Raw genomic sequence first — 56,661 nt, forward strand, 5'->3', positions numbered from 1 at the left:
GTAGGGGGTGCCGGTCACGTCGTGGACGGCGGTGGGGATTTTGCGGTCGTTGACGGTGAGGTAGCGGGAGGCGGGGAGTTCGAGGACGGTCTCGTCCAGCGGGGCGCCGGTGGTCAGGTAGGGGTGGGCGCCGAAGCCGTAGGGGGCGGGGGTGGTGCCGCGGTTGTGGGCGGTGGTCTCTACGGAGAGGCCGGAAGAGGAGACCGTGTAGGAGGCGGTGAAGTCCATGATGTGCGGGTAACCGGGCTGGGGGAACAGGCGCAGGGCCAGGCGTACCGAGGACTCGTCGGACGCGTCGAGGCGCCAGGGGAGGGTGCGGGTGAAGCCGTGGGCGGCGTTGCCGAACTTCGGCTCGGTGATCGACAGCTGGCGCGCCTGGCCGTCGAAGTCGTACCGGCCTTCCTCCACGCGGTTCGGCCACGGCAGCAGCGGCAACCCGGCCGAGCCGTAGGGCGTCTCGCTCTCGGGGTACCCCAGGACGAGCGGCCGTCCGCGATGGGTCAGCTCGCGCAGGCCCGCGCCGACCTCGGTGACCACGGCCTGGAAGTCGCCTGCGGTGATGATGTGTTGTGTCCCGGTGGGCGCGATGGTCGTCACCAGCCAATTCAACACCACATCTACCGGACGAACGTTCCAGGTTACCCGGCGCGAAAGCGGATAGATCACTATCAGAGTGTGATGCCGGACCTAGGGGGATCTACGCGATCACGTTTGGGGCGCCGCTGGGGTCACCATCGCCGGTGAGGGATGTTCACCTGGAAGGAGTACGGCTGGAGGCGACGTGGACGCGATGACGACGCGAGACGGAGCGCGAGGCGACGAGGGGGACGGCCCCCGGGAGCCCGGTGAGCGCGCCAAGCTGTCGAGGCTGCGCGACTCGCTGGAGCGGCTCGGCATGCGGGCCGATCTGCACGACGACATGCCCGCTCTGACGGTGCGCTGCCCGGGCACGGGGCCCCCGGTGTGGGTCTTCGTCGGGTACGGCGGTGGCTACTTCTCCTGGCAGTCGGCCGAGAAGCGGCACCCGGTGGGGGACGTCCCGGGTGCCGCCGTGGCTCTCGCCGACTATGTCACCGGCAGGATCTTCTGAACGGGTCAGTACAGGTCGCGGGACGGCTGCGGCAGCACCACGTCCTTCGGGCCGGTCCACTCGCCGCGCTTGGGTGCCGGCGCGAAGTCCATGGCCGCCGGGTCGCCGGCGTCCGTGGGCCCGGTGAGGGCGGCGATCGGCAGCCAGATCCGGCTCCCGGTGAGCTGGACGGTCACCGTGGCGTCGGCCGGCTGGTCGGGATAGGTCTCGTCGATGTCGCTCGCGGCCAGGATCAGCGCCAGCCGGTGGCCGGGCTTGACCACGTAGTCGGCAGGCAGGGTGTCCCAGGTGAACCGGTACGTCCGGCCAGGGGTGAGCGTCTCGGGGGTGGTGAGGGACCGCCGGTTGTGGGCGTCGAGCCAGCCGCGCGACAGGACCTCCAGCGGACGCCGCTCGGTCACCGTCTCGGTGCGCCGGTAGCAGCCGTCGTCGTCGGCTGTGCTCCCGCCGTGGCAGCTCTCCTCGGTCAGGGTGCGGATGCCGCCGGTGGGTGCGAAGTGATCGAGCCGGTCGTCCTCGCCGTAGTCGACCAGCAGCGCGGTGAGGTTGACGTCCGGCTGGTCGAGGCGGGCGGTGATGTCGACCTTCGGGGTGCCGGAGAACCGCACGGCGCGCCGCAGCGGCGGGGTGAGGAACGCGAGCCGGTTCGGTGAGGAGGCCGTCGGGTCGGAGATCATCTGGTCCACGGACTGGTACGGGTCGTCGGTGAAGCTCAGCTCGGCGCCCTTGAGGGACGGCAGCAGGCCGAGGGAGCCCTGGCCGTCGTCACCCGGCCGCAGCCACAGCGGGACCTCCAGGGACCGGGACGGCCAGTCCTGCTGCGTCACCCACCGGTCCGGCGCGACCTGGAGGTCCACCCTGGGTTGACGGGTGACGCCGCTGTCGACGCGGTAGAGCCAGTGGTCGAACCACGCGTGCAGGGTGTCGATCCACTGCTCGCGGCGGAAGTCGAACGGGTCCACGTGGCCGTACTGCGACAGCCACAGCTTGCGGGGCACGCCGCTCCTGCCGAGGGCCTCCCACCAGGTGGAGAAGTGGTCGGGCTTGACGTTCAGGTCGCCGAGCCCGTGGACGGCGAACACGCTGGCCCGCACCTTGCTCACGTCGGCGATGCTGCCGGCGACGTAGTCGCGCTCCTTCCAGAACGGGTTGTAGTTCCCGGTCGCGTCGTCCTGGCCCATGTGCAGGCGCTGCCGCGTGGCGGCGCACTTGGCGGGTGGGTCGGTGTCGATGACCTCGGCGAGCCAGGGCATGTAGTCGTCGGTGTACAGCACGCCGTTCATCCGGGTGTACCGGTACCAGCTGCTGATCGACGAGATGGGGACGATGGTCGTGAGGCCCTGTACGCCGGTGGCGGCGACGGCGTTGGCGAGCGTGCCGTCGTAGGACTTGCCGATCATCCCGGCCCTGCCGTTCGACCAGCTGGCCGTCGCCGGAGTGCCGTCCTGGCGGTAGCCCGGCGCGCGGCCGTTCAGCCAGTCGACGACCGCCTTGCCCGCCGCGACGTCGGCGGCGCCGCCGACGTCCGGGCAGCCGTCGGACCTTGTGGTGCCGACCATGTCGACCAGCAGCACCGCGTAGCCGCGGGGGACGAAGTAGTTGTCGTAGAACAGGGGGAATTTCAGCAGCGTCCCGGCGGCGTCGTAGCGCTTGCCCTCGCCCTCGTTGCCGCGGCCGACGTTGTCGAAGTAAGGGCTCTCGTCGATGATCACCGGGACCTTGAGACCCTGGTCGGTCTCGCGGGGCCTGATGATGTCGACCGCGGCGCGGTCCTTGGCACCGTCACCGTCGCTGTCGAGGGGAGTCTCGACCAGGATGTGCTCGCGGATGGCGTCGGCGTAGGAGAAGACGGGCTGGGTACGGCCGCCCGAGACCTGGATCGCGGGGTTCGCGGTCTGTGCGCTGGCGACGCCGCTCAGGGGGGCCGTCAGCGCGAGGATGATGCCGACGGCGCAGAGCGATCGGATGGATCGCCGCAAGAGGACCTCCGGGGGGTGTGCCGATCATGTACACGACACAGTTATCCCAGTGGACAAGGCCTGTAAATAGCGGAAACTCCGTGGAGTTAAGTTATCCACAGGTCATGGCGAGCCCCCGTCGTCACGCTCTCGACCCTCGTAGAATCGCCCGGTGACTTCCCCCGAGAACGATGCGCCGCTCCCGGAGTCGCCGTGGGACGACGGCTGGCCCGACCTGCCGCCGCCGGACGAGTCGTACGACGACGCCGGTCCGCCCGACGGCGCGCCCGCCACGCGTTCGTCCGGCGCGGGGGTGTACGAGGCCCTGTTCAAGGCGCCCTTCGAGTCGCCCAAGGACGCGCTCGGGGTGCTGCGGCGGGTCTTCGGGTACAGCGAGTTCCGGGGCAGCCAGCAGGAGATCATCGATCACCTGGTGGACGGCGGCGACGCGCTCGTCCTGATGCCGACCGGCGGCGGGAAGTCCCTGTGCTACCAGATCCCCGCGCTGGTCCGGCGGGGCGTCGGCGTCGTGATCTCGCCGCTGATCGCGCTGATGCAGGACCAGGTCGACGCGCTGAACGCCGTCGGCGTGCGCGCCGGTTTCCTGAACTCCACGCAGGACCCCGAGACCCGCCGCGTGGTGGAGGCCGCGTTCGTGGCCGGGGAGCTCGACCTGCTGTATCTCGCGCCCGAGCGGCTGCGCACCGAGTCGACGGCGCGGCTGCTCGACCGGGGCACGGTCTCGCTGTTCGCCATCGACGAGGCCCACTGCGTGGCCCAGTGGGGGCACGACTTCCGGCCCGACTACCTCGCGCTGTCCACCCTGCACGAGCGCTGGCCGTCCGTGCCCCGGGTCGCGCTGACGGCCACCGCCACCGACGCCACCCGGGCCGAGATCGCCACCCGGCTCAAGCTCGAGGACGCCCGCCATTTCGTGGCCGACTTCGACCGGCCCAACATCCAGTACCGCATCGTGCCCAAGAACGAGCCGAAGCGGCAGCTGCTCAAGCTGCTGCGCACCGAGCACGACGGGGACGCGGGCATCGTCTACTGCCTGTCGCGCACCTCGGTCGACAAGATCGCGGCGTTCCTGGTGGACAACGGCGTCCAGGCGCTGCCGTACCACGCCGGGCTGGACTCGGCCACCCGGGCCGCCAACCAGTCGCGGTTCCTGCGTGAGGACGGCGTGGTCATGGTCGCCACCATCGCCTTCGGCATGGGGGTCGACAAACCCGACGTGCGGTTCGTCGCCCACCTCGACCTGCCCCGGTCCGTCGAGGGGTACTACCAGGAGACCGGGCGGGCCGGGCGGGACGGGCTGCCGTCCACCGCGTGGCTGGCGTACGGGTTGCAGGACGTGGTGCAGCAGCGGCGGCTCATCGACACCTCCGAGGGCGACCTCGCGCACCGGCGGCGCCTCGCCGTCCACCTGGACGCGATGCTGGCGCTGTGCGAGACGGTGGAGTGCCGCCGGGCGGGGCTGCTGGCGTACTTCGGGCAGAAGGCGGAGGGCAACTGCGGCAACTGCGACACCTGCCTGTCGCCGCCCAAGGCGTGGGACGGCACGATCGCCGCGCAGAAGCTGCTGTCGGCGGTGTACCGGCTGCATCATGAGCGGCGGCAGAAGTTCGGCGCCGGGCAGGTCATCGACATCCTGCTCGGCAGGCGCACCCCCAAGGTCTCCCAGTTCGGCCACGACAAGCTGACCGTCTTCGGCATCGGCACCGAGCTCGCCGAGGGCCAGTGGCGCGCGGTCGTCCGCCAGCTGCTCGCCCAGGGGCTGGTCGGCGTCGAGGGCGACTACGGCACCCTCGTCCTCACCGACGCCAGCTCCGAGGTGCTCGGGCGGCGGCGTCAGGTGATGTTGCGCCACGACCCCGAGAAGGTCGCGTTCGCCCCCGTGCGCCCGCCCCGGGCCGGGGACGGCGCGGGTCCGGCCGAGCGCGGGTCCAGCGGTCGCTCGGGCGAGCGTTCCGCGGCTCCCGCGGGCAAGTCCAAGCGGGTCGCGGCCGAGCTGCCGGAGCACGCGGTCCCGGTCTTCGAGCGCCTTCGCGCCTGGCGCGCCGCGAGCGCCAAGGAACAGGGCGTGCCCGCGTACGTCATCTTCCACGACGCCACCCTGCGCGAGATCGCCGCCGGCGCCCCCACCACCTTCGCCGCGCTGAGCGAGATCAACGGCGTCGGCGAGGCCAAGCTCGCCAAGTACGGCCAGCAGATCCTCGACCTGCTGAACGGCACCGACACCCCGGACACGCCGGACACCCTGACCGGCTAGTGCGCCCCGGGACGGGACGTGTTCTGTCGGGGGTGGCTGTTAGGTTCCGGGGGTGATTCGACGGGTGCCGCCGACCGGTGGCGAGAAAGAGATCCTTTACACCGCGCTTGATCGGCATCGGGACGTGGTGATGTGGAAGGTCCAGGGGCTGGACGACGAGCGGCTGCGGCGGTCCATGACGCCGTCGGGGACGAGCCTGCTCGGGCTGGTCAAGCATCTGGCCAGCGTCGAGTACGGGTGGTTCTGCGAGACCTTCGGGCGGGAGACGGAGCCGCTGCCGTTCGATCCGCAGGATCCCGAGGCCGACATGCGGGCCGCTCCGGGGGAGACCACCGAGGACGTGCTGGCGTTCTACGGGCGGGCGCGGGCCGCGGCGGACAAGGTGATCAGGGAGACGGATCTCGACGATCTCGGTACCTCCTGGGCGGGGGACACGGTCTCCATGCGCTGGGTCCTGGTCCACATGATCGAGGAAACCGCGCGCCACGCAGGGCATATGGACATCGTCCGCGAGCTCCTGGACGGTGCCACCGGCGACCACCCGCCCACCTGATCTCACCGGGCCGGTGTCATGCGTGTGCGGAGAGAGTACGGGTAGCTAGACGACATGGCCGACAAATCGGGGACGCACAAGGCCGTGGTCAAGGTGTTGCTCGACCGGTACGGGCGGACCTTCGCCGAGGAGGCGGGTGTCGGGCTGGCCGACCGGCCCGGGGCGCTGTATCGGCTGCTGGTGCTCGCCACGCTGCTGAGCGCGCGGATCTCCTCCGAGATCGCGGTGGCGGCGGCGCGGGAGCTTTTCGAGGCCGGGTACGGGACGCCGGAGGCGATGGCCAGGGCCAGCTGGCAGGACCGGGTGGACGCGCTGGGGCGGGGCCACTACCGGCGGTACGACGAGCGGACCTCGACCATGCTGGGGGACGGCGCGGGGTTGCTGGTCGAGCGCTGGCGGGGCGATCTCCGTGGCCTGCGGGACGAGGCAAAAGGGGATCCCGACGCCATTCACGGGCTGCTGACCACCTTCCCGGGGATCGGGCCGGTGGGGGCGGACATCTTCCTGCGCGAGGTGCAGGCCGTCTGGCCGCAGGTGGCGCCGTATCTCGACAGGAAGGTCCTGGACGGCGCCCGCCGGCTCGGCCTGCCGTACCGCGCGGACGCCCTTGCGGCGCTGGCGTGCTCCGACAAGTGCCTGGCGCGGTTCGCCGCCGCGCTGGTCCGGATCTCCCTGGACAAGGAGGCGGCTGAGCAGGTGCGCGAGGCCGCCGAGCAGGACGCGGGGTAGGCCCCGAGGGCCCGGAAGCTCACCTGGCAGGGCCTGATCATGGACGGCCGTCATTACTCTGCGTTCGCATTGACAACTTGTACGCAACGGTCGAGCATTGGTGACCATCCGGATTGTTGCGGATATATCCCGGTCGGACTACTGGTGGGTGAGAGGCGACCGAATGGACGAGGGTCCCAACTCCGATGACGGCCATGACGGAATCGAGCTTGAAATATCCGATCTCGACCTGAGCACCATCGACTCCCTGGAAGGGACGGCTCTGGGGACCATTCTGGGCGATCTCTACCGGGCGGAGCAGGACATCACCGTCGACGGCTCACCGCTCGGGCAGATCTTCAGTTCGCACAGTTCGCACAGCAGGTTCAGCTCATTCAGTTCGTTCAGCTCTTTCAGTTCCTTTAGTTCCTTCAGCTCGTTCAGTTCCCACAGCTCCACCTCGTGGGCGAGGTAGCCAGCGCGTTCGGGGGAATCGCGCGCGAAACGGTCGTCGAGCCGTTCAAGTCGTTCATCTGCAAGGTGGCGTCGCGCTGCAATCTCGATTGCGACTATTGCTACGTCTACCACCACGCCGACCAGTCCTGGCGTGAGCAGCCGCAGCGCATGTCGCTGGACACCGCGGCCCAGCTCGGACGGCGGATCAACGAGCACGCGGTGGCGCACGGCCTGGCGCGGGTCGACTTCATCCTGCACGGCGGCGAGCCACTGATGCTCGGGGTGGACTACCTGCGCGCCCTGTGCGAGACGGTGACGCGGCACACGCCCGACGTGCGCATCCGGTGGAACGGCCAGACCAACGGCACCGAGTTCACCGACGAGGTGCTGAAGTTCTGCGAGGACTGGGACGTCTGCTTCGGTCTGAGCCTCGACGGCCCGCGGGCGGCCAACGACCGCCACCGGGTCGACCACGCGGGACGGTCGTCGTTCGACCAGGCCGAGCGGGCGCTGCGGATGCTGAGCGGCGAGCGCGGGCGGCCGCACTGGGGCGGTGTGCTGGCGGTCATCGACCTTGAGTCCGACCCGCTTGAGACCTATGCCTACCTGCGGGGATTCCAGCCGCCGTCCATCGATTTCCTGCTGCCGCTCGGGCACCACGACATGCGCCCGCCGGGCAAGGAGACGAGCCTTACCGGCACGCCGTACGCGGACTGGTTGCTCGCGATCTTCGAGGTCTGGTACCAGGAGCGGCCCCAGCCGATCAGGATCCGGCGGTTCCGGGACGTCATCGGGCTCTACCTCGGCGCCACCCGCAGCTCCGAGGAGTGGGGGCTCCAGCCGGTCGACTTCATCGTCGTGGAGAGTAACGGTGAGATCCAGGCCGTGGACACCCTCAAGGTGACCTATCCGGGGGCGTGCCGGCTCGGCATGGACGTCTTCGGGCACAGCTTCGACGACGCGCTGGCCTCGCCGATGGTGCGGGCGCGGCAGGAGAACTGGCGCACGCTCGGCGAGACGTGCCGCCGGTGCGACGTCGTGCGCATCTGCGGGGGCGGGTACTTCCCGCAGCGCTACTCCCGCGAGGGCGGGTTCCAGAACATCTCGGTGTACTGCGCGGATCTGATGAAGCTGATCCGGGTGGTCACCGGCACCGTACGGCAGGACCTCGCGGCCCTGCCCCGGCAGGCCGGGAGGCGAGCACGGTGACCGCACGACTCGACGCTTCGACGATGGCGTCCCTGGTCGCGCCGAGCGGCTGGACCGAGGATAACCAGGCGATCTTCACGGCGCGCTACTACACCACGCTGATGGGGGTGCGGCGGCTGCGGGAGCTGCTGATGGAGTGCTGCCCCGGCCTCGTGGAGCAGTCCGGGTTCGAGGAGGCCTTCACGGCGCTGTCGTCGGCGCCGCCGGGGGCGCAGCGGCAGGTGCTCGGGCATCCGAGCGGGGGGTTCTGGAACGACGTGGGGTGGAACCTGGTGCGGCGGCGGGCGCACGAGCGGTTTCCGCGGATGCATCTGGTGCCGCACCTGCGGGAGTTCGGGCGGTTCGCTCTGGCGGCGCTGCTGCTGGGCGGCCGGGGGCGGTTGTCGGCGGAGGTCCGGACGGACTCGGGCGGGCGGATCGCGCTGCCCGGCACCGGGGTGTGCCTGCGGCCGGACGGCGCGGGGCCGTACACGCGGGTCCGGGTGACGGTCTCGGACGGTGAGGTGTGCACGACGGACGGCCTCGGGGAGCCGGGGCGTGACCTGGTGCCGCGACTGGGCGCGGGGCCGGAGCTGAACTGGCTGGACAGGGATCTGCGGCTCGGGGGGCGGACGCCGTATCTCTTCGCCGACCTGGCGCCGGGGGAGGCGCGGCACTGGGCGCGCACGCTGGACGGGTACTTCGCCATCGTCGCGGAGGTCTGCCCGCCGCTGGCCGCCGAGCTGGCCGGGGGGTTGCGCGCTCTGGTGCCCATCCGGTCCCACGACACCTCGGTGCACGTGAGCGGGAGCTTCCGTGAGGCGCCCGGGCTGGTGGCGTTGTCCCTCGGTACACCGCTGGCCACCATGGAGGCGCTGGTCCACGAGTACGGCCACCAGAAGCTGTACGCGGTGCTGACTCTGGACCCGCTGATCGTGGGCGATCCCGGCGAGGCCGTGCACTACTCGCCGTGGCGGGACGACCCCCGGCCCCTCAGCGGTCTGCTCCAGGCGACGTTCACCTTCGTCTCGGTCCTCCACTTCTACCGCGCCGTCCTCGCCGCTCCCTCCACCGGCCTCGACCCCGCCAAGGTGATCGCCCGCGCCTACCAGCTCGCCGGCCAGGTGGCCGACGGCCTCGCGGAACTCCACACCCACGCCACCTTCTCCCCCCTGGGCCGCGCCCTCACCGACACCATGACCACCCACCTCGCCGACCACACCGCGAGCTTCCCCCTCCCCCCTGCGGCCGAACGCGACCGCGTCGACACCCGGCGTACGGCCCACCGCACCCGCTGGTCCGAACGCCACACGCCCTACAAGGCGACACGGATCGACTTGCCCGTGCGGGGGAGCACTCCGGACGGCCCGGACGCATCGGCTGCCGCCTCCGGGACGGTCGCTACGGCCGGGGGTGTGGTGGCGGGGGCGGGTGGGGGGGCTTTGGGGGGGAGGGATGTTGAGACGTTGCGGGTGCTGGGGTTGCCGTCCGGGTGGACGGCGGGGGCGATTCTGGGGCGGTGGTATCCGGGGGACTCGCTGCTGGAGCGGGTTCGGGAGTTGCGGGGGGACGTCGTCCTGCCGGAGCGGGAGGTGGGGGAGTCGCTGGTCGGGGACCTGGCGGCGGCGCATCTGGCTTACGTGCGGGGGGAGTATCAGAGGGCGGCGGAGAGGTACGCGGCGTGTGTGGGGCATGATCCGGGGAGTCCGTACTTCTGGCAGTGCTATGCCTTTACGTTGCGGCATCTCGGGCGGCATGACGAGGCGCTTTATCTGCTGACTCACACGGCCGAGCTGATGGCGGGCGGGCGGGTGCCGGATCCGGGGAGTGACGCGCGGCGGACGCCCGAGGCGATGGCGTGGGGGCTGGATCTGCCGGCGGCGCGGCCGCGGGTGAGGGCGGCGGCGGTGGCGCCGTTCGAGGCGGGGGTGGCGGAGGCGCTGCGGGGGAGCCGGTACGGGGGGTTCGTGGAGGCGACGCTGGGGGGTGCGCAACTGCCCACGCTGATCGCGGTGGCGAACGGGCTCAAACCGGCGATGGACGCGTGGATCCCCCTGGAGGGGTGGCAGGCGTTCCTGCGGACCGTGCGGACGCTGGGGCTGCGGCACCATGTGGACGCCTGTTTCGACCGGTACTCGGCGCAGGTGGCGCAGGTGCCGCCGGACCAGCTCACCACCACGCGGGCGGCGTTCAGCCCGTCACTGCGGCCGGGGACCGAGGCGCACGTGTTCCTGGCCAGGGACCGGGACGCGCTGGACCGGGTGGTGGGCGCGGGCTGGTACCCCCTGATCGTGGACGGGAAGGTCGTCAACAAGCACCGCGCCGACCACGACAAGTTCGGGGACGCGCTCGGCTACCCGCCGTGCTGCCAGGAGTTCTTCCGGCACCGCAACAACTGGAACGACGACAACACCTACTACGCCGCGCTGCTCGCCACCGAAGGCGAGCCGTCCGCGCTGTGCAACCCCTTTCCGAGGCACACGATCTACGGCCTGGTCCCGTACATGCCCTGCTCGTACTCCTGCCCGGTCACCATGAAGTTCGCCGGCCGCCTGCACGACGTGATCGCCGCCGAGCTGCCCGGATACCTCACGGCCATGGAACGGGCCCTGAGCAAGCCCCTCCTGTGCGTCTCGGAACTGAAGATGTACTGGTTCACCGGCGAGTCCGTGCACCGCTCCGGCGACACCACCGAGATCCGCTACACCGCCGTCGAGTCCCTCTACCCCATCGAGTCCACCGACCCCGTCCACACCCTCCTGTCCCGCGGCGACCGCTGCACCCTGGACGGCGACATCCTGCACGTCCACGAGGGCCCCACCCTCATCGGCACCCACCGCACCCGCGGCGACCGCCACGGCCCCGAATGCCCCTTCGTCCTGACCTTCGGCCCGTGACGCGAAGAGCTAGGTCATCGCCCGCAGGGACCGCAGCACGCTGAGAGTGCTCGGATGGTCGTCCCCGAGCCTGCGGGCCCGTGTCTCGAACACCGCCCGGCACTCGGCGACGGCCTCGGCACGCCGGCCGAGGTCGCGCAGCACCAGTGCGCGGGCATGCCGCCAGTCCAGCGTGGACGGATGCTCGGCGCCCAGCACCTCGGCACCGGTCGCCACGATCGTGTCGTACTCGCGGCTCGCCCGAGGGAGGTCCTCGCGGCGGTGCAGGAGCTTGGCGTGCTCGTGGCGGCTGGACAGCGTCCACGGGTGGTCGTCGCCGAGCACCGCACGCCGTTCCTCCAGCACGGTGCGGCAGACCTCCTGGGCCCGCTCCAGCTCGCCCCGGTCGGTCAGGACGTGGCCGAGGCTCTGGCGTGTGTGGGAGATGCTCAGGTCGCCGGTGGGCAACAGACGCACCTGCGCGTCGAGCACGGCGTTCAGCTCACGTTCGGCGGCTTCGAAATCACCCCGCTGGCGGGAGATGTTGGCCAGGCTGTGCCGCACGTCGAGCGTGGTCCGCTCGTCCTCGCCGATGGTGCGCCGCGCGGTCGCCAGCAGGTCGAGCAACTCCGCCCGCGCCTCCATCGGCCGGCCGCCGCGGAGCAGGGCCATGCCGAGGCCGTGCCGGGCCACCAGGAGGTCGGGCTGCCCCTCGATGGCACGGCCGTCGGCGAGTTCCGCCAGCGCGCGTCCCATCAGCTCGGCCGCCCGGAAGTCACCGCCGTGCAGCAGGCCCCAGACGGCGGTGTTGGTGATGCCGATCATCAGGTCGAACACGGTCCGGTCCTGAACGGTCTGCGGCAGCAGGGCCGAGATGTGCGGTGTAACGGACCGCCAGTACGGCCAGTCGGCGGGGGCGGACGGATTGTGCGCCCGCGGGTCGTCCAGCAGGCGGACGGCGAGGCGCAACGAGACGCCCTCCGGCTGGTCGTGATGGCGTTGCGTGTCGGCGACCAGGGGATGCACCTCCAGGGCCTCGATCGGGGTGCCGTGGCAGCGCACCAGGCCGAGTGAGTGGAGGGCCCGCAGCCCGTCGGTGAGCCGGCCCGCAGGGTCGGGGCCGGCGGGAAGCAGGCCTTCGGCCTCCAGGATCTCGGGGAGGAGGAGCGAGAACGGGATGGGGATGGTGGGGGCGTACCGGGAGAGAAGCCGTAACAGCTTCCTGCTCCAGCGCAGGCCCCGCAGTTCGAGGGAGTCCAGGGAGATCTCCCAGGTGGTGGTGATGGCCTGGCGCGGGTCGTCAGGGCTCGCCTCGGCCGGAGCCTTCATCAGCTCGCCGAACCGGCGGTCGAAGACCGACAGGTAGTCGCCGAATGTGGCGACGTCGGTGAACCGGTCGGCGAGATAGGCCCCCGCCAGGTGCAGCGCCAGCGGCAGGTCGCCGAGCCGGGCGGCCAGCCGCCCGGCGTCCGCTCCGCCCGTGGCCACACCGGAGATGTCGTGCAGGACCCGGACGGCCGCCTCACGCTCCAGGATGTCCAGGTGGTGCTGCGCCGCCGCGGTGCCCCAGACGGCGCGGTCGGTCCGCCGGGAAGTGATGAGCACCAGGCCCGACTCGCTCGGCCGCACCCACCCGCGGGCGTCGGCGACTGGCCGGCCCTCTCTGCCGAGCGCGTCGGGTTCGTCGAGGTTGTCGAACACCAGCATCCAGCCGCGCCGGCTCTCCAGCAGCCGCCAGACGAGGTCGGGGCCGCTCCGCTCGCCGGTGTGGATCTGCTCGATCTCCGCGCGGCTCGCGCCGAGGTGCTGGGCCAGGTCCAGCATCGCCCGGCCCGCCTCGCCGGGGTCGGACGCCGCCACCCACCACACCGGCTGTCCCCGGCCGCGTGCCCGTCGCGCGACCTCGATCGCGATGGCGGTCTTGCCGACCCCGCCCAGTCCGGTCAGCACGTGGAACCGGCCGTCCGGGGCCTTGGCGTGTCCGTCGACGGCTTTGATGATCTGGTCGCGTCCACGCACCGTGTGCTGGCCCGCGGGGACGGGCAGCACGCCACCGGCTTCCCTGGCCGCGTCCCCGGCGGCGGACCGGCTGCTGTGGAGACGTAGCGCGTACTCGGTCAGCACGGTCGCGGCGAGCGCGGTGGTGGCCCCGACGCCCGCGCCGCCGGGCCCGCCGAGAACGGCCCCCGCGGCGGCGCCCGCCACGGCCAATCCCAGCGTCGCCCCGGAAAGAATGACAAGCCGGACTTTGTGCTGCCTGCCGAAGGGAGACGTCTTTCCGGCCGTCCGCGCTGACACGAGACCATCATGACGTCCGGTACTGAGGGCAGGGAAGGCCGGTTCTTAAGGACTTTTCAGAGAGAAATGCGCATATGTCTATTTCGGGGCCGGGTGTGAGGCTGCCCGGTGGCGGGCTCCGGGCTTAGGTGCCTTTCGGGCCGGTCGTGGCGATGGTGATTACCGGAAATCGCGGCATGTCGCGCGGGAGCTCTATCCCGAGTTCTTCGACCGGGTTTTTCGTCTCCTCACGAAGAAGGGCACACCGCCGGACAGGTAGGGTCAGCCGAGGCGTTCCAGTACGGTCGCGTTGGCGAGGCCGCCGGCCTCGCACATGGTCTGGAGGGCGTAGCGGGCGCCTCGGCGGTGCATGGCGTGGACGAGGGTGGTCATGATGCGGGCGCCGCTGGCGCCCAGGGGGTGGCCGAGGGCGATGGCGCCGCCGTCGGGGTTGACCTTGGACGGGTCGGCGCCGGTCTCCTGGAGCCAGGCCAGGACGACGGAGGCGAAGGCCTCGTTGACCTCGAACAGGTCGATGTCGTCCAGGCGCAGGCCGGCGCGGCGCAGCACCTTCTCGGTGGCGGGGATGACGCCGGTCAGCATGAGCAGAGGGTCCGAGCCGGTCACGGCGAAGGAGTGGAGGCGGGCCAGGGGGCGCAGGCCGAGACGGGCGGCGTTCTCGCCGGTGGTGACGAGCAGCGCCGCCGCGCCGTCGTTGATCGGGCTGCTGTTGCCCGCGGTGACCGACCACTCGATCTGCGGGAAGCGGGCGGCGTAGCCGGGGTCGGCGAACGCGGGCCGCAGGCCGGCCAGGATCTCGGCCGTGGTGCCCGGCCGCACCGACTCGTCGCGGTCGGTCCCGGCGATGGGGACGATCTCTTCGGCGAACGCCCCGGCGGCGTGCGCGGCGGCCGCCCGGTGGTGGGAGGCGGCGGAGAACACGTCCATCTGCTCGCGGCCGAGGGACCACTTGGCGGCGATCAGCTCGGCGCTGATGCCCTGCGGCACCAGTCCTTCGGGGAAGCGCGCGGCCACACCCGGCCCGAACGGGTCGGCGCCCGGCGGGACGTTGGACCACATGGGCACACGGCTCATCGACTCGACGCCGCAGGCCACCGCCATGTCGTACGCGCCGGAGATCACGCCCTGGGCGGCGAAGTGCACGGCCTGCTGCGACGAGCCGCACTGCCGGTCGACGGTGACGGCGGGCACCGAGTCGGGGAGCCCGGCCGACAGCCAGGCGTACCGGGTGGTGTTCATGGCCTGCTCGCCCACCTGGTCGACGCAGCCGCCGATCACGTCGTCCACCTGCGCCGGGTCCACGCCGCTGCGCTCGACGAGGGCGCGCAGGGTGTGCGCGAGCAGCTCCACGGGATGCACGCCCGCGAGCGCTCCGCCCGGCTTTCCCCTGCCGATGGGAGTCCGTACGGCCTGGACGATGACCGCGTCACGCATGCGAGCCTCCTGGCTAGATCCTCTCCACTATAACCAGCTAGGTTGGTTTTTCAAACCCTCTATGGACTAGGGTGGTGCCATGACGGTGGCGCGCCCCTGCTCGATCGCCGACGCCCTGGCCGTGATCGGTGAGAAGTACTCCCTGCTCGTCCTGCGCGAGATCTTCTTCGGTGTGCGCCGGTTCGACGCCATCACCCGCAACACCGGGGCGCCGCGCGACATCATGGCCTCCCGGCTGCGCCGCCTCGTCGAGGCCGGCGTGCTGGAGAAGGTCCTCTACCACGAGCGCCCGGCCCGGTACGAGTACCACCTCACCGGCATGGGCCGGGAACTGGAGCCGATCCTCCATCTGCTGCGCCAGTGGGGTGACCGCCATCTGGCCTCCGGGCCGCCCGTGGTCGTCGAGCACGCCTGCGGCGCGGACCTCGACGTCGCCGTGGTGTGCCGGGCGTGCGGCGGGCCCGCCACGGGATCCGGTAAGGCGCGCTTTCTGACACCGGGCTGGACCGCCGCCGGACCCGTCGACTGAGCCGTTGACATTTTCGGCCGACTACTGAAAGTTTCGCGTTCCCCTGGTTTCAGGATGATCGCCTCAGTAGTTACACCGCAGGTCAGGTGCCCGATGTCTCACAAGTAAGGATCGGCGGTCATTGCCGCGCCGAACGTCGGATCTATACCGTGCGTTAATCCGGGCAACAGTAACTGGGCGGCGATCACCATATCGGCCGGGGAGTTCGTGATGCGTAAACGCATGGCATTGATACTCGCATTCTGGGCATCGGTCGTGACCGCGACGGTGGTGTTGGTCAACCCACCGTCCGCGGGCGCGCTGATCGGCGGCTTCGACTACGGCCGGGCCCAACAGGTGGCCTCGGGGCTCACCGTTCCGTGGGGAATGGCCTTCCTACCGGACGGCAGCGCGCTCGTCGCCGAGCGCAACAGCGGCCGGATCATGCAGGTGCGGGTCGGCTCCGCGGCGACGCAGGTGGCCACCATCTCAGGTGTCTCCGCGTCCGGGGAGAGCGGCCTTCTAGGGCTCGCGGTCTCGCCGACCTACGCCTCCGACCAATGGGTGTACGCCTACTACACCACCGCCAGCGACAACCGCCTGATCCGGTTCCGGTTGAGCGCCGCCGGCTCGCCGCAGGTGCTGTTGTCCGGAGTGCCCAAGAACACGATCCACGACGGCGGACGTCTCGCGTTCGGCCCGGACGGCATGCTGTACCTCAGCACCGGTGACGCCGGGACCACCTCCAATGCGCAGAACACCAGCATCCTGGCCGGCAAGATCCTCCGCATGACCCCCACGGGTGGGGTGCCGCCGTCCGGCAACCCGTTCAGCAACTCGCTGGTCTACACCTACGGACACCGCAACCCGCAGGGGCTGGCCTGGGACGCGCAGGGTCGCATGTACGCTGCCGAGTTCGGCCAGAACACCTGGGACGAGGTCAACCAGATCGTCGCCGGCGGGAACTACGGCTGGCCCACCTGCGAGGGCCGCTGCAACAACTCCCAGTTCCGCGACCCCATCGTGACGTGGACGACCGCGGAGGCGTCGCCGAGCGGCCTGGCGTACGCCAACAACACGCTGTTCGCCGCCGCGCTGCGCGGCACCCGCCTGTGGACGATCCCGCTGAACGGCTCCGGCGGCGCGGGCACCCCGATCCCCGAGCTCCAGGGCACCTACGGCCGTCTGCGCACCGTCATGCTCGGCCCGGACGGCTGGCTGTGGGTCACCACGAGCAACCGTGACGGCCGGGGCAGCCCCACGAGCGCCGACGACCGGATCCTGCGCATCCCGCCGACCGGCGTCAGCCCCACCATCACCCCGACGGTCACTCCCACGGTCACGCCGACGGTCACCCCCACGGTGACCCCGACCGTGACGCCGACGGTCACCCCGACCGTCACACCCACCACCGGCCGGGCCTGCACCGCGACCTACCGGGTCGCCAACCAGTGGAACAACGGCTTCCAGGGCGAGCTGATCGTCCGTAACAGCGGGACGCTGGCCATCACCTCGTGGACGGTCACGTTCAGCTTCCCGAACGGCCAGACCATCACCCAGCTGTGGAGCGGCACCTACACCCAGTCGGGTGCCTCGGTGACGATCCGGCCGGCAAGCTGGAACGCCAACCTGGCGCCGAACGCCTCCACCATGCTGGGCTTCAACGCGAACTGGTCCGGCAGCAACGGTGTACCGACCCCGGTGAACTGCACCGCCACGTAGGCGCAGCGGGGGACACCTCTGCCACCCGGCCGCGGGTGCGATGAGCCGATCACCGGCCCGCACCCGCGGCCCTTTCTTTCCGGTGCGACGTCCGGAAAGCGCCGGTATTGCAGGTCCGAGCACCGCCATGGCCCGGCCGGTCGATCGAACTACCGTCAGGTCCGAACGCTGAACGGACACCGACGGAAGGTGGATCTCATGGACCTGCGACTGGCCGGACGCGTCGCCGTGGTCACCGGCGCCTCGAAGGGCATCGGGCTGGCGGTGGTGCGCACGCTGCTCGCCGAGGGCGCACGCGTGGTGGCCGCCTCGCGCAAGAGCAGTGCCGAGCTGGACGCGCTGGCCGGGGCGGCGCTGCTGCACGTCCCGGTGGACCTCATGGATCCCGGGGCGCCCGGCGACATGGTCGCGCGGGCGGTGGAGGAGTTCGGCGGGCTGGACATCCTGGTGAACAACGCGGGCGGCCCGCCCCCCGGGGTCGCGCTGCCGCGTTTCTCGTTCCTGGCGCCCACCGACGACGACTGGAGGGAGATGTTCGAGTTCAACCTGTTCGCCGTGGTCCGCGCCATCCGGGCCGCCATCCCGCCCATGCTCGCCCGGGGCGGCGGCGCGATCGTCAACATCTCCTCGGGGATGGCCAGGCAGCCCGCCCCCATGAACGTCGACTACACCGCAGCCAAGGCCGGCCTCACCGCGCTGTCCAAGGCGCTCTCGGAGGAGTACGCCCCACAGGGCATCCGGGTGAACACCGTCACACCCGGCGCCGTGCGCACCGCGTGGTGGACCGAGGACGGCGGCGCGGCCGACATCATCGCCGCGCAGGCGGGCAGCGACCGCGACACCGTGCTGTCCACCCTGGCGCCCCAGATGATGAACATGAGCACCGGACGGCTGGTCGAGCCCCAGGAGGTCGCCGACATGATCGTCCTGCTGGCGTCCCCCCGCTCGGCGAGTACCACCGGGGCCGAGTTCGTGGTGGACGGCGGCTCGCTCAAGGCGGTCTGAGGGTCACGAGACGGCGAGGCGTCCCGCGTGGGCGATCTCGTGCGGGGCGACCTCGGCCGGGCCGCTCTCGCGCAGGTGCCAGCGGGTCGTGCCGCCGGGCGGGCCGCCGTCCGCGAGGGCCTGGTCGATGCGGCGGCGCACCTCCGGCTCGTCGGAGGGCTCGGCGGCGAACAGGACGCGCAGCCGGACCTCGTCCCCGTGACGGTCGGCGTGGCAGTAGTGGGGGGCGAGGGGGCACGGCGGCGGGTGCTCCGGGTGGCCGCACAGGGCCACGGTGACGGCGGCGCCCATGGCGTGCTCGTCATCGCCGGCGGACAGGACGACGAGGGACTCGTGTGCGAAGGCTTCGCGCATGTACGACAGCGTCTCCCGGGGGCGGAGGGCGGGGCAACCCAGGCCCTACAGTCGTCGGCGTGACCGTCGTGCGTTCCCTGGTGTTGTTCGTGCTCGCCGCGCTCGCCGAGATCGGCGGCGCCTGGCTGGTGTGGCAGGGGGTGAGAGAGCAGCGCGGCCTGCTGTGGGCCGGTGCCGGCTTCGTCGCCCTCGGGGTGTACGGCCTCGTCGCCACCTTCCAGCCGGACGCCACGTTCGGGCGGGTGCTCGCCGCCTACGGTGGCGTGTTCGTGGCCGGGTCCCTGGTGTGGGGGATGGTGGTGGACGGCTTCCGGCCCGACCGCTGGGACGTCGCCGGGGCCGTCGTGTGCCTGGCCGGGGTGCTGATCATCATGTACGCCCCGCGCGGCTGAGCTCCGGGGGAACTCACGGCGGGGCCCGTACGTCGACTCAGGCATGATCATTGTTTCTGGGAAGCTGTACGTGGACGCCGGGGAGCGGGGCGTCTACCTGGAGAGTTGCCGTCCGGTGGTCGAGCAGGCCAGGGTCGCCGCCGGGTGCCTGGACTTCGCGTTGTCGGCGGACCCGCTCGATCCGTCCCGGATCAACGTGTACGAGCGGTGGGAGTCCGACGAGGCGCTGGAGCAGTTCCGCGGCGCGGGGGTGGAGGCGGAACAGGCGGCGAGGATCCTGGACGCGGACGTGATGCGGTATCGCGTCTCGGGCGTCGAGGCGCCGTAACCCTTTCAGCCGGTCGCGCCCGCGCGCCCGTGGTCCCTGAGGGTGATCGCGTTGGCCGCGCGGCGGATCGGCTCGGTGACGCGGCGGATCATCTTCTCCTTGCCGGGGAGGCGCGGCATCAGCCGGAGCATCAGCATCTGGAAGCGGATTTGGCCGGACGACTTCAGCACCATGCCCTTGAGGTTGCTCTCGGCGAGCTTCTGGTTCGCCGTCACGAACGGCCGCATCTCGCGCTCGTAGGCGGCGAAGGCGGCCACGTGGTCGCCGCCCGCCTCCGCGAGGCAGCCCGCCAGCACGTACGCGCCGACCAGGGCCAGGCTGGTGCCCTGCCCGGACGCCGGTGAGGGACCGTAGGCGGCGTCGCCGACCAGGACGACCCGGCCCGCGGACCAGTGGTCCATGCGGACCTGGCTGATCGAGTCCAGGTAGAAGTCCGGCGCGTCCTCCAGGGCGGCGAGCAGGCGCGGCACCTCCCAGCCCTGGCCGCCGAACAGCTCGGCCAGCAGCTTCTTCTGACCCGCGACGTCGCGGCGGTCGTACTCGAGCGGCGGGGCGGCGAACAGGAACATCGCCTTGGCGTCGGCGTCGCGCCGGGTGGCGTACATCCCCATGCTCTTGCCGGGGACGGGGTGCATCATCTCGGTGCGGTCCAGGCCGAGGTGGTTGGGCACCGTGAAGATCGAGATGTGGTGCCCGAGGTCCCGGACGAACTGGGACTCCTCGCCGAAGGCCAGCCCCCGTACGGTGGAGTGCAGCCCGTCGGCGCCCACCACCAGGTCGAACGTCCGGGGCGGGGCGTTCTCGAAGGTGACGTGGACGCCCTCCGGGGTGTCCCGCATGCTCGCGATGGAGTCGCCGAACAGGTACTCCACGCCCTCGGTCGCCTCGTGCAGGACGCGCGCCAGGTCGCCGCGCATGATCTCGGCGTCGTCCCCTTCCCGGCCGCCGAACACGTCGGCGCTCATCGCGGCGATCTGCTTTCCCTGTGCGTCGACGAACCGGGCCACGCGCATGTCCGTGGCGTGCCGCCGGACCTCCTCCAGCAGGCCCATGCGGTCGACGACCTCAAGGGCGGCGCCCCGGATGTCGATCTTGTAGCCGCCCTCGCGGAGGGCGGGGGCGCGCTCCACGACGGTGGGGTGGAAGCCGTGACGGCGGAGCCAGAAGGCGAGGGCGGGGCCGGCGACGCTGGCGCCGGAGATCAGGATGTTCGTCATGTCCCTGACTGTACAAACGTCTCACACGTCTGTCTAGTACAGATGTCCAAGACATTTGTCTGAGACATGCGGTACCCTCGGAGGCATGGGAAATCGGGAAGACCTGCTCGCCGGGGCCAAGCGCTGCCTCATGGAGAAGGGCTACGCCGCCACCACCGCCCGCGACATCGCCGCGGCCTCCGGCACGAGCCTCGCCTCCATCGGCTACCACTTCCGCTCCACGAAGGCCCTGCTCGACGCCGCCCTCATCGAGGCCATGGCCGACTGGGGAAAGGAGATCGAACAGGTGCTGGCCGTCACCCCCGCAGGCGCCACCCCGCGCGAGCGTTTCGAGGCGATCTGGTCAGGAATCATCGACTCCTACGCCCGGATCCGCCCCCTCTGGGCCATCCAGTTCGAACTGATCGCCCAAATGGACCGCATGCCCGACGTCCGCGCCGCCTTCGCCACCGCCAACCGCCAGGGCCGCCTAGGCCTGGCCGCCCTCTTCGGCCTGCACCCCACCACCGACGAAAAAACCTCCCTGGCCGTAGGCGCCTTCCACCAGGCCCTCCTCGCCGGCATGGCCACCCAATGGCTGGTCGACCCCACCCAAACCCTGTCCGCATCCGACCTCACCGAGGCACTGCGCACCGTCGCAACAGGCTTGAACGAAAGCCCGAGCTGACTCTTCCCGTGCTGACTGCTCCCGAGCCGCGCACCCGCACCGCACCGTCGGAAGGTCGTCCTACCGGCGCCGCGACGGCGGGACGTGGTACGGCGAAGTCGGCGCCGTCGTACGGCGGAAAACCCGCGCGTGCGGGCGTCCTGGGGAATGGTCCTCGCGGACGGCGCGCTCCGCGCGGAAGGCGCAAGGGCTGTTTTATGCGGGGGACACCCCCGCACCCCCGGGCCTGCCGGGCTCATGGTGCTCACCGTGATGCGTATCCGTTGGGTCGGTGTCCCGCCGTATGGCGGCGCCGTGTTCGCCGTACCACGTCCGGCCGCCGCGGCGCCGGGACGACAGCCCCTCAAGGGGATGAGTACCGGGCTGTGCGCCGGGGTGTGGAGCCGGGCCGTGGGGGTGATGTGATGTGGGTCGGGGCCGTGTGGGTGGACGTGGAACGTGGACGTGTGGAGCTGGGCCGTGGGTATGGACTTGTGCAGCCGGGGGGGCTGGGTGACGTCCCTGAAGTGGTGTAACTCCTAGGGATCTTCGTGAAGGGTGTCGATGGCCCGCCACCTGGCGCCTAGGGCGGCGCGTTCATGATCACGGCCTCGGAAATCACACCACCTGGCGGGACGTCACCCCGGGCTGTGGGTGTGGATCGGAACCGGGTGGGTGCGGACCGAAAACGTGTCGCAGTGGAGTGGGATGAGCCCGGCAGGACCGGGGGTGCGGGGGTATCCCCCGCATAAAACAGCCCTTGCGCCTTCCGCGCGAAGCGCGCCCTTTCGCGAGGACCATTTCACCCGGCGCCGTACACACCACCGGTTGTCCGCCGTACGGCGGCGCCGAGTTCGCCGTACCGCTTCCCGCCGTCGCGGCGCCGGTACACCAACCCGCAGAGGGTGACGAAGGCTGGGGGCCGTGCGGCGGGGTGGGCTGGTCGGGCTGGGCTTTTAAGGGTGATGAGGGTCTTGAGGGGTGGGGATGCGGGACTCTATTTGGGTGTGGGCGTGGGGGCAGTTGTCGAAGTTTAGGGGGCAGGCTAGGGCGTGTTCGATTAGGGACTTGGCGGATTGGGCTTGGGCTATGCGGCGGTCTAGGACGGTGATGTGTTCCTTGAGTAGGTCGGTGTGGTCCAGTGGGTTGGGGGTGGAGAGTAGTTGGGAGAGGGCGCCCAGGCTCAGGCCGGCGTCTTTGCCCATGAGGATCATGGCTACGCGGCGGAGGTCGGGGGGGCCGTAGCGGCGGTGGCCGTTCTCGTGGCGGGTGGGGGCAAGCAGGCCGGCGGTTTCCCAGTGGCGGAGTACGTGGGTGGGGAGGCCGAAACGGGCCGCCAGTTCGCCGATGGTCATGCTTGACTTCATGTGCACATTAACCTTCATCGTGGATGCATGAGCAACCGAAACCCTTGGCGCGGGGCGGGCGCGCGATGAGTGTTCTGGACCGCGTGCTGCTCGCGGGGGCGGTCGAGGAGTGCGAGCCTGTCACGCCGAGCATGCGCCGGGTCCGTATCTCCGGGACCGGGCTGCGCGACCTCGACTGGGTACCGGGGCAGCACGTCCGCCTGAAGGTGGGGGACCTGCTGTCGCCGCAGGTGTGGTTGAGCGGCTTCCGCGACGTACTGCGCACCTACTCGATCTGGCACTACGACCGCGGCGGGATCCTGGACCTGTGCGTCCTGGACCATCCGGGGGCGGGGCCGGGGGCGCTTTGGGCGCGCGGCGCCGTCCCGGGGACGAAGGTGCTGCTGACCAGGCCGGACGGACGGCTCGTGGTGCGCCGTGAGTCGCCGTACCACCTGTTCGCGGGGGACGAGACGGCGTTGGCGGCCTTCGACGCGATGCTCCGCGCCGTCCCGGCGGGGGAACCGGTGTACGGCGCCGTCACCGTCCCCGCGGCCGACCATCGCCTGCCGCTCGCGCGCCTCGCCGACCTGACCTGGGTGTACGGCGACGGCGGCGCCTCGGAGGCGCTGGTCGGCGCGGTCCGCGAGCTGTCCCTGCCCGCGGGCCCCGGTACGGCTTACGTCGCGGGGGAGGCCCGGGCCTGTCAGGCCGTGCTGCGGCACCTGGTGCGGGAGCGGGGATGGCCGCGGGCGGCGGTACGGGTGAAGGCGTTCTGGGCGCCCGGAAAGCGGGGAATGGACTAACCGATTACGGCGGTGCCGGTGGTTTGTTCACGGCGTGAGAATCGCTTTCGGCAGGTGTATTCCGGCCGTGAGTACGGGCGATCCGGATGGTGATACCGGGCCTTGACTCCTTCCGAAACAGTACCTAACCTCCTACCAAGCAACTTTCGGCCGATCTCTGAAACTTTCAGCAGGTCGGCCGGGGGGCGGGACGTGAACGGAGAGCCGACCCGGGAGCTCCTGAAACAGGGGTCCCATTCACAAGGGCGACCATGCCAGGTCTGTTAATGCGCCCGGAATCAATTCCGGCACGGCCATCTGAATCGCCGTGTTCACTCGCGGTGCTGAAAGGCCGAATTCCCGCATCGGTAATCGGCGTCCGCGAAGGATCCGGCGGGTGACGGCGCCGGTCCGATGGGCGGCGTCGGTGCCGGTGCTGAAGGCGGGGGATCCACTCGTGGTGGCCTTCGCGGGGGAGCGTGGCGGCGAGGGGCCGGTGACGCTCGGGCAGGCCAACATCCTGTGCTGGCTGGAGGGTCAGCCCGTGCACCACGCGTGGATGCGCCGGACGCTCGACCTCCCGGACGGGATCACGGTGGACGACGTCGCCGGGACGTTCGCGGCGCTGCTCGCCCGGCACGAAGGGCTGCGCACCACGTACGCCGAAGGGCCCGCGGGGCGGGGCGGTACGGAGGACGCGGAGGGGCCGAGGCAGCGGGTCGCCGCGGCGGGGGAGTTCGCGGTCGAGCGTTACACGGTCGTGCCGGGGGTGTGGGTCCGGGGCGCGCTGATCAAGGCTCTGGTGGACGAGCTGGACGGGCGGGTGGCGCCGGATCCACGGGAGGTGGCGCTGCGGGTCGCGGTGGTGACCGATGGGGACGCGGTGCTCGCCGGGGTGGTCGAGTACTCGCATCTGGCGGCAGACCTCCAGGCGGTGGGCGTCCTGGAACAGGAGGTCGCCGAGATGCTCGCGGACCCCGCGCGGCGGGAGGCCGGGGGCGTGCGGCACCAGCCGCTGGATCAGGCGCGGGCCGAGCGGGAGCCGCGGATGGCGCGGCGGATCGCCGGGGCGCTGGAGTACTGGGAGGACACGCTGCGCCGCGCGCCGCAGTGCGCCTATCCCGTGGCCCGGACCGAGGGACCGGCGGGCGCGGTGTACGCCGAGCTGCGCTCCGAGGCGGCGGCGGGGGCGCTCGGGCACGTGGTGGCGCGCACGGGGCTGAGCCGTACCGCCGTCGTGCTGGCGGCGGTGTGCGCCCTGCTGCACCGGCGGACGGGGTGCCCGGACTGCACGCTGGTCACGCTGACGAGCAACCGGTTCGGGCCGGAGACGGCCGATCACGTGGGGACGCTGGTGCAGGGCGTGCCGCTGCGCGTGGACGCGGACGCGCCGGGATTCGACGAGCTGGCCCGCCGGGCGCGGATGGCGCTGCTCCGCGCGGCCAGGCACGGCTTCTACGACGCGCGCGAGCGCACCAGGATCACCGAGCGCGTCCAGTGGGAGCGCGGCGTGCGGTTCACTCCCGACCCGGTCTTCCACAGCCGGGTCACCGACCCGGCCCGGCCGCTCGGCCCGGTGTCGCACGGCGAGGACGCCGGCGCGGTCCCCCCGCTCGACCAGGTATCCCACGGCGAGGATGCCGGCGCGGTCCCCTCGCTGGACCAGGTGCGGGCGGCGCGGTGCCTGAGCACCGTCACGTGGTCGCCGCGCGCCGCGACGGAGGTGACGGTGGCCTTCAATCTGCTCCAGGCCGACGACATGATGCGGCTTCGCCTGCACACCGGGCACCTGGACCGCGTCCCGCACGGCGACCTGGAGGCCATGCTCCTGGCCGTGGAGCGCCTGCTGGTGGAGGCCGCGTGCGGCGACCTCAGCAGCGAGGCGACGACGGCGGCCCTCGGTGTGGCGCCGGTCCCGCGCGGCGACGGGTGGCTCCAGGTGGGGCCGTGCTGGGTCGAGACCGCCGAGGTGCGGCGGCTCCTGGACGACACCCTGGCCCCGGCGCGGCTGTCCGACGCGGGTGGCCGCCTGGTGGCGTATCTCGTGGCGGGGCCGGGGGTCGCCACCCCGGCACAGGCGCACGCCCGCTGCCTGGCCGCGCTCCCGGGCCGCCCGACGGCCGTGACGCCCGCGCACTACGTCCTGTGCGACCGGGCCCCCGACGACCCGGCCGACCTGCGCGGCTGGTGGCGACGCCCCGTGGTGGCAGAAGGGTCGGGACGGACATGACGGTGCTCGGGCTGTGGCTTACGCACGTGCGGGAGTGCCCGGAGCGGGTGGCGATCCGCACCCGCGGCCGCGCGGTCACCTACCGGGAGCTGGAGCGGCACGCCGCCCGGTACCGGGACGGGGTCGCGGCCGTGCACGGGACCGACCCCGTGGTGGTCGCCTGCGCGGACCCCGTGGAGACGGTGGCCGCGATCCTCGGCGCCATGGCGGCGGGGCGGCCGTTCGTGCCGGTGGACGTGCGGACCCCGGCGTCCCGCCTCGCCATGGTCCTGGACGGGACCCGCCCCAGGCTCGTGCTCGCCGACGGGCCGGGCACGGTGGCCATGGGGCGCACCGGGACGAGCCGCCGCGTCGTCACCGCCGGGGAACTCCCGGAGGGGGACACCGACCCGGGCCGGTGGGCGGCGGAGGCGGACCGCGGGTACATCTACTTCACCTCGGGCACCACCGGCCGGCCCAAGGGCTTCACGGCCACGCTGGGAGCGATCGCGCACTTCGTCACCTGGGAGATCGCCGAGTTCGGGATCACCCCGGGAACCGTGGTCTCCTCGCTCACCTCCCCGGGCTTCGACGCGTTCCTCCGCGACGCCTTCGTCCCGCTGTGTGCCGGAGGCACCATGTGCGCGGCCCCGCGCAGCGCTCTGGCCGGGGTCGGCCTGGCCCGTTGGCTGGCCGCCACGGGGGTGCACGTCCTGCACTGCGTCCCCACCGTCTTCCGCACCCTGTACGCGCTCGGCCTGACCCCGGACTCCCTGCCCGACCTGCGCACCGTCCTGCTGGCCGGGGAGCCCCTGCGGGCCGCCGACGTGCGCTGGTGGCGCGGCCTGTACGGCGACGGCAAGGAGCTGGTGAACCTCTACGGCCCGTCCGAGACCACCATGACCAAGCTCTTCCACCGCGTCACGGAGGCCGACCAGCACGCCGAGCGGGTGCCGGTGGGCGTGCCCATGCCGGGGGTGGGCGTGCGCCTGCTGGGCGGGGAGGACGTGGGCGAGGTGGAGCTGCGGGTGCCCTTCCCGCTGCCCGGGTACCTCGGCGGGGACCCGGGCAGCTTCGACCCGGCCGACCCGCACGCGTACCGCACCGGCGACCTCGGCAGGTTCCGCCCGGACGGCGCGCTGGAGCTGCTCGGCCGCCGCGACCGCCAGGTGAAGCTGCGCGGCGTACGGGTGGAGCTGGACGACGTGGCCGGGGTCCTGCTGCGCCACCCCGCCGTGCACGACGTGCACGTCACGATGGAGGGCGAGGACTCCGAGGCCACCCTGCGCGCCCACGTGGTCTGGTCGGGCACCTGGGACGTGCATGACCTGCTGCGCCACGCCCGCGAGCACCTCCCGTCCGGCATGGTGCCGGCGGCGTTCGTCCGGCTGGACGCCCTGCCGCGCACGCTGAACGGCAAGGTCGACCGCGCGGGCCTCGCCCGGGTGACGGCCGCGCCATGATCAGAATCGGCCTGCTCGGCGCCACCGGGATCGCGGGACGCGCCGTCCTCGCCCCGGCGGCGGCGCTCCCCGGCGTCGCGGTGACCGCCGTGGCGGCCGGCGACCACGACCGGGCCCTGGCGTTCGGCGCGGAGCACGGCGCCCTGCGGGTGCACCGCTCGTACGCGGACCTGCTGGCCGACCCCGGCGTGGACGCCGTCTACATCTCCACCCACCCGGCGGGCCACTTCGCCCTCGCGCTCGCCGCGCTGCGCGCCGGCAAGCACGCCCTGGTGGAGAAGCCGCTCTGCCTCGGCGCGTGCGAGGCCGAGACGCTGCGCCTGGCCCAGCGGGACGCGAAGGTCTGCCTGGCCGAGGCGGTGATGTCGGCCCACCACCCGTGGACGGCCGAGGTGACCGCCATGGCGGAGGCCCACGGCCTCGGCGCCGTCCGCCGGGTGCGCACCGACCTGGTCTTCGACCGCCGCGACGGCCTCGGCTACCGCGCCTTCCCCGAGCTCGGCGGCGGCGCCTTCCTGGACACCGCGCCGTACTGGCTGCAGATGCTCCAGGCCTGGCGCGGGCTGGACGTCACGGCCGCGGCGGGCAGGTCCGCCTTCGACGGCCCGAACGGCACCGACGCCGAGTTCGAGGCCGAGCTCACCTACCCGGACGGGGTCACCGCGACACTGGCCTGCGGCCTGTCCGGCCCCTACCGGGCCGACCACACCTTCACCTGCGAGGCAGGCACCCTGCGGGTCCGCGACTTCCTGCGGCCCGCGCGCGGGACGTTCCAGCTCAACGTGTTCGTCACCCCGGACGGCGGCCCCAGGAAGACCGTGGGGTTCGCCCCGGCCGGTTACTACGAACGGCAGCTCGCGGCGTTCCTGGACCTGACGGCCGACCCCGGCCGGTCCGCCGCCGGGCTCGGCGACGCGGCGCGGCGGGCGGCGCTCACCGAACGGATACGGCTCAGCGCGCTGCGGGCGCACGACGAGGGAGGCCGGTGATGGTGCACACCAAGCGGCGGCTGCGCCCCGAACAGGTGGCCGAGCTGATCACGGGTGCGCTCGGCAGGCCCGTGACGTCCCAGCGGGAGCTCAAGGACGGCTCGTACGCCGCCCTGTGGCGGGCCCGGATGCGCGACGGGGACGACGTGGTGCTCAAGCTCGCCCCGCCGCCCGAGGTGGAACTGCTCACCTACGAGCGGGACATCATCCGCACCGAGGCCCTCTTCTACGAGCTCGCCGCCGCCACCGGCGTCCCGATGCCCACCCTGCTGCACGCCGACCTGGACGGCGCCGCCCCGTTCCTGATCATGACGGCCGTGGACGGCGTCCCGTGGTACCGCGTCCGCGAGTCCCTCAAGGACGCCGCCAGGCGGGAGCTGCGTGCCGAGCTCGGCCGCCACGTCGCCGCCCTGCACGCCATCACCGGCACCACGTACGGCTACCCGCAGTCCCCGGGGCTGGCCGGGCCCACCTGGCGGGCCGCGTTCCTCGCCATGGTCGACGCGATCCTCGCCGACGGCACCCGCCACCGGGCGGACCTGCCGATGCCGGTGCCGGAGATCGCGGCCGTCGTGCGCGCGCACGCCGGGGCGCTGGACGAGGCGGGCACACCGGTGCTCGTGCACTTCGACCTGTGGCCGGGCAACGTCCTGCTCGACCTGGACGGCGACCGGCCGAGGATCGCCGGGCTGGTGGACCACGAACGGGCCTTCTGGGGCGACCCGCTGGCGGACTTCGTCTCGCTGGACGTGTTCGGCACCAGCGAGACGGACGAGGACCTGGTGGGCGGGTACCGGGAGGCCGGCGGGCCGGCGGCGTTCACCCGGGGCGCCCGGGCCCGGCTCGCGCTGTACCGGATCTACCTGTACCTGATCATGCTGGTCGAGGTGGGCCCGCGCGGGTTCGAAGGAGAGGCGGTCAGGGAGCAGCACGAGTACACCGGCCGGATGCTGCTCAAGCAGTTCGACGTGCTCAAGGCCGGTGCGCGGCAGCCCTAGGCGGACGGAAAGGCGGAAGATGCGGGAGCGGATCGCCCTGTTGTCGTTCCTGCGCGCCGCCGGCCCGGCGCCGCTCGCCGGGCTCGGCGTGATCCTGCTGGTGAACGCCGTGGCGCCCCCCGTGACGGCGGTCACCATGGCGTACGTGCTGCGCTCGGGTGGGACGGACGCGCTGACGGCGGCGCTGGCCATGGGCGGGGTGGTGCTCGCCGGGCAGCTGGCGTTGTCGTTCCAGCAGCCGCTCACCCTGCTGGCGTCCGCCCGCATCGACGGCGCGTTCCGCACCAGGATCGCCGCGCTCGCCCTGGGGGCCGCGACGCTCGACCTGGTGGAACGCCAGCGGGTGCGGAGCCTGATGGCCGTCGCGACCGCCGAGCCGGACGACTGGGCCACCAAGACGCCCGCCGACGGCGCGCTCGCCCAGCTCAGCACGCTGATGCGCTACCTCGGCCTGGTGCTGTGCGCCGCCGTGCTCGCCGCCTGGTCGTGGTGGCTGGTCCCCGCCGTGGTGCTCCCGGCGCTGGCGGTGCGCGCGCTCATCGGGCAGGGCTGGATCCGGCACTTCCGGGTCTGGCTGGCCAGCGTCGGGGACCGCAGGTGGTTCGAGTACTGGGCCGGTGTCACGTCCGCGCCCGCGGAGGGCAAGGAACTGCGGGTGTTCGGCGCGGCGGACTGGGTGCTCGCGCACTACCGGCGGCACGTGCTGGCCCACCTGGAGCCGCTGTGGGCCGACGACCGCCGTGTCATGCGCGACCACTGGCTGCGCGTCGTGCTGGCCGTGGTGCCCCTCGCCGTGGTCTACGTGTGGGTCGGCCTCGGCACGGTCGACGGCCACGGCTCGCTCGCCCTCGCCGCCGCCGTGTTCACCGCCTCCTGGTCCACGTACGTGGTCGTCGCCGGCACCGGCGACATCATCTCCCTCGAAGGCGCCCTCCCGGTGTTCCGCGCGGCCCGCGACCTGGAACACCTCCTGGCCCCCGCCGAGGGCGCGGACCGCGACGGGGCCGCGCGGGAGGCGGCCGCGGTGCCGGAACGGCCGCCGCTGATCCGGTTCGAAGGGGTGCGGTTCGCCTATCCCGGGACGGCGCGGCCCGTCCTGGACGGGCTGGACCTGGAGATCAGGCCGGGGGAGCTGCTGGCCGTGGTGGGGTTGAACGGCGCGGGCAAGTCGACGCTGACGACGCTGCTGGCGGGGCTGTACCGGCCGGACGCCGGGCGGATCACCGCGGACGGCGCCGACGTCGCGGACCTCCCCGGCTGGGCGTCCCGGCTGGCCGTGGTGCACCAGGGCTTCGTCAGGTACCACCTCCCGCTGGAGCGGAACGTCGCCCTCGGGGAGGCGGACGTGGCCGCCAGGGAAGGGGCCGTACGGGACGCGGGCCTCGCCGCGCTGGCTGCGCGGCTGGACGGGGCGCCGCTGTCCACCGCCCAGCCCGGCGGGGTCGACCTGTCCGGCGGCCAGTGGCAGCTCGTCGCGCTGGCCCGCGCCCTGTACGCGATCCGCACCAGGGCCCGCGTGCTGGTGCTGGACGAGCCCACCGCCCACCTGGACGTCCGCACCGAGCACGAGCTGTTCCAGCGCCTGGCGGGAATCGTCCGGGGCCGCAGCGTCGTGCTGATCTCGCACCGCCTGGCGACGGTGCGGCAGGCCGACCGCATCGTGCTGCTGGACGGCGGCCGCATCGCCGAGTCCGGCACCCACGACGAGCTGATGGCCATGGGCGGCCGCTACGCCGCGATGTGGCTCCTCCAGTCCCGCCGCTTCGCCGAGGGCTACGACGACCGGCTGGAAGCGGGGGGCGTGCGATGACCGGCTACCCGCGGGTGTGGCGCATGATGATGGCGCTGTGCTGGCGCGAGCGTCCCCGCGCCACCGCGACCCTGCTCGCCGCGACCCTCGTCACCACCGGCGCCGTCGCCGCGCTCGGCCTCACGCTGAAGGTTCTCGTGGACGCGGTCCAGGCGGGCGACCGCACGGCCGTCGTGATCGGCGCGACCGGCGCGGCCCTGGCGTTCGGCGCGCACTGGGGCCTCGGCCACCTCGTCCACCTGATGACGGTCAAGCTGGTCGAACGGGTCAGCCTGTCCCGCGTGGAGCCGGAGATCATGGGGATCTGCGCCGGCCTGCCGGGCATCGAGCACCTGGAACGGCCGGAGTTCCTCGACCGTGTCACCGCGCTGCGCGGCAGGAGCGGCGCCATCGTGGACTCCGCGTGGGCGGTGCTCCAGGCCGTGGCGTCCGCGCTCGGCCTCGCCGTCACGCTGGCCGTGCTCGGCAGCGTCAACCCGTGGCTGCTGCTCCTGCTGGCCTGCGCCGCCGGGCAGCTGTGGCTGGAACGGCGGGGCAAGCGCGGCGTCGCCGCCGCCGACCTGGCCTCCGCCCCCGACCTGCGGCTGCACCGGCACCTGTACCGGGACGTCTGCGTGGAGCCCGCCGCGCTCGCCGAGGTGCGCACCGGCGCGGCGGCGGGCGACCTGCTGGCGTCGCAGGCCGAGGCGTGGCGGCGGGCCACGGCCGTCCGGTTCCGCGCCGCGCTGGCCGCCGCGGCGTGGTCGTCGGCCGGGTGGGTGGTGTTCGCCACGGGGTTCGCCGGGGCCATCGCCCTGGTCGCCTCCACCGGCTCCCCCGGCCAGATCGTGCTGGCCGCGACGGTGGGCGCGCAGCTGCGCGGGGTCGTCGAGGCGGTGCTGCGCCGCTCGGCCCAGGCGGGCGGCCACCGCCGGGTGCTGGCGCCGTACCTGTGGCTGCGCGACTACGCCGCCGGGCACGCCGCCACCGCCGGACAGGTTCCGCCGGAGCGGCTGCGCTCGGGCATCGAGCTGTCCGGGGTGACCTTCGCCTACCCGGGCGCCGCGGAGCCCGCGGTGCGGGAGGTGTCCGCCGTGCTGCCCGCCGGGTCGGTGGTCGCGCTGGTCGGCGAGTACGGCTCCGGCAAGACCACGCTGGTGAAGCTGCTCGCCAAGCTCTACCGGCCCGCCTCGGGAAGGATCACCGTCGATGGCGCCGACCTGGAACGGCTGGACACCGCCGGGTGGCGGGCGGCGTCGAGCGCCGCCTTCCAGGACTTCGGCAGGTACCAGACCACCTTCGCCGACGCGGTCACCATGGGCGCCCCGCCCCGCGACCTGGTGGCGGCGGTCGAGGCCGCCGGCGCGGACGAGCTGGTGGCGCGGCTGCCGGACGGCGGCGCCACCCTGCTCGGCGCCCGGTTCGGCGGCGTCGAGCTGTCGGAGGGCCAGTGGCAGAAGGTCGCCCTCGCCCGGGCCTGCGCGCGCCCGGCGCCGTTGCTGTTCATCCTCGACGAACCGACGGCCTCGCTGGACGCGCCCAGCGAGCACGCCGTGTTCACCGGGTACATCCGGCGGTCGCGCGCCATCGCGGCGGCCACCGGGGCGATCACCGTCATCGTGTCGCACAGGTTCTCCACCGTCGCCGAGGCCGATCTGATCCTGGTCATGGCGCACGGCAGGCTGACCGAGGCCGGCACGCACGAGGAGCTGCTGGCGGCGGGCGGTGACTACGCCGCCCTGTACGGCGTGCAGGCCACCGCCTACGCGGCCGGTTAGCGGCCTCCCTTTTCGAGCACGAGCACGAGCCCCCGGGAGATCCACGTGACACCCCAGAGCGATCGACTCTTCACCGAGAACCGATCAAGCAGGACGCTGACCCCGGTGGAGTTCGCCGACGTCAAGCGCAAGGCCGCGCTGCGGTCCAAGACCCGGCGCCGGATCGGCGAGGACGCCGGCTACGCCACCGACCTGCCGCAGGAGCTCAGCCTCCAGCTGACCTACGCCTGCAACCTGCGCTGCACCCACTGCTACCAGTGGAACGAGCAGGGCTTCTTCCGCGAGTTCGGCATCGAGAAGGTCCGCAACGAGCTGGACCTCGCGATCCTTGAGCGGCTGCTCAGGGAGACCGCGGAGCTGAAGCCGAAGACGTTCCTGTGGGGCGGCGAGCCGTTGATGTACCGCAGGCTGCCCGAGCTGACGGAGCTGCTGGAGCGCTACCCGCGCAAGGTCAACATCTGCACCAACGGCCTGCTGATCAAGCGCAACCTGCCGCACCTGCTGCGGCTCGGCGACAACCTCAACCTCACGGTCAGCCTGGACGGCCTCGGCGCCGACCACGAGGCGCTGCGCGGCCCCCGGTCGTTCGACAGGACCGTCGACAACATCAGGGCCGTGCTGGACCTGCGGCGCAGCGGCGAGTACAAGGGCGAGCTGACCGTCAACTGCATGGTCAGCAACGAGACCGTGGGCAAGTTGTACGAGTTCATGGAGTGGGCCGAGGACCTCGGCGTGCACTCGGTGTACTTCCAGTTGCCGTGGTTCATCAGCCCCGAGGTCGCCGCGCAGATGGACGAGGTGTACGCCCGCGACTTCGCCTGGCTGGGCACGCCCCCCGCCCCCGGCACCGCCACCTGGCACTCGTACACCTACCACATCGCCCCCGAGAACGTCCCGGTGCTGCACGAGTCGATGCGCAGGCTGGCGGAGCGCGTCTGGCGGGTCTGGATCCGCTACCAGCCGGAGGTCACCCTCGGCGACGTCACCGACTTCGTGATCGGCCGCACCAGCCCGGTCGCGCAGCGCTCCAAGTGCCTCGCGGTGTCCAACCGCCTGGAGGTGCACGCCGACGGCAAGGTGAGCTCCTGCAAGTTCTTCCCCGAGTTCGTGGTCGGCGAGATGGGCGAGGGCTCGGTCGCCGACGTGTGGCACGGCGAGACCTTCCGGCGGGTGCGCTCGGTCCTGCGCTCCACCGGGCTCATGCCGGTCTGCTCCAAGTGCTTCCTGCTCTACGAGAACGGAGTGTGACAGATGGACCAGGTGCTGGTCAGGGTGAAGCAGCTGCTCGCGCGGGCTCTCGGCGACGAGACGATGGCCGAGCACATCGGCGACGACGACGACATCATCCAGGGCCTCGGGCTGGACTCGGTCCAGCTGATCGGCTTCCTGCTCACCGTCGAGGACGAGTACGACCTGGAGCTGGACTTCGACCGGCTGGAGATCGACGGGCTGTACTCGGTGCGGGCCTTCTGCGAGTTCGTGCTGTCGCACGGCCCCGTGCACACGTGATCGCGATCCTGACCTCCGGCCCGGGGCTCGGCGCGCATGTCCCCGGGCTGCTGCTGAGCCGCCGCCTGGCCGAGCGCGGGGTGCGCAGCCGGGTGGACGTGTTCGAGGCGTCCTGGCCGGAGGAACGGCGGGAGCGGATCGCGGCGAGCAAACAGGCGTACCAGCGGGACTTCCGCTACGCGCGGCTCGGGCAGCGGCTGTTCCGCAACCTGTCCGAGGCGTTCGACCCGGCGGCCGTGGACGGGCTGCTGCGCGAGTGGCGGGCCCACGGCGTGACCCGCCTGGTGGTCCTCGGCGGGTTCTGGCTCCCGGTGGCGGACCGGTACGCCGCCGGGAGCGAAGGTCGGGTCGAGGTGGACGTGTGCCACATGGACTCGGTGCGGTCGCCGTCCTTCGCCCGTCAGCGGGAGTCGCCCGCGCACCGGGAGATCTGGCTGTTCGACGCCGCGAACGCCGCGATCCCCTGGACGATCCCGCCCTCCGACAGCCTGCCCCTGCCGTGGTCCGCGCGTCGCGACCGGTTCGTCGCGCACGGCGGCGGGTGGTGCATGGGCACCTACCGCGAGTACGCGGGGGAGCTGGCCGCCCTGGGGACGTCCCTGGACGTCGTGGTGCCCGCCCTGGAGGACTCCACCGGGGGCGCCCCCGGCACCCGGTTCTTCATGATGGACCCCGCCTGGAGCCCGTGGCGGGACGGCGGCTTCCCGCCGTTCGGGGAGATCGTCGGCGGGGAGCCGCCGGAGTACGCCCGGCACGAACGGCACCACGGGTCGCTCACCCTGGTCCGCGAGGCGCGGGCCGTCATCTCCAAGCCGGGCGGCGGCACCCTGCTCGACGCCTTCCACTGCGCCACCCCCGTCGTGTTCCTGGAGAGTTTCGGGGAGCACGAGGAGCACAACGCGTCGCTGTGGACCCACCTCGGGTTCGGCATCACGTTCGAGGACTGGCGCGCCACCGGCTTCGCGCAGGAGCCGCTGGCCGAGATGCACCGCCGTATGCTGCGGCGGCACGCCGAGCCGCGTGACTACCCGCTGGATCTGGCGACGCGGGCACGGCTGCGGGCGTGAGGTCCGGGCCGCGGGCTGGCAGTGTTGACCCTGACACCGTGTCAGGCCGTAAACCGGAGACATCATGTTCAACATCGGAGACTTCGCCCGCATCGGGCGGGTGTCGGTCCGCATGCTGCGGCACTACGACGCCCTCGGCCTGCTCAGGCCCGCGCGGGTCGACCCCGCCAGCGGGTACCGCTACTACGAGGCCGCGCAGTTGTCCCGGCTCAACCGGCTGATCGCCCTCAAGGAACTCGGCCTCACCCTCCAGCAGGTGGGGCTGATCCTCGAGGAGAAGGTCGGCATGGAGGAGCTGCACGGCATGCTGCGGCTGCGCCGCGCGGAGCTGGCGGCCCAGGTGGCCGTCGACACCCAGCGGCTGACCCGCGTCGAGGCGAGGCTCCGGCTCATCGAGAAGGAGGGCGTCATGCCCACGGATGTCGTCGTCAAGAGTGTGCCCGCGGTGCGCCTGGCCGAGCTGAGCGACGTGGCGAAGAGCTACGAGTCCGAGCACATCGGGCCGGTGATCCAGCCGCTGTACATGGAGCTGGCCAAGCGCGTCGAGGAGGCCGGGCTCACCTTCACCGGTCCCGGTATCGCGTACTACGAGGAGGCCGGCGAAGGCGTGCGCGTGCACGCGGGCTTCCAGGTGAGCCTCGACCCCGCCAGGACGTACGACTTCGACGTGGTCGACCTGCCACCCATCGAGCAGGCCGCGACGATCATCCACCACGGCCTGATGGACAACGTGGACGGCACCATGCAGCAGCTCGCCAAGTGGATCGAGGAGAACGGCTACCGGAGCACCGGCTTCGCCCGCGAGGTCTACGTGCAGTACGGCCACGGGAACCCCGAGGACTACGTGACCGAGCTGCAGGAGACCATCGTCCGCGCGGGGTAGCGGGCACTTGAGGCGGCGGGCCGGGGTCTTCCGGGAACTCCACGCGGCCCTGCGGCTAAAGGACCGTTGTGACAATCACTTCGGAACGGGAGCTCGTCTTGGCGGATCCTCCTTCGACGGCCGTGGCGCGGCCCCCCGCGGACGGCACCACGGAGCCGCCCGACTCCTCGGTCATCGAGGCGTCGCTGCGCGCCCCGGAGCGCTTCGCCGAGCTGTTCGACCGGCACGCCGCCGCGCTGCACCGCTACGCCGTACGGCGCCTCGGCCCCCAGCACGCCGAGGACGTGGTGGCCGAGGCGTTCACCAGGGCCTTCGAGCGCCGGCACACCTATGACCTCGGCCGTCCCGACGCGCTGCCCTGGCTGTACGGGATCACCACCAACGTCATCGGCGGCCACCGCAGGGCGGAGGTGCGGGCGTACCGGGCGCTGGCCCGCACCGGCGTGGACCCGGTGGTGGCGGCGGTCGACGAGCGGGTGATCGCCCGCGTGTCCGCCGTCGCCACCCGCCGGAGCCTCGCCGCCGCCCTGGCCCGCCTCACCCCCGGCGAGCGCGACGTCCTGCTGCTCATCGCCTGGGGCGACCTCACCTACGAGAAGGCGGCCCGCGCCCTGGCCGTCCCCGTCGGCACGGTCCGCTCCCGCCTGTCCCGCGCCCGCCGCAAGGTCGCCCGCACCCTGGAGACCTCATGAACGACCTCGACCTGATCAGGGACCTGCGCGCCGAGATGCCCGCGGACCCCGCCGCCCTGGCCGGGGCACGGGCCCGCGTGGTCGCCGCGACGACCCTCACGTCCCCCCGGCGGCGTCCTCGGTCTGTGCTGCCCCGGGTGGCGCTCGCCGGCGCCCTCGGCCTCTCGGTGATCGCGGGCGTGACGGTGGTGCGGGCGCTCGACGACGACCGGGTCCCGCCGCACGCGGCCTGGACCCCGGCGGCGGCGGTGGAGACGCTGGCCGCGGGAGCCACCCGGGCGGCGGCGGCCGAAGGGGCGGACATGTATCCACGGGCCGATCAGTGGCTCTACATCAAGGGCCTGACGTACCAGCCCGAGCGGGGGCCGGGCTCGGTACAGACCTACGAACGCTGGCGCAAGGGCGACGGCACCCAGGTGGCCCACCGTCATACCGGCGGCGACCGCGCCGGCGCGCCCCGTCCCGCCGGCGGCGGCGAGGTCGTCACGTCCGCCCTGGACCCGTCGTTCCCGCCTCCCCGCTGGGACGCCGCCTACGTGCGGTCCCTCCCGCTGGACCCGGCCGCCCTCTCCGACCGGCTGCGCGCCGACCGGGAGCCCCACCCCCATCTCCCGGACGAGGTGACGGCCTTCGGCCAGATCCAGCTCCTCCTCCAGGAGGGGGGCCCGCCGCCGCGCCTGCGCGCCGCGCTCTACACCGTCCTGTCCATGCTCCGGGGTGTCGCGCTGGAACAGAACGTCCGGAGCCTGACCGGACGCGAGGGCGTGGGGGTGTACCTGGACCACCCGGACGGACAACGGCAAGAGATCATCGTCGACCCGGACGGCTACGCCTACCTGGGCGGCAGGAGATCGGACGCGGGAGGGCAGCTGATCGCCGCCTGGGCGGAGGTGACCAGGGGCATCGTCGACCGGGCGGGCGACGTCCCCTAGCGGTACTCCTCCTGCTTCTCCACGATCCCCCGGGTGTCCAGCGCGACGTGGGCCTGGACACCCCCGGGGAGAGTGGTCCCCGCCGCGCGCCACATGCCGTTCCCGTCCGGGCGGACCTGGAGGTTCGCGCCGAGGAAGACGACGACCCCGGCCGCGGCGAGCGACTGCAGCTCGGCGAGCCACGCCGGGGGCGGGCCGTCGGCGGTGAAGTGGGCGAAGCCGTCCAGCCACGGGTCGCCGTGCGTGTCGCCGAGGGAGTCGCGCAGCGCGCGGGCCGCGTGGGCGAGGGCCAGGTCGGCGCTGCCGGCGGGGTCGGTGCGGCGGGTGATGTCGGCGTCCAGGTAGCCGTGCATCCAGCGCTGGAGCCCGGCCGGGTCGCCGAACTTGATGCCGTCCAGGGGGCGGTCCAGGCGGGCGAGGTTGAGGCGGTCGGCGAAGCGAGGGACGGCCCGGCGGATCAGGGCGCGCATCGCCACGCTGGACCACTCCTCCGCGGCGTACGCCTCGGCGAACTCCGCCCAGCCCACGCGCGCTCGCTCCGGGTGGCCCGCCAGCAGCTCGTGGTAGTAGGCGTAGGTCAGGTCCTTGGCCACCAGCGGCCACACGTCGCGGCGCCACCGGGACGTCACGCGGGGCAGCGCCTCCGGCACGGCGAACCTCGGCACCGGGACCGGGCCGGCCGCCAGGGGATACCTGGTCGCCGCGCGGCACGGCACACCCCGTCCGGAGCCCACGAGGATCACCGGCTCGGCGCCGGCCGGCAGATAGGTCACCCCGCCGTGCCGGTCCCGGGAGAACGTGCCGCCACGGCCCTCGGTGAGCACGGTGAGCAGCCGGGAGAAGCCGGAGCCCATCCCGCGCACGATGACGGGCTGACCTGCGGGCAGCCGGGTGGGGGACAGGTCGAGTGCCGGATGGTCGAGTACTTTCACCACTTCCAGCCTCCAGGACCCGGACCCGATTACCTACATAAACAGTAGGAAATACGGAGTTGACTGTCAACGCTACCCCAGGTCGCGGCCGACCTGGACGGGGGGATATGTCACTATATTGACAGGTAAAACCTAGTATTCCTACCGTGTACCTAGGTAATAGCCGGGTGTAGGGGGCGGGTAGTGGGATGACGCACGTGATCGGATCCGATGCCGAGGCCGTCGAGGTGGCCGCGGAACTGTCCGAATACCTCGCCAAGGACGCCGCGGAACGGGACGCCGGCCGCAGGCTGCCCCTCGCCGAGCTGGACCGGCTGTCGGACAGCGGCCTGCTCGCGATCACCGTGCCGCGCGAGCACGGCGGCGCCGACGTGACCGCGGTGACGCTGGCCGAGGTGATCCGGCTGCTCGCGCAGGGCGACCCGAACGTCGCGCAGATCCCGCAGAGCCACTTCGTCTACGTCAACGTGCTGCGCTGGCAGGGCACCGACGAGCAGCGCCGCTTCCTGTACGGCGAGGTGCTCGCCGGGCGCCGGTTCGGCAACGCGCAGTCCGAGGCGGGCACCAAGCACGTCCAGGACTACCGCACCCGGCTGCGCGCCGACGGCGAGGGCGGCTACGTGCTCACGGGGGAGAAGCACTACAGCACCGGCGCGCTGTTCGCCCACTGGATCCCCGTCCTCGCCGTGGGCGACGACGAACGGCTCCACGTGGCGTACGTGCCCGCCGGCGCCCCGGGCCTCACGGTCGTGGACGACTGGGCCGGGATGGGGCAGCGCACCACCGCCAGCGGCACCGTCCGGCTGGACGGCGTCCGCGTGCCCGCCGAGCGCGTCGTGCCCCACCACCTGACCTTCACCGGACCTCAGTTGCACGGCGCCTACGCTCAGCTAATCCACGCCGCCATCGACGTCGGCATCGCCGGGGCCGCCCTGCGCGACGCCGCCGAGTTCGTCCGCACCAAGTCGCGGCCGTGGTTCGAGAGCGGCGCCGCCACCGCCGCGGAGGACCCCCTGCTCGTCCAGCGTTTCGGCGAGCTCACCGTGCGGCTGCGCGCCGCCGAGGCGCTGCTCGCCGAGGCGGGACGGGCCGTCGACACGGCCAGAGCCGGGCTCACCGACGACAGCGCGGCGGCGGCGTCCATCGCGGTGGCCGTCGCCAAGGCGCACTCCGACGGCACCGCCATCGAGCTGGCCGACGCCGTGTTCGAGGTCTCCGGCACCCGCTCCAGCCTGGAGGGCCTCAACCTGAACCGGCACTGGCGCAACGCCAGGACGCACACCCTGCACGACCCGGTGCGCTGGAAGATCCAGCACATCGGCAGGTACACGCTCAACGGCACCCGCCCGCCGAGACACGGAGTCGTCTGATGAAGTTCCTCTGGTTCCTGCCCACCAACGGCGACAGCCGCTACATCGTCGGGGGCGGCCACGGGCTGCCCGCCGGGGTCGCCGGCGGGGATCGCCCGCCGACGCGGAGCTATCTCGGCCAGATCGCCCGCGCCGCCGAGGACATGGGCTTCGAGGGCGCGCTGACGCCGACCGGCTCCTGGTGCGAGGACGCGTGGCTGAGCACGGCGTTCCTGGTGGCGTCCACCGAGCGGCTGAAGTTCCTCGTCGCGTTCCGGCCCGGCTTCGTCAGCCCGACGCTGGCCGCGCAGATGGCGGCCACCTACCAGTGGCAGTCCGAGGGCAGGCTCCTGCTGAACGTCGTCACCGGCGGCGAGACCCACGAGCAGCGCGCCTACGGCGACTTCCTGGACAAGGACGCCCGGTACGAGCGCACCGCCGAGTTCCTGCACATCGTGCGGGAGCTGTGGCGCGGCGAGACGGTCTCCCATGAGGGCAGGCACCTGCGGGTGGAGGGCGCCAAGCTGGCCCGGCTGCCCGACCCCGTGCCGCCGCTGTACTTCGGCGGCTCGTCCGCCGCGGCGGGGCCGGTGGCGGCGCGGCACACCGACGTGTACCTGACCTGGGGCGAGCCGCCGGACGCCGTCGCCGAGAAGATCCAGTGGATCATGGGGCTGGCCGCCGACGAGGGGCGTGCCCTGCGGTTCGGCATCCGGCTGCACGTCATCACCCGCGACACCGCGGAGGAGGCGTGGGCGCAGGCCGCGCGGCTGCTGGACGGCATCGACCCGGCGACCATCGAGAAGGTGCAGGCGGGACTGCGGCGCAGCGAGTCCGAGGGGCAGCGGCGCATGCTGGAGCTGCACGGCGGCGCACGGGACGGCCTGGAGATCTCGCCCAACCTGTGGGCTGGCGTGGGCCTGGTGCGCGGCGGGGCGGGGACGGCGCTGGTGGGCAGCCACGAGCAGGTCGCCGACAAGATCGCCGAGTACCACGCCATCGGCATCGACGAGTTCGTGCTGTCCGGCTACCCGCACCTGGAGGAGGCGTACTGGTTCGGCGAGGGCGTGCTGCCCCTGCTGGAGCGGCGCGGCCTGTGGCGCCACCCCGCCCGGCCCGCCGACCGCCCGGCGCTGGTGCCGTTCACGTCCTGAGGCCTGAGCCGTTCCCGGCCGCGACCCGGGAACGGCGGCACGGGCCGGCGGCCTCCCCTGAACGGCGCCGGCCCGTGGTCTTCGGTGTGCCCGTCAGCGGCGGCCGGCGACGATCGTGTCGAAGTCGGGGATCCGCGAGGAAAGGGGGTCCCCGGTGAAGTTCCCCACCCAGCCGTCGTCGTCGTGGAAGAAGCGGATGGCGGTGAAGTCCGGGGTGGTGCCCATGTCGAACCAGTGGGTGGTGTTCGCCGGGACGCTCAGCAGGTCGCCGGGCTCGCACAGCACGGCGTGCACCTTGCCGTCGACGTGCAGGTAGAAGATCCCCGAGCCGCTGACGAAGAAGCGGACCTCGTCGTCGTCGTGGGTGTGCTCGTTGAGGAACTTCTGCCGGGCCCCGGCGGCGCGCTCGGGCCAGTCGGCCGAGTCGTCGGGGTGCAGCTGGGCGACGTCGACGAAGGTGTAGCCCTCCTCGGCGACGACGCGGGCCACCTCGTCGCGGTAGGCCTCGAGGATCTCCTCCTGGCCGGCTCCCGCGGGGATGTCGGCGACGGCCCAGTGGCGGAGCAGGACGTCGATCTCCTTGAGGGCGGCGGCGATCTCGGCGGGGTCCTCGGTGGTGAGGACCGTCTCGGGGCTGTCGCTGTCGGTGTACACGTTCAGGTAAGTCATGGCTCGATTGTGCTCCCATCCGGACAACTACCTAAATCCTACACAAAAAGTAGACAATAGGGGTGAGCTGCGCCTAACATCCGCATGTGATCCGCGTAAGACTCCTCGGGACCTCCCTCGTGCTGAGCGCCCTGGCGCTCGCCGGCTGCTCCCAGGGCCCCTCCAGCTCCGCTACTCCCGCCACCTCCGCGCCCGCCACCACGGCGGCGCCCGCGAGCCCGGCCGCGTCCGTACCGGCGAAGTTCGCCTCCGGCGACGTCAAGATCGCCCTGGTACGGCAGCTCTCCTCGGGCGACTATTTCGAGCAGTGGCTGGCCGGTGCCGAGGCCGAGGCCAAGGCGCTGAACGTGACGCTGCAGATCTCCAGCGGCGACGGCAACAACGACAAGCAGGCGCTCAACCTGGAGCAGGCCGTCAACCAGAAGGCCGACGCGATCATCGTGGACCACGGGTTCGCGCAGACCGTCCAGCCGGCGATCAAGAAGGCCGCCGACGCGGACATCCCGCTGGTGGCGTTCGACGTCGACCCCGGCACGCCCAAGGCCGTCGCGCTCTCCCAGGACGACCACCAGATCGCCGAGCAGGCCCTCGGGGCGCTCAAGGCCGACACCGGCGGGTCCGGGGACGTCATCTACGTGTACGTCGCCGGTTTCGCGCCCCTGGACCGGCGTAACGAGACCTGGACGAAGTTCAAGACGGACAACCCCGGCATCAAGCAGGTCGCCCAGATCGGCGTGGTCAACAGCTCCACCGCCTCCGCCGTCGCCGACCAGGCCAAGGCCGCCCTCCAGGCCAACCCCGGGACCAAGGCGATCTTCGCGCCCTACGACGAGTTCGCCAAGGGCGCCACCCTGGCCGTCAAGGAGCTGGGCCTCCAGAGCAAGGTCAAGGTCTACGGCGCCGACATCTCCACCGCCGACATCGGCGTCATGACCGAGCCGAACAGCCCCTGGGTCGCCACCTCCACCACCGACCCCTCCAACGTGGGCCGGGTGGCCGTCCGCGCCGCCGCCCTCCTGGTGGCCGGCGAACAGGTCGACCCCGCCCTGATGGTCCCCCCGGCCCTGGTGACCCAGCAGCAACTCCGCGACGGCAAGATCACCAACATCACCCAGCTGACCCAGGCCGTCCCCGCCCTGGTGACCCCCGACGTGGCCCACGTCCCCTGGTCCGCCTCGTGACCATGGCACGTCCCCTGCTCCACCTCGCGACCGTGGCAGGTCTCCCGCTCGGCCTCGTGACCGCTCCGCGTCCCCTGGGCGCGGTCCGCGTGGGCGAGGCCGTGTCGTGACCGTGCCCGCGATCGCGGTGTCCGGCCTGTCGAAGACGTACGGTGCGACCCGGGCGCTGGACGACGTCACGCTCGACGTCCGGCCCGGCGAGATCGTCGGGCTGATCGGCACGAACGGCGCGGGCAAGTCGACCCTGATCAAGATCCTCTCCGGTGCCACCCGCCCCACGGCGGGTGGCATCACCCTCGCCGGGCACCCCTTCACCCCCGGCGACCCCCTGGCCGCCCAGGCGGCCGGCGTCCAGACCGTCCACCAGAACATCGACGACGGAGTGGTCTTCGGCACCACCGTCGCCGAGAACCTCACCCTGGACTCCATCGCCCACCGCGGCGGCTGGTTCACCACCCGTGCCCGGATCACCGCCAAGGCCCGCGCCATCGCCGGCTCCTCCGGCCTGAGCGTCCCCCTGGACGCCCCCGTGGAGTCCCTCCCCGCCAGCACCCGCCAGCAGATCGTCCTGGCCCGAGCCCTGTCCCGCAAAGCCGGCCTCCTCATCCTCGACGAACCCACCTCAACCCTCTCCGCCACCGAGGCCGGCGCCCTGGCCGAAAAGATCCGCACCGCCGCCGCCACCGGCGTAGCCGTCCTCTACGTCTCCCACCACCTCTCCGAGATCGAATCCCTCTGCGACCGCGTGATGGTCCTCCGCGACGGCCGCCTCCGCCGCACCTTCACCGCCCCCGTTACCCGAGAGTCCATCGTCGAAGCCATGCTCGGCGATTTCGCCCCCCACCCCCCGGCTACCCCGGAGCGGGACAGCACGATGACCCCCGAGCGCACGCCTATCGCCGCGAAAGGGCTGCCCCCCACTGAAGCGGGCAGGTCGGCGTCAGTGGAGCCGTCCGCGTCGGCCGCTCCGCCATCGCCGGGCCCTACCAGGGCGGGCAAGACAGCGTCAGTGGTGCTGGAGGCGGCCGGGGTGCGGACGGGGCCGGGGAAGGTCGCGTTGAGTCTTCAGGTGCGGGAAGGGGAAGTGCTCGGGGTCACCGGGCTGGTGGGGGCTGGGAAGACCGAGTTGCTGGAGCAACTCGGGGGAGCGCGACGCCTCGTCTCGGGAGAGATGCGGGTGGACGGGAAGCCGTACCGGCCCGGACATCCCAAGGACGCGGTCACGGCAGGGGTGGCGTTCGCGGCGGAGGAACGGTCCGCGCAGGCCATCGTGCCGGGGTGGTCGATCAGGGCGCACGTGACGTTGCCCGCGCTGTGGGCCCACAGCCGGCTCGGACTGCTGTCGCGGAAGTCGGAGACCGCCGCCGCCCAGCGGGTGGCCGAGCGGTTCGGGGTACGCGGGCCGGGATTCGGCGGGAACCGGAACGGCGCGGGAATCGAAGCGGCGATAGAAACGCTGTCCGGGGGCAACCAGCAGAAGGTCGTGGTCGGCAGGTGGCTGGAGACGGGGCCCAAGGTCCTGTTGCTGGACGAACCCTTCCGGGGGGTGGACGTGGGGGCGCGGGCGGACATCGGACGCGTCATCAGGGACGCCGCCCCCCTGGCGGTGATCGTCGCCTCCTCGGACCCGCAGGAGATCGTCGAGGTGGCGGACCGCATCCTGGTGCTCCACGAGGGAGTGCTGACCGGTGAGCTGACCGCCGCCGAGGCCACCCCGGAACGCCTGGCCACCCTGATGTCCGGCACTGTGATGTCAGGCACCGTGAACGACGAGGAGACGGAGTGACCACCTCGCAGCAGGCGACCGCGAGCGCCACGGAAGAGCCCCGGCCAAGGCGAGGTCCCAGGGCCGCCGAGGTGGCCTACCGGTACGGCCTCGTGGCGGTGCTCGTCGCCATGCTGATCGTCTTCGCCGTGCTCAGGCCGGCCTTCGGCACCTACGCCAACGCCCTGATCGTCCTCCAGTCGGTCGCGGTGGTGGGCGTGGTGGCCCTCGGCGTCACCGTCTCCATGACCACCGGAGGCTTCGACCTCTCCGCCGGCGCCTGCGTGGGTGCCGTGGTGATGGTGACCGCCCTCACCATGGTCAGGTTCAACCTCACCGGCGCCACCGCCATCGTGGCAGGCCTCGTCACCGGCCTGCTGGTGGCGGGCGTCAACGTCCTGCTCACGGTCGTGGCCAGGGTCCCCGACCTGGTGGCCACCCTCGGCACCATGTTCCTCTTCCAGGGCCTGGCCCTGATCCTCACCTCCGGCCAGTCGGTCTCCGCGGGCATGACCGTGAACGACGCCCCGGCCCCCGGCAAGTACACCGAGGGCTTCACCTGGCTCGGCGGCGGCACCATAGGATCCGTCCCGGTGCCGGTGATCGTCTTCGCCCTGCTGGCGATAGCGGTGTACGTCCTGCTCGTCCACACCCGCTGGGGCCGGGCCCTGTACGCCATCGGCGGCAACGCCGAGGCAGCCCGGCTGGCGGGCATCAGAGTGGCCAGGTACCGCGCCCTCGCCTACGTGGTCTCGGGCCTGTGCGCCGCCGTCGCGGGCATCATGCTGTCCGCTCGCCTGGGCCGCGGCGACGTGGGCGCCGGAGACCCGTACCTGCTCCAGTCGGTGGCCGCCGCCCTCATCGGCCACGCCGTCCTCGGCGCCAACCGGCCGAACGCCCTGGGCACCGTCATCGGCGCGTTGTTCATCGGTGTGATGATCAACGGCATGACGATGCTCAACGCCCCGTACTACGCGCAGACCTTCGTCCAGGGCGCCCTGCTGGTCGGCGCGCTCGTCGTCAGCTATACCCTCACGCCGGGACGTCGAGAAAGGACCGTTCGTTGACCACCGTCACCGGACAGCAGTACGAGAAGCTCACCGCCGCCACCGTGCCCGCCTACGTCGCGGCACGCCCCGCCCTGGCCAGGGCGGTCGACCCGGCGGGCATCACGGCCGTGCGCGAGGTCGGCGACGGCAACATGAACGTCGTCTTCGCCGTGGAGGCGGGCGGCGGCCCCGGCGTGGTGCTCAAGCAGGCGATGCCGTACGTCCGGGTGGCCCCGGACTGGCCCATCACCCCCGACCGCAACCGCATCGAGGCGAGGGTGCTCACCGAGCACGGCAGGGTCGCGCCGGGCCTGGTCCCCGCGCTGTACGACGAGGACGAGGACCGCCACGTCCTGGCGATGGAGGACCTGTCCGACCACCAGGTGTGGCGCGGCAGGCTCAACGAGGCGCGCAGGGACGAGGGCGTCGCGGGCGACCTCGGCCGGTACGTGGCCCGGGTGGGGTTCGGCACGTCGGTGTTCGGGCTGGGGCCCTACGCGCACAAGGCGGGCGTCGCCGCGTCGATGAACCCCGAGCTGTGCGAGATCACCGAGGACCTCGTCTTCACCGAGCCGTACATCGAGCACGAGCACAACCGCATCCTGCCCGCCAACGCGGAGGACGTGGCGGCCTACGCGGGCGACCCCGCGGTCCGCACGGCCATCGGCCTCGCCAAGCTCTCCTTCATGACGCACGCCGAGGCCCTGATCCACGGCGACCTGCACACCGGCTCGGTCCTGGTGCGCCCCGCCGCGGACGGCGCCCCCCGCTCGACCCGCGCCTTCGACGTCGAGTTCGCCTTCTACGGCCCGGTGGGCTTCGACATCGGCGCGCTCTGGGGCAACTACGTCCTCGCCGCCGCCCGCGGCCTCGCCCTCAAGGACGAGGCGCACGCGGAATGGGTGCTCGGCCTGGCCGCCGAGACCTGGGAGGCGTTCGAGACCGAGTTCACCGCCCTGTGGCCGGACCGCCTCGACCCCCGGGTGTACGGCGACGGCGTGCTGGAGGGCTACCTGGCCAAGGTCCGCGCCGACGCCGCGGCGTTCGCCGCCGCGAAGGCGGCCCGCCGCGTCATCGGCTTCTCCGGGGTGGCCGACATCCAGACCCTCCCGGAGGACCTGCGCGTGAAGGCCATCCGCGGCGTCCTGCACGCCGCCCGCCACCTGCTCGTCGCCCCCGCGCCGTCCTTCGCCCACGTGGGGGACCTGCTGGCCGACGCGGTCGCCTAGACCCCGCGCCGGCCCCGGAAGGCCGTCAGCGGATGGCGATGGCGTACGCCAGCAGCCACTCCACGCACTCGGTGACGTGCCGCGCCCGGTGCAGCGAAGGCCCCCACGTGTACAGCCCGTGCGAGGCGACGATCACGGCCGGGACCCCCGCGTCGTACACCGCCTCGAAGCGGTCGCCGAGCTCGTCCATGTCCTGGCTGTTGGCGATCACCGGGATGACCACCTCGTCGTCGTGCGCGAGCCGCCCGATGCCCTTGAGCGTCTCGACGTCCCGCAGGCGCACGCCCTTCGGCCAGTGGTGCCCCGCGAGGACCGCGTTCAGCGCGTGCACGTGCACGACGGCGTCCATGCCGGTCACCGCCGCGACCCTGGCGTGCAGCCCGGCCTCCGCGGACGGCACCAGCGGCGTCACGCCGGGGACGTCCACAGAGGCGCCGTCCGGGCCCACCACGGCCACGTCGGACGCGGTCAGCTCGCCCTTGTCCAGCCCGCTGGCGGTGACGGCCAGCCGCAGCGGGTCGCGCGACACCACCTCAGACAGGTTGCCCGATGTGCCGCGCATCCAGCCGAACGAGGTGAACCGGGCGGCCTCGGCGGCGAGCCTGGCGCCCGCGCCGAACACTCCTTCGGCGGTGGGAGGGCCGCTCACTTGATCTCCTCGAAGGACGCGACGGTGGGATGGGCGCCGAAGTCCGCCTGGCCGTTGGGCTCGCCGGGACGGCGCACCCCGACGGTCCGCCACCCGGCCGCCGCCGCGGCGTCCAGTTCGGCGGGCACGTCGGACAGGAACAGCAGCTCGCCGGGCGGCGCGCCGAGGGCCTCCGCGATGCGGGTGTAGGAGGGGGCCTCCCGCTTCGGCCCGGCGTTCACCGTGTCGAAGTGGTGCAGGATCATCGGCGACAGGTCCCCCGCGGTGGTGTGCCTGAACCACGGCCGCTGGCTGGCCACCGACCCCGAGGAGAACACCGCGAGCCGGCGCCCCGCCGCGTGCCACGCTCGCAGCACGGGCGGCACGTCGTCGAAGAAGTGCGCGCTCAGCTCCCCGGCGGCGAACCCCTCGGCCCAGATCCGTCCCTGGAGCGTCTTGAGCGGCGTGGCCTTGACGTCGCCGTCCATCCAGCCGTGCAGGATCGCCACGGTCTCCTCGGTGGTCTCCCCGCCGGTCTCCTTGACGGCGGCGGCCACCTCGGGGTCCTCGCGGTGCGCGTCGATGTACGGCCCGAGGCGCGGGCGGGCGTACGCGTACAGGCCGACGTGCACGGACTCGGTGGAACTCGTCGTGCCCTCGATGTCCAGCACGATCCAGGTGGGCTCGCTCATCGGCTCAGTACCTCCACGAAGTCGGCGACGAAACGCGGCGCGTCCACCGCGGTGATGACCCGGGTGGGCGGCGCCGGCGTGTACCGGAACGCGGGCGGCAGCCCGTCGTGGGTGCGCATCAGCCGCGCCCGGCTGAGGAAGCCGTCGCTCAGCACGTTGACCGGCCCGTCCACCCAGGCGGTGGCGAACCCCGGGTCCAGCAGGATGCCCGCGGCGAGCGGGTCGTGCAGCGGGATGATCCTGCGCCCCCACTCGTTCTGGTAGAAGTCCAGGTAGGCCTCGAGGATCTCGGTGGCGAACCTGCTCACCGGCGTCCCCGCGGCCCGCAGCACCCCGATGGCCTGCTCGTCCAGGATCGTGGTGGCGGTCACGTTGACGCCCACCATCACCAGTTCGCGGCGCGGCGCGGCGAACACCTCGGCCGCGGCGGCCGGGTCGTTGTTGATGTTCGCGTCCACCATCAGCAGCGTGCCGGGCGCCGCGTACGGCCCGGAGCCGCCCATCACGACCACGCTGCGGTAGCGGGTGAACAGCTCGGGGTCCAGGCGCAGCGCCTGCGCCAGGTTGGTCAGCGGCCCGAGGGCCAGCAGGTCCAGCTCCCCGGGCTGCTCGCGGCCGAGGCGCACCAGCAGCTCGGCGGCGCTCTCCCCGATGACGGCGGGCAGCGGCCGGTCGTAGCCGACGTCGCCGAGGCCGTCCTTGCCGTGCACGGCCCGCGCGATGCGCGGGTTGCCGGACAGCGGGCCCGCCGCGCCGCGCGCCACCGGCACGTCCAGCCCCAGCAGGGCGTTCACGTAGCCGATGTTGCGCACCGCGTCGTCCTCGACGCAGTTGCCGTACACCGACGTGACGGCGACGATCTCGGCGTCCGGCCGCCCGGCCAGGTAGAGCAGGGTGTGCGCGTCGTCGATCCCGGTGTCGGTGTCGACGACGACGCGCCGGACCTCGGTCATACAGCCTCTTTCACATGTTCTGGACGGTAGACGCCGCGCGCGGTCACGATGCGGGTGACCAGGTGCGGCGGGGTGGTGTCGAAGGCCGGGTAGTAGCCGGTGACGCCTTCGGCGGCGCTGCGGGCGCCGAGCACGTGCAGCACCTCGTCGCCGTCGCGGTGCTCGATCGCCACGTCGGCGGCGGTGGGGGCCTGGGGGTCGGGCGCCGAGACCATGGCGTAGAACGGCACGCCGGCGTGCCGGGCGGCGAGGGCGACGCCGAGGGTGCCGACCTTGTTGATCACGTGCCCGTCGAGCGTGACCCGGTCGGCGGCGGTCAGCGCCACGTCGGCGAGCCCGTCGGCCAGCGCGGCGGCCACCATGCCGTCGGTGATCAGCGTGGGACGGTAGCCCATCTCGACGAGCGTCGCGGCGGTGAGCCTGGCTCCTTGCAGGTAGGGCCGGGTCTCGGTGCAGACGAACTCCAGCCGCTTGCCCGCGTCCTGCGCGGCCCGCACCGTCCCGATCAGGTAGGCGTCCGCCCAGCAGTGGGTGAGCACCCGCGCGCCGTCCGGCAGCAGGCCCGCCGTGTGCGCGCCGAGGGCCGCGCTGTGCGCCCGGTACCCGGCGTCGTGCTCGGCCGCCGCGGCCTCCACGGCCGGGACGAGGTCGGAGCCCGAGGCGTTCGCGAGCGGCCCGTCGGCGGTGGCGGCCAGGAGGGCGGCCACCGCGTCGCGGATGTGGTTGTTGGTCGGCCGGGTCGCGATCAGCCGGTCTCCGGCGGCCCGCAGCCGCGCCGCGGCGGCGCCGGGCGGCTCGTGCCGGGCCTCCCTGGCGGCCAGCACCATGCCCGCGGTGGTGGCGAACAGCGGGCCCGAGCTCTGGGTGACCATGCGCTCGATGGCCACCGCGACGTCCTCGCTGGTGGCGCAGCGCTCCCAGCGCACCTCGAAGGGATAGACCCGGCGGTCGAGGATCTCCACCGCGTCGCCCGCGAAGCGGACCGAGTCGTCCATCAGGGGGGTGCGGGTGCTCATGATGCCTCCTTCGTGCGCCGCCGGGCCGCGACACCGGCCAGGACCAGCGCGAGCAGGGTGATCACATATGGTGCGGCGTCCGCCGCCTGTTGCGGCAGGCCCGCGCCCTGGAGCCGGAAACCGACCGCCTCGGCCGCGCCGAACAGCAGGCAGGCGAGCAGCACCCGGTAGGGGCGTACCCCGCCGAGCATGACGGCGACCACGGCCACCCAGCCGCGGCCCGCGCTCATGCCCTCGCTGAACAGCGTGACGTTGCCGAGCGCGAGCTGGGCCCCGGCGAGGCCGCACAGCGCGCCGGCGGCCAGCACCACGCCGTGCCGGTAGGCGGTGACCGGCAGGCCGAGCGCCGCGGCGGCGTCCAGGTGCTGCCCGGCGCCGCGCAGCCGCAGGCCCGAGCGGGTGCGGGCCAGCCACCACGAGACGGCGGCCACCAGGACCAGCGCGAACGGCACCACCGGGGACTGCGGGCCGAGCACGGGGACGTCCAGGCCCAGCTCGGCGAGCGTCGGCAGGCCCGCGAGGCCGGGGGAGGTGTAGGTGCCGCCGCTGCCGAAGATCTGGCGCATCAGGAAAGCGGTCAGGCCGAGGGCCAGCAGGTTGGTGCCGACCGCGACCACGATGGGGTCGGCGCGGAACGTCACCGAGGACACCGACAGCGGGGCCGCGTACAGCGCGGTGGCGAGCACGGCGCCCGCGACGCCGATCCAGGCGTTGCCGCTCAGGTGGCTGAACACCACGGCGGTGAAGGCGCCCCACAGCAGCTGGCCCTCCAGCGCGATGTTGAACACGCCCGCGACCTGGCAGAGCAGGCCGCCGAGCGCGGCCAGCACGACCGGCGTCATGGCGGTGAGCACCGCCGACAGGAAGGAGAACTCCAGGATGTTCATCCGGCCCTCCGCTGCCGCAGGTGCCGCACGGTCGCGACCACCGCGACGATCACGATGATCAGTCCCTGCACGATCTGGGTGAGCTGGCTCGGCACCCCGGCCTCGCGTTCCATGCCCTGGCCGCCGACCTGGAGCACGGTGAGCAGCGCGACGGTGAACGGCACGGCGATCGGCCGCGCGGTGGCGAGGAGCACGGCCGCCACCGCCGTGAAGGTGTAGCCGGGGGCGGTGAGGGCGCCGTCCACGAAGCGGTACGGCGGGCCGAGCACGATCAGGCCGCCCACCAGCCCGGCGAACGCGCCCCCGGCGGCCAGCGTCACCGCCGCGAGGCGGTCCACCGGCACGCCGCCGTAGCGGGCGAACTCCCGGTTGTGGCCGGTCGCGCGGATCTCGTACCCCGTGACGGTGCGGGTGTCGGCGTACAGCCAGGCGAGGGTGAGCAGCACGATCAGCGGCAGCCCGAGCGTGACGTACCCGCCCTCGGTCAGGGCGGGCAGGTGCGCGGCGTCCGGGAGCAGCGGTGTCTGCGCGATGCCGGTGTCCGGCTCGGCCAGCGGGAAGCGCACGAGATACGAGGCGAGCGACACCATCGGCGCGCTGATCAGCAGCGTGGTCACGATGGCCGGCAGCCCGAGCCGCGTCCGCAACGGCGCCGACACCCCCGCCACCAGCCCTCCCGCGAGCCCGGCGGCCACCAGCGGCACCACGACCGCGACCCCCGCCGGCAGCGGCACGCTCAGCGCCACCCCCGCCGCCGCCACCCCGCCCGCCGCCATCTGCCCGTCCCCGCCGAGGTTGAACTCCCCCGCCCGCAACGGCAACGCGAACGCCAGCGCCATCCCCAGCGTCGGAACGAACGCCGCGACGGTGTACTCCAAGTTCCCGTCCGCCACCGCCCCCCGCACCAACGCCGGATAAGCGAGCACCGGATCCACCCCCACCACGACCATCACCAACGTCGTCAACACCAGCGCCCCCACCACCGCCAGCACCGGCGCCGCCCCGGCTACCCGCCCCACGGCCCCCCACACCCGGAAGGCGGGGGATGGCTGGGGTGGGGAGGATCGCTCCGCCCCAATAGGGGGAGCGCCGGTCGTGGAGGGCTGGTCCGCTCCGTCGTGGGGAGCGTCGGGGAGGGAGGGGCGGTCCGCTTCACCACCGGGAGTGCCGGGTGTGGAGGGGGGGTTCGCTTCGCCGCTCGGAGTGGTAGGGGTGTGTTCCGCTGCCGGGGGGCGAGTGCCGTCGGGGGTGTCGGACATATCCGTTGTGCCGGTCATGGGGTGGCTCCGGTCATGGCGTGGCCGAGGGCCGCCTCGGTGGCGGTGGCGCCGTTCAGTTCGGCGACTACGCGGCCTTCGAACATGACGAGGACGCGGTCGGCCAGGAGCCGGAGCTCGGAGAGTTCGCTGGACTGGAGCAGCACGGCCTGGCCGCGGTCGCGGGCCTCGGCCAGCAGGGTGTGGATGCGTTCCTGGGCGCCCACGTCCACGCCCTGGGTGGGCTCCTCCACCACGATCACGGGGGTGTGACGGGACAGTTCGCGGGCCAGGACCGCCTTCTGGGCGTTGCCGCCGGAGAGGGCGGAGATCGGGGCGTCGACCGAGGCCGCGCTGATCGAGAAGCGCTCGACCAGGTCGCGCGCGCGGGCCCGCACCGCGGCCCTCGGCAACGTGCGGCGGCCGGTGGCGCGCTGGTCGCCCATCAGGAGGTTCTCGGCCAGGGACATGTCCGCCGCGGTGCCGCGGCCGTGGCGGTCCTCGGGCACGTAGGCGACGCCTGGCTCCCTGCCGCGCCGCGCCGTGGCGCCGCCGAGCAGCACCTCGCCCGAGTCGCCGGGGCCGGGGGTGCGCAGGCCGGTCACGGTGTCGATCAGCTCCCGCTGGCCGCTGCCCGCCACCCCGGCGATCCCCACGATCTCGCCGGGACGCACGCCGAACGACACCCCGGTCAGCCGCGCGACCCCGTCCCGGTCCCGTACGTTCAGGTCGCGCACCTCAAGCGCATAGGCCCCCGAGGCGGGGCCGCCGCCGTCCCGCCGGTGCTCCAGGCTGGACAGGGACCGGCCGATCATCGCCTGGACCAGCTCGTCCGCGCTGGTGTCCGCCGTGCGGAACCGCCCGGTGACCCGCCCCTGGCGCAGCACCGTGACGCGGTCCCCGGCGGCGAGCACCTCGCCGAGCTTGTGCGTGACCAGCAGCACCGAGGCCCCGGTCGCGGTGATCGTCCGCAGCACCTCGAACAGCCGGGACGCTTCGCCGGGGGTCAGCACGGCGGTCGGCTCGTCCAGGATCAGCACCTCGGCGCCCCGGTACAGCGCCCGCAGGATCTCCACCCGCTGGCGCACGCCGACCGGCAGGTCCCCCACCCGCGCCCGGGGATCGGCACGCAGCCCGTACCGCTCGCCGAGCTCCTCGACCGCCCGCCGCGCCGCCGCCCGGTCCACCGCCCCGCGCCGCACCGGCTCGGCGCCGATCACGATGTTCTCCGCCACGGTGAGGTCGGGGAACAGCCGGAACCGCTGGTGCACCATGCCGAGCCCGCACGCGATGGCGTCGGCGGGGGAGCGCAGCCGCAGCCGCCGCCCTTCACGCAGCACGTGCCCCGCGTCCGGCCGGTGCAGGCCGTACAGCACGGACATCAGGGTGGACTTCCCGGCGCCGTTCTCCCCGACGACGGCGTGGACCTCCCCCTTGGCGACCGCCAGGTCGATCCCGTCGTTGGCGAGCACCGAGCCGAACCGCTTGGTGACGCCGACGAGCTCGACGGCGGGCACCGCCGGATCCGCGGGTACCGCCACGGTCAGCTCTGCAGCGGGTCGGCGACGGTGACCTTCCCGGCGAGGATGTCGTCGCGCACCTGCTTGACCTTCGTGATGACGTCCGGGCTGGCCGCCACGGTGCAGCCGGAGGACGCGACGTCGGCGGAAAGGGCTCCCACGCCCACGCCGCCCTCGGCCAGGCCGTACACCTTGACCCCGCCGGTCTTGCCCGACACGATCTCCTTGATCGCCGCGAGCTCGGCCACGTCCACGTGCTTGAGCACGTTGTCGACGACGTTGCCCGCGCTCTGCCCGCACTGGTTGACGTCCACGCCGAACGCCTTGGCGCCGGTCGCGGCGACCGCCTCGAACACACCCTGGTTGCCCGCCGAGGCCGCGGCCAGCGTGATGTCCGCGCCGCGGTCGGTCAGCGTCTGCGCCTGGGACTTGGCCCGCGCCGGGTCGCTGAACGGGTTGTTGCCGCCCACGTAGAGCGGGGTCCCCGCGACGTCCGGCTTGACCGACGCGGCGCCCGCGAAGAACGGCTCGATCCAGCGGTGGATGAACGGCGTGTCGAGCGCCGCCACCACGCCGATCTTGCCGCTCTTGGTGAGCAGCCCGGCCTCGACGCCCGCGAGGTACGCCGCCTCGTGCTCCTTGAACGACACGCAGGCCAGGTTGGGTGCCTGCTCCTTGGCGCACGAGTCCACCTGCAGGAACTGCTGCTGCGGGTGCTGCTTCGGCACGGTGGTGAACACGTCGTCGAAGGAGAAGCTGATGCCCACGATGACGGTCGGCTTGGCCCGCACGGCCGCGTCGACGTTCTGCGCGATGCTCGTGGGGTCCTTGCTCTCATAGAGCTTGAAGGACGCGCCGATCTCCTTGGCCGCCGCCTCGGCGCCCTTGACCCCGAGCTGCAGGAAGCTGTTGGTGCCCACCGGGTTGGGCGTGATCAGGATGATCGACTTCCCGTCGGGGGCGGCGGAGGCGTTCGGCCCGCCGGTGCCCCCGCCGCCGCACGCGGTGAGGGACAGCAGCGCCGTGGCCACGGCTAGAACTGGGGTGATACGCATGATTCCTTGCTTCGTGTTCCGTGGCGGTGGCGCGTGGCCACCCGCAGGTGGTCACCCGGACATAGGGGAGCATATCCCTACTATTCCGACCAGACCAACCGTGAATTTTCGGTCATCCGTCGTTCTCGCTCAACCGTGACGCCCTCCGGATTCATCCGCTTCACCTCGGTCGCCGCCCTTCCAACCTTTGCCGTGCCGCCGGCGTCGTTAGGGTTGTGAGGAGACACCTTGGATCGCCATGACGCCTTCCGGGAGTTCGTCGACGCCCACCAGCGGTCGCTGATGCGCACGGCGTACCTGCTGACGGGCGACGCGCACCTCGCCGAGGACCTGCTGCAGAGCGTCCTGCTCAAGGTGCTGGGCCGCTGGCAGCGGCTCGACAGCCCAGAGGCGTACGTCCGCAGGGCGCTGGTGAACCAGCACATCTCCTGGCGGCGGCGCCGCGGCGCCGGCGAGGTGCCGAGCGCCGAGCCGCCGGACCGGGCGTACTCCAGCGAGGAGTCCGCCGTCGACCGCATCGTGCTCCGCCAGGCGCTGATGCGGCTGACCCCGAAGCAGCGCGCGGTGATCGTCCTGCGTTACTTCGAGGACCGCACCGAGCGCGAGACGGCCGAGATGCTGGGCTGCGCGCTCGGCACCGTCAAGAGCCAGGTCCACTACGCCCTCGGCCGGTTGCGCGCGCTGGCGCCCGAACTGGCCCCGAGGTTCGCCGAGCTTGAAGACCAGGCCGAGACTCAGGAGGCACACCGATGACAGGGCTGCGTCAGGTGCTGAACGAGATCGCCGACGACGCCCCCCCGGTGGACCTGGCCGACCGCGTGCTCAGGGCGCACGCGCATCGCCGGCGCACCACCATGGCCCTGGTCGCCGCCGGCACCGTCGTGTTCACCCTGCTCGGCGTCACGGCGGGCGTGCGGCTCATGCACGACAAGCCGGTGGGGGAGCCCGCCTCCGGCACGGTCACCGACCTGCCCGCCCGGGGAGTCGGCCCGCTGAGCCACGCCTACAGGACCGCGTGCGACCCCGGCGACGGCAGGATCCCCGCGGACTGCCGGGACGGCGCCTGGCGGGTGGTCACCGAGAGCGGGACGACCTACCACGTCCCGCAGGCCCACAAGGGGATGGCGAGCTCGCTCGTCATCAGCCGGGACGGCCGCAGGATCGCCTACTACGCCGACAGGGCGAAGACCTTCGTGGTCCGCGAGCTGGCCGGCGGCACCGAGGTGACGGCGCCCGTCAGGATCCCCGAGGCGTGGCTCGGCTCGATCTCGCGTCTCCTGCTGTCCGACGACGGCCGCTTCCTGGCGTTCAGCAAGATGCCCGCCCTGGCGGACCCGGCCATGCTCATCGACATGCGCGAACGCATGACCCGCCCGCTGCCGAACGGCTGGGCCCCCATCGGGCTGTCCGCGGACGGGAACACCATCACGCTGGCGCAGTTCTCCCCCAAGGCGCGGCTGCGGACGATCTCCTACCTGTGGGTGACGTCCACCGCCGGCAACGCCACCTCCGTCACCCTCCCGCGGCACTACTACTTCGGCCCCCTGGCCGATGACGGCGAAACCCTCGTAGCCCTCCAGGAGAACGTGACCGCCGACTCCGTGCCCTGTGTCCCCGGCTCCCTCACCCACCTGGACCCGAAGACCGGGAGGGTCCGCCGCGTGGTCCGGGTGACCGGCCTGCCCATGACCACCCACAAGATCTATCTGCGCGCCTGGCTGTCCCCCACCGAGATCACCGCCGTCGCCCTCCCGCTGAGAACCTGCACCGGCGTTCCGCACCCCCGAATCAGCGACATCGGGCCCGAGGACCCGGAAGACTCCTTCGACGCCCCCTTCGTCACCTTCACCTCCTACGCCCTGAACGTCGAGACCGGCA

General features: G+C 72.5%; 52 protein-coding genes (1 of these 52 only partly in view). 33 read left to right on the top strand and 19 right to left on the bottom strand.

The window, feature by feature from the left end:
- Positions 1–597, bottom strand: a 597-nt coding sequence (locus tag ACFP1K_RS02705; RefSeq protein ID WP_449329145.1) for an aldose epimerase family protein, incomplete at its 3' end; no start/stop codon positions are given.
- A 193-nt stretch (positions 598–790) separates the two neighbouring features.
- Between ACFP1K_RS02705 and ACFP1K_RS02710 the strand changes: the two genes are divergently transcribed.
- Positions 791–1,090 carry a hypothetical protein gene (locus ACFP1K_RS02710; protein ID WP_380746740.1) on the top strand — a complete coding sequence of 100 codons (300 nt, stop codon included), beginning with the start codon at positions 791–793 and terminating at the stop codon, positions 1,088–1,090.
- Between the two features lie 5 nt (positions 1,091–1,095).
- Here the strand turns inward: ACFP1K_RS02710 and ACFP1K_RS02715 are convergent, their stop codons facing one another.
- Positions 1,096–3,069 carry a Xaa-Pro dipeptidyl-peptidase gene (locus tag ACFP1K_RS02715; protein WP_380746742.1) on the bottom strand — a complete coding sequence of 658 codons (1,974 nt, stop codon included), beginning with the start codon at positions 3,067–3,069 and terminating at the stop codon, positions 1,096–1,098.
- 151 nt (positions 3,070–3,220) lie between these two features.
- Between ACFP1K_RS02715 and recQ the strand changes: the two genes are divergently transcribed.
- Genes recQ through ACFP1K_RS02730 form a run of 3 tightly spaced genes read left to right on the top strand, consistent with a single transcriptional unit; the run spans position 3,221 to position 6,605 of the window.
- The gene (recQ, locus tag ACFP1K_RS02720; RefSeq protein WP_449329146.1) at positions 3,221–5,323 is read left to right on the top strand and encodes a DNA helicase RecQ; all 2,103 of its coding nucleotides are present in this window, start codon (positions 3,221–3,223) and stop codon (positions 5,321–5,323) included.
- 52 nt (positions 5,324–5,375) lie between these two features.
- The gene (locus ACFP1K_RS02725; RefSeq protein ID WP_380746744.1) at positions 5,376–5,876 is read left to right on the top strand and encodes a DinB family protein; all 501 of its coding nucleotides are present in this window, start codon (positions 5,376–5,378) and stop codon (positions 5,874–5,876) included.
- A gap of 54 nt (positions 5,877–5,930) precedes the next feature.
- Entirely contained in the window at positions 5,931–6,605 is a 675-nt protein-coding gene (locus ACFP1K_RS02730) for an endonuclease (protein ID WP_380746746.1), read from the top strand.
- 285 nt (positions 6,606–6,890) lie between these two features.
- Here the strand turns inward: ACFP1K_RS02730 and ACFP1K_RS02735 are convergent, their stop codons facing one another.
- Positions 6,891–7,043, bottom strand: a complete 153-nt coding sequence (locus ACFP1K_RS02735) for a hypothetical protein (protein ID WP_380746748.1) — start codon at positions 7,041–7,043, stop codon at positions 6,891–6,893.
- Positions 7,044–7,046: 3 nt separating this feature from the next.
- On the opposite strand from ACFP1K_RS02735, the gene ACFP1K_RS02740 reads away from it, so the two are divergent.
- Together ACFP1K_RS02740 and ACFP1K_RS02745 are read left to right on the top strand one after the other, a co-directional pair.
- A complete protein-coding gene (locus tag ACFP1K_RS02740) occupies positions 7,047–8,249 on the top strand; it encodes an FxsB family cyclophane-forming radical SAM/SPASM peptide maturase (protein WP_380746750.1) in 1,203 nt (400 codons plus the stop codon).
- Positions 8,246–11,125 carry an aKG-HExxH-type peptide beta-hydroxylase gene (locus tag ACFP1K_RS02745; protein WP_380746752.1) on the top strand — a complete coding sequence of 960 codons (2,880 nt, stop codon included), beginning with the start codon at positions 8,246–8,248 and terminating at the stop codon, positions 11,123–11,125. Before ACFP1K_RS02740 ends, ACFP1K_RS02745 begins: the two co-directional genes overlap by 4 nt.
- 9 nt (positions 11,126–11,134) lie before the next feature.
- On the opposite strand, the gene ACFP1K_RS02750 is transcribed toward ACFP1K_RS02745, so the two are convergent.
- Together ACFP1K_RS02750 and ACFP1K_RS02755 are read right to left on the bottom strand one after the other, a co-directional pair.
- Positions 11,135–13,402 (bottom strand): tetratricopeptide repeat protein, encoded by a 2,268-nt coding sequence (locus ACFP1K_RS02750; protein ID WP_380746753.1) that lies wholly within the window; start codon positions 13,400–13,402, stop codon positions 11,135–11,137.
- A 261-nt stretch (positions 13,403–13,663) separates the two neighbouring features.
- Positions 13,664–14,836 carry a thiolase family protein gene (locus ACFP1K_RS02755; RefSeq protein WP_380746755.1) on the bottom strand — a complete coding sequence of 391 codons (1,173 nt, stop codon included), beginning with the start codon at positions 14,834–14,836 and terminating at the stop codon, positions 13,664–13,666.
- 79 nt (positions 14,837–14,915) lie between these two features.
- On the opposite strand from ACFP1K_RS02755, the gene ACFP1K_RS02760 reads away from it, so the two are divergent.
- Positions 14,916–15,365, top strand: coding sequence for a winged helix-turn-helix transcriptional regulator (locus tag ACFP1K_RS02760; RefSeq protein ID WP_380746757.1), 450 nt, complete (start codon positions 14,916–14,918; stop codon positions 15,363–15,365).
- 98 nt (positions 15,366–15,463) lie between these two features.
- Here ACFP1K_RS02760 and ACFP1K_RS02765 read toward each other — a convergent pair whose 3' ends face one another.
- Positions 15,464–15,646: a hypothetical protein gene (locus ACFP1K_RS02765; RefSeq protein WP_380746758.1), complete on the bottom strand. Its 183-nt coding sequence runs from the start codon at positions 15,644–15,646 to the stop codon at positions 15,464–15,466.
- On the opposite strand from ACFP1K_RS02765, the gene ACFP1K_RS02770 reads away from it, so the two are divergent.
- Together ACFP1K_RS02770 and ACFP1K_RS02775 are read left to right on the top strand one after the other, a co-directional pair.
- A complete protein-coding gene (locus ACFP1K_RS02770; protein WP_380746760.1) occupies positions 15,636–17,066 on the top strand; it encodes a PQQ-dependent sugar dehydrogenase in 1,431 nt (476 codons plus the stop codon). The genes ACFP1K_RS02765 and ACFP1K_RS02770 overlap by 11 nt on opposite strands.
- A gap of 198 nt (positions 17,067–17,264) precedes the next feature.
- The gene (locus ACFP1K_RS02775) at positions 17,265–18,071 is read left to right on the top strand and encodes an SDR family NAD(P)-dependent oxidoreductase (protein WP_380746762.1); all 807 of its coding nucleotides are present in this window, start codon (positions 17,265–17,267) and stop codon (positions 18,069–18,071) included.
- 3 nt (positions 18,072–18,074) lie between these two features.
- Here the strand turns inward: ACFP1K_RS02775 and ACFP1K_RS02780 are convergent, their stop codons facing one another.
- Entirely contained in the window at positions 18,075–18,425 is a 351-nt protein-coding gene (locus tag ACFP1K_RS02780; protein ID WP_380746764.1) for a hypothetical protein, read from the bottom strand.
- 59 nt (positions 18,426–18,484) lie between these two features.
- On the opposite strand from ACFP1K_RS02780, the gene ACFP1K_RS02785 reads away from it, so the two are divergent.
- On the top strand, positions 18,485–18,817 hold the full coding sequence (locus ACFP1K_RS02785) for a YnfA family protein (RefSeq protein WP_380746766.1): 333 nt from the start codon (positions 18,485–18,487) through the stop codon (positions 18,815–18,817).
- A gap of 43 nt (positions 18,818–18,860) precedes the next feature.
- A complete protein-coding gene (locus tag ACFP1K_RS02790; protein ID WP_380746768.1) occupies positions 18,861–19,145 on the top strand; it encodes a putative quinol monooxygenase in 285 nt (94 codons plus the stop codon).
- A gap of 5 nt (positions 19,146–19,150) precedes the next feature.
- On the opposite strand, the gene ACFP1K_RS02795 is transcribed toward ACFP1K_RS02790, so the two are convergent.
- Positions 19,151–20,362 (bottom strand): FAD-dependent monooxygenase, encoded by a 1,212-nt coding sequence (locus tag ACFP1K_RS02795; RefSeq protein WP_380746770.1) that lies wholly within the window; start codon positions 20,360–20,362, stop codon positions 19,151–19,153.
- Between the two features lie 85 nt (positions 20,363–20,447).
- Here ACFP1K_RS02795 and ACFP1K_RS02800 point away from each other — a divergent pair, with 85 nt between their 5' ends.
- Positions 20,448–21,029: a TetR/AcrR family transcriptional regulator gene (locus tag ACFP1K_RS02800; RefSeq protein ID WP_380746772.1), complete on the top strand. Its 582-nt coding sequence runs from the start codon at positions 20,448–20,450 to the stop codon at positions 21,027–21,029.
- A gap of 935 nt (positions 21,030–21,964) precedes the next feature.
- On the opposite strand, the gene ACFP1K_RS02805 is transcribed toward ACFP1K_RS02800, so the two are convergent.
- Positions 21,965–22,363, bottom strand: coding sequence for a MerR family transcriptional regulator (locus tag ACFP1K_RS02805; RefSeq protein WP_380746774.1), 399 nt, complete (start codon positions 22,361–22,363; stop codon positions 21,965–21,967).
- 77 nt (positions 22,364–22,440) lie between these two features.
- On the opposite strand from ACFP1K_RS02805, the gene ACFP1K_RS02810 reads away from it, so the two are divergent.
- The 13 genes from ACFP1K_RS02810 to ACFP1K_RS02870 all read left to right on the top strand — a co-directional run bounded on the left by ACFP1K_RS02810 (position 22,441) and on the right by ACFP1K_RS02870 (position 37,448).
- Complete coding sequence (locus tag ACFP1K_RS02810; RefSeq protein ID WP_380746776.1) at positions 22,441–23,160, top strand: siderophore-interacting protein; 720 nt, start codon at positions 22,441–22,443, stop codon at positions 23,158–23,160.
- A 376-nt stretch (positions 23,161–23,536) separates the two neighbouring features.
- Positions 23,537–25,369: a condensation domain-containing protein gene (locus ACFP1K_RS02815; protein WP_380746778.1), complete on the top strand. Its 1,833-nt coding sequence runs from the start codon at positions 23,537–23,539 to the stop codon at positions 25,367–25,369.
- On the top strand, positions 25,366–26,811 hold the full coding sequence (locus ACFP1K_RS02820) for an AMP-binding protein (protein WP_380746779.1): 1,446 nt from the start codon (positions 25,366–25,368) through the stop codon (positions 26,809–26,811). The genes ACFP1K_RS02815 and ACFP1K_RS02820 overlap by 4 nt, the downstream gene beginning before the upstream one ends.
- Positions 26,808–27,800 carry a Gfo/Idh/MocA family protein gene (locus ACFP1K_RS02825; RefSeq protein WP_380746781.1) on the top strand — a complete coding sequence of 331 codons (993 nt, stop codon included), beginning with the start codon at positions 26,808–26,810 and terminating at the stop codon, positions 27,798–27,800. Before ACFP1K_RS02820 ends, ACFP1K_RS02825 begins: the two co-directional genes overlap by 4 nt.
- Positions 27,800–28,798: a phosphotransferase family protein gene (locus tag ACFP1K_RS02830; RefSeq protein WP_380746783.1), complete on the top strand. Its 999-nt coding sequence runs from the start codon at positions 27,800–27,802 to the stop codon at positions 28,796–28,798. Before ACFP1K_RS02825 ends, ACFP1K_RS02830 begins: the two co-directional genes overlap by 1 nt.
- Positions 28,799–28,817: 19 nt before the next feature.
- Complete coding sequence (locus ACFP1K_RS02835; protein WP_380746785.1) at positions 28,818–30,608, top strand: ATP-binding cassette domain-containing protein; 1,791 nt, start codon at positions 28,818–28,820, stop codon at positions 30,606–30,608.
- Positions 30,605–32,365, top strand: a complete 1,761-nt coding sequence (locus ACFP1K_RS02840; RefSeq protein ID WP_380746787.1) for an ATP-binding cassette domain-containing protein — start codon at positions 30,605–30,607, stop codon at positions 32,363–32,365. The genes ACFP1K_RS02835 and ACFP1K_RS02840 overlap by 4 nt, the downstream gene beginning before the upstream one ends.
- Before the next feature lie 45 nt (positions 32,366–32,410).
- Positions 32,411–33,613, top strand: coding sequence for a radical SAM/SPASM domain-containing protein (locus tag ACFP1K_RS02845; RefSeq protein ID WP_380746789.1), 1,203 nt, complete (start codon positions 32,411–32,413; stop codon positions 33,611–33,613).
- 3 nt (positions 33,614–33,616) lie between these two features.
- A complete protein-coding gene (locus ACFP1K_RS02850) occupies positions 33,617–33,874 on the top strand; it encodes an acyl carrier protein (protein WP_380746791.1) in 258 nt (85 codons plus the stop codon).
- Complete coding sequence (locus tag ACFP1K_RS02855) at positions 33,871–34,941, top strand: hypothetical protein (RefSeq protein WP_380746793.1); 1,071 nt, start codon at positions 33,871–33,873, stop codon at positions 34,939–34,941. Before ACFP1K_RS02850 ends, ACFP1K_RS02855 begins: the two co-directional genes overlap by 4 nt.
- 64 nt (positions 34,942–35,005) lie before the next feature.
- Positions 35,006–35,824: a MerR family transcriptional regulator gene (locus ACFP1K_RS02860; protein ID WP_380746795.1), complete on the top strand. Its 819-nt coding sequence runs from the start codon at positions 35,006–35,008 to the stop codon at positions 35,822–35,824.
- A gap of 98 nt (positions 35,825–35,922) precedes the next feature.
- Positions 35,923–36,516 (top strand): RNA polymerase sigma factor, encoded by a 594-nt coding sequence (locus tag ACFP1K_RS02865; RefSeq protein ID WP_380746797.1) that lies wholly within the window; start codon positions 35,923–35,925, stop codon positions 36,514–36,516.
- Positions 36,513–37,448 (top strand): CU044_5270 family protein, encoded by a 936-nt coding sequence (locus ACFP1K_RS02870; protein WP_380746799.1) that lies wholly within the window; start codon positions 36,513–36,515, stop codon positions 37,446–37,448. The genes ACFP1K_RS02865 and ACFP1K_RS02870 overlap by 4 nt, the downstream gene beginning before the upstream one ends.
- Here the strand turns inward: ACFP1K_RS02870 and ACFP1K_RS02875 are convergent.
- Positions 37,445–38,380, bottom strand: a complete 936-nt coding sequence (locus ACFP1K_RS02875; RefSeq protein WP_380746801.1) for a hypothetical protein — start codon at positions 38,378–38,380, stop codon at positions 37,445–37,447. The genes ACFP1K_RS02870 and ACFP1K_RS02875 overlap by 4 nt on opposite strands.
- Before the next feature lie 188 nt (positions 38,381–38,568).
- On the opposite strand from ACFP1K_RS02875, the gene ACFP1K_RS02880 reads away from it, so the two are divergent.
- Entirely contained in the window at positions 38,569–39,750 is a 1,182-nt protein-coding gene (locus ACFP1K_RS02880) for an SfnB family sulfur acquisition oxidoreductase (protein ID WP_380746803.1), read from the top strand.
- The gene (locus tag ACFP1K_RS02885) at positions 39,750–40,883 is read left to right on the top strand and encodes an LLM class flavin-dependent oxidoreductase (protein ID WP_380746805.1); all 1,134 of its coding nucleotides are present in this window, start codon (positions 39,750–39,752) and stop codon (positions 40,881–40,883) included. Before ACFP1K_RS02880 ends, ACFP1K_RS02885 begins: the two co-directional genes overlap by 1 nt.
- A 93-nt stretch (positions 40,884–40,976) precedes the next feature.
- Here the strand turns inward: ACFP1K_RS02885 and ACFP1K_RS02890 are convergent, their stop codons facing one another.
- Positions 40,977–41,552 carry a 1,2-dihydroxy-3-keto-5-methylthiopentene dioxygenase gene (locus ACFP1K_RS02890; RefSeq protein ID WP_380746807.1) on the bottom strand — a complete coding sequence of 192 codons (576 nt, stop codon included), beginning with the start codon at positions 41,550–41,552 and terminating at the stop codon, positions 40,977–40,979.
- A gap of 86 nt (positions 41,553–41,638) precedes the next feature.
- Between ACFP1K_RS02890 and ACFP1K_RS02895 the strand changes: the two genes are divergently transcribed.
- From ACFP1K_RS02895 to mtnK, 4 genes are all read left to right on the top strand, one after another.
- On the top strand, positions 41,639–42,733 hold the full coding sequence (locus tag ACFP1K_RS02895; protein ID WP_380746809.1) for a substrate-binding domain-containing protein: 1,095 nt from the start codon (positions 41,639–41,641) through the stop codon (positions 42,731–42,733).
- Positions 42,734–42,839: 106 nt separating this feature from the next.
- Positions 42,840–44,519, top strand: a complete 1,680-nt coding sequence (locus ACFP1K_RS02900) for a sugar ABC transporter ATP-binding protein (RefSeq protein WP_380746811.1) — start codon at positions 42,840–42,842, stop codon at positions 44,517–44,519.
- A complete protein-coding gene (locus tag ACFP1K_RS02905) occupies positions 44,516–45,565 on the top strand; it encodes an ABC transporter permease (RefSeq protein ID WP_380746813.1) in 1,050 nt (349 codons plus the stop codon). Before ACFP1K_RS02900 ends, ACFP1K_RS02905 begins: the two co-directional genes overlap by 4 nt.
- Positions 45,562–46,776, top strand: coding sequence for an S-methyl-5-thioribose kinase (mtnK, locus tag ACFP1K_RS02910; RefSeq protein ID WP_380746815.1), 1,215 nt, complete (start codon positions 45,562–45,564; stop codon positions 46,774–46,776). The genes ACFP1K_RS02905 and mtnK overlap by 4 nt, the downstream gene beginning before the upstream one ends.
- 25 nt (positions 46,777–46,801) lie before the next feature.
- On the opposite strand, the gene mtnB is transcribed toward mtnK, so the two are convergent.
- The 8 genes from mtnB to ACFP1K_RS02950 all read right to left on the bottom strand — a co-directional run bounded on the left by mtnB (position 46,802) and on the right by ACFP1K_RS02950 (position 54,783).
- Positions 46,802–47,425 (bottom strand): methylthioribulose 1-phosphate dehydratase, encoded by a 624-nt coding sequence (gene mtnB, locus ACFP1K_RS02915; protein ID WP_380746818.1) that lies wholly within the window; start codon positions 47,423–47,425, stop codon positions 46,802–46,804.
- Positions 47,422–48,096 (bottom strand): acireductone synthase, encoded by a 675-nt coding sequence (mtnC, locus tag ACFP1K_RS02920; protein WP_380746821.1) that lies wholly within the window; start codon positions 48,094–48,096, stop codon positions 47,422–47,424. The genes mtnB and mtnC overlap by 4 nt, the downstream gene beginning before the upstream one ends.
- Complete coding sequence (locus ACFP1K_RS02925; RefSeq protein ID WP_380746824.1) at positions 48,093–49,049, bottom strand: nucleoside hydrolase; 957 nt, start codon at positions 49,047–49,049, stop codon at positions 48,093–48,095. Before ACFP1K_RS02925 ends, mtnC begins: the two co-directional genes overlap by 4 nt.
- Positions 49,046–50,065 carry a hypothetical protein gene (locus ACFP1K_RS02930; protein WP_380746826.1) on the bottom strand — a complete coding sequence of 340 codons (1,020 nt, stop codon included), beginning with the start codon at positions 50,063–50,065 and terminating at the stop codon, positions 49,046–49,048. The genes ACFP1K_RS02925 and ACFP1K_RS02930 overlap by 4 nt, the downstream gene beginning before the upstream one ends.
- Entirely contained in the window at positions 50,062–50,952 is an 891-nt protein-coding gene (locus ACFP1K_RS02935; protein WP_380746828.1) for an ABC transporter permease, read from the bottom strand. Before ACFP1K_RS02935 ends, ACFP1K_RS02930 begins: the two co-directional genes overlap by 4 nt.
- The gene (locus ACFP1K_RS02940) at positions 50,949–51,971 is read right to left on the bottom strand and encodes an ABC transporter permease (protein ID WP_380746830.1); all 1,023 of its coding nucleotides are present in this window, start codon (positions 51,969–51,971) and stop codon (positions 50,949–50,951) included. Before ACFP1K_RS02940 ends, ACFP1K_RS02935 begins: the two co-directional genes overlap by 4 nt.
- A gap of 254 nt (positions 51,972–52,225) precedes the next feature.
- Entirely contained in the window at positions 52,226–53,749 is a 1,524-nt protein-coding gene (locus ACFP1K_RS02945; protein WP_380746832.1) for an ABC transporter ATP-binding protein, read from the bottom strand.
- 2 nt (positions 53,750–53,751) lie between these two features.
- Positions 53,752–54,783 (bottom strand): BMP family ABC transporter substrate-binding protein, encoded by a 1,032-nt coding sequence (locus ACFP1K_RS02950; protein WP_380746834.1) that lies wholly within the window; start codon positions 54,781–54,783, stop codon positions 53,752–53,754.
- 228 nt (positions 54,784–55,011) lie between these two features.
- On the opposite strand from ACFP1K_RS02950, the gene ACFP1K_RS02955 reads away from it, so the two are divergent.
- Together ACFP1K_RS02955 and ACFP1K_RS02960 are read left to right on the top strand one after the other, a co-directional pair.
- Positions 55,012–55,536, top strand: coding sequence for a SigE family RNA polymerase sigma factor (locus tag ACFP1K_RS02955; protein WP_380746836.1), 525 nt, complete (start codon positions 55,012–55,014; stop codon positions 55,534–55,536).
- Positions 55,533–56,661, top strand: partial view of a hypothetical protein gene (locus tag ACFP1K_RS02960; RefSeq protein ID WP_380746838.1) — the 5' portion only. Its footprint extends 80 nt past the window's final position; the window shows 1,129 of its 1,209 coding nt (coding positions 1–1,129); its start codon is at positions 55,533–55,535; the stop codon falls past the right edge of the window. The genes ACFP1K_RS02955 and ACFP1K_RS02960 overlap by 4 nt, the downstream gene beginning before the upstream one ends.

The sequence above is a fragment of the Sphaerisporangium aureirubrum genome (assembly GCF_042658925.1).
Classification (GTDB): domain Bacteria; phylum Actinomycetota; class Actinomycetes; order Streptosporangiales; family Streptosporangiaceae; genus Sphaerisporangium; species Sphaerisporangium aureirubrum.

Excerpts from the sequence above, each read along its gene's own strand:
- ACFP1K_RS02710 (WP_380746740.1), top strand. The coding sequence starts at position 791 with ATGACGACGCGAGACGGAGCGCGAGGCGACGAGGGGGACGGCCCCCGG.
- ACFP1K_RS02730 (WP_380746746.1), top strand. The coding sequence starts at position 5,931 with ATGGCCGACAAATCGGGGACGCACAAGGCCGTGGTCAAGGTGTTGCTC.
- ACFP1K_RS02755 (WP_380746755.1), bottom strand. The coding sequence starts at position 14,836 with ATGCGTGACGCGGTCATCGTCCAGGCCGTACGGACTCCCATCGGCAGG.
- ACFP1K_RS02760 (WP_380746757.1), top strand. The coding sequence starts at position 14,916 with ATGACGGTGGCGCGCCCCTGCTCGATCGCCGACGCCCTGGCCGTGATC.
- ACFP1K_RS02775 (WP_380746762.1), top strand. The coding sequence starts at position 17,265 with ATGGACCTGCGACTGGCCGGACGCGTCGCCGTGGTCACCGGCGCCTCG.
- ACFP1K_RS02780 (WP_380746764.1), bottom strand. The coding sequence starts at position 18,425 with ATGCGCGAAGCCTTCGCACACGAGTCCCTCGTCGTCCTGTCCGCCGGC.
- ACFP1K_RS02790 (WP_380746768.1), top strand. The coding sequence starts at position 18,861 with ATGATCATTGTTTCTGGGAAGCTGTACGTGGACGCCGGGGAGCGGGGC.
- ACFP1K_RS02795 (WP_380746770.1), bottom strand. The coding sequence starts at position 20,362 with ATGACGAACATCCTGATCTCCGGCGCCAGCGTCGCCGGCCCCGCCCTC.
- ACFP1K_RS02800 (WP_380746772.1), top strand. The coding sequence starts at position 20,448 with ATGGGAAATCGGGAAGACCTGCTCGCCGGGGCCAAGCGCTGCCTCATG.
- ACFP1K_RS02805 (WP_380746774.1), bottom strand. The coding sequence starts at position 22,363 with ATGACCATCGGCGAACTGGCGGCCCGTTTCGGCCTCCCCACCCACGTA.
- ACFP1K_RS02810 (WP_380746776.1), top strand. The coding sequence starts at position 22,441 with ATGAGTGTTCTGGACCGCGTGCTGCTCGCGGGGGCGGTCGAGGAGTGC.
- ACFP1K_RS02820 (WP_380746779.1), top strand. The coding sequence starts at position 25,366 with ATGACGGTGCTCGGGCTGTGGCTTACGCACGTGCGGGAGTGCCCGGAG.
- ACFP1K_RS02825 (WP_380746781.1), top strand. The coding sequence starts at position 26,808 with ATGATCAGAATCGGCCTGCTCGGCGCCACCGGGATCGCGGGACGCGCC.
- ACFP1K_RS02830 (WP_380746783.1), top strand. The coding sequence starts at position 27,800 with ATGGTGCACACCAAGCGGCGGCTGCGCCCCGAACAGGTGGCCGAGCTG.
- ACFP1K_RS02835 (WP_380746785.1), top strand. The coding sequence starts at position 28,818 with ATGCGGGAGCGGATCGCCCTGTTGTCGTTCCTGCGCGCCGCCGGCCCG.
- ACFP1K_RS02840 (WP_380746787.1), top strand. The coding sequence starts at position 30,605 with ATGACCGGCTACCCGCGGGTGTGGCGCATGATGATGGCGCTGTGCTGG.
- ACFP1K_RS02850 (WP_380746791.1), top strand. The coding sequence starts at position 33,617 with ATGGACCAGGTGCTGGTCAGGGTGAAGCAGCTGCTCGCGCGGGCTCTC.
- ACFP1K_RS02860 (WP_380746795.1), top strand. The coding sequence starts at position 35,006 with ATGTTCAACATCGGAGACTTCGCCCGCATCGGGCGGGTGTCGGTCCGC.
- ACFP1K_RS02870 (WP_380746799.1), top strand. The coding sequence starts at position 36,513 with ATGAACGACCTCGACCTGATCAGGGACCTGCGCGCCGAGATGCCCGCG.
- ACFP1K_RS02880 (WP_380746803.1), top strand. The coding sequence starts at position 38,569 with ATGACGCACGTGATCGGATCCGATGCCGAGGCCGTCGAGGTGGCCGCG.
- ACFP1K_RS02885 (WP_380746805.1), top strand. The coding sequence starts at position 39,750 with ATGAAGTTCCTCTGGTTCCTGCCCACCAACGGCGACAGCCGCTACATC.
- ACFP1K_RS02890 (WP_380746807.1), bottom strand. The coding sequence starts at position 41,552 with ATGACTTACCTGAACGTGTACACCGACAGCGACAGCCCCGAGACGGTC.
- mtnC (WP_380746821.1), bottom strand. The coding sequence starts at position 48,096 with ATGAGCGAGCCCACCTGGATCGTGCTGGACATCGAGGGCACGACGAGT.
- ACFP1K_RS02925 (WP_380746824.1), bottom strand. The coding sequence starts at position 49,049 with ATGACCGAGGTCCGGCGCGTCGTCGTCGACACCGACACCGGGATCGAC.
- ACFP1K_RS02930 (WP_380746826.1), bottom strand. The coding sequence starts at position 50,065 with ATGAGCACCCGCACCCCCCTGATGGACGACTCGGTCCGCTTCGCGGGC.
- ACFP1K_RS02935 (WP_380746828.1), bottom strand. The coding sequence starts at position 50,952 with ATGAACATCCTGGAGTTCTCCTTCCTGTCGGCGGTGCTCACCGCCATG.
- ACFP1K_RS02950 (WP_380746834.1), bottom strand. The coding sequence starts at position 54,783 with ATGCGTATCACCCCAGTTCTAGCCGTGGCCACGGCGCTGCTGTCCCTC.